The following is a 42,249-nucleotide window of genomic DNA, read 5'->3' on the forward strand; positions in this document are numbered from 1 at the left end:
CCGTGAATTTCTTTGACGAAGTCATAAGTGCCATCGCTGTTTAAGCGCACACTGACGACATTGGTGTCTCCAAACAAATTATGAAGATCACCAAGAGTTTCCTGATAAGCACCGATCAGGAAAACACCTAAGTAATACTCTTCATTTTTTTTGAGTGAGTGGAGTGGGAGCGTTTGTGCAGAGCCTTCCCAGGGATCAATAAAGCGATCAATCTTGCCATCGCAGTCACAGGTGATATCTGCAAGCACAGCCTGTCGGTCAGGCTCTTCATTCAACCTGTGAACAGGAATAATCGGGAATAACTGATCAATGGCCCAGATATCCGGCAAAGACTGGAACAGACTGAAGTTGCCGTAGTAAATATCAGACAACGAAACTTTTAACCCTTCAAGATCGGCTGGAATGCGTTTCATGTCATCCAGCATGGCTGCAATGCGTTGGAGGATTTCCAGAAACAGGTTCTCGGCAATGGAGCGGTTTCGTAAATCAAGCTGCCCCTGTTTAAAGAGTTCTCTGATTTCCTGTCGATGGAAATGGGCATCATTGAAACATTCCTGCGCTCGCTCTGGAGTGAGGTATTCAAAGATTTCCCGCATTTTCTCCAGCTGGGGATGTTCATGATCCGAGGCGCAAAGAGCCTTTTCCGGTTCAAATGACGTGACATCAAGAATATTGAACAACAGTACAGAACCATAGGCGACGGTGGCGCGGCCAGACTCGGTTACAATTGTCGGGTGAGCTATATCGTACTGATCAAAAGTGGTTTTCAGGGTGTCGACTATATCTTCGCAATACTCTTCGAGGCTGTAGTTGCGACTCTGCCCATCATTGCTTTTTGCGCCAGTGTAATCCACAGCCAGGCCGCCACCCAGATCAATATGAGTCAGGGCTGCACCTTCGTTAACCAGATCGGTATAGTATCTGCAGGCCTCGACAATACCGCTGCGAATATCGCGAATGTTCGGGATTTGTGAACCAAGATGGCAGTGAAGAAGTTGCAGACAGTGCAACATGTTTTCTTTTTTCAACAGGTCGACAGCAGCTATCAGCTGGGTACTGGTCAGCCCGAAAACACTGCGATCACCGCTGGTAGAATTCCAGTGGCCACTGACTTGACTTGTCATTTTGGCACGTACGCCGATCATGGGTTCCACCCCAAGGGCGCGGCTTCGTTCAATGATGATAGGAAGTTCGGCAGGAGTCTCAACCACAAAGAAACAGTCGAAGCCCAGTTTAATGGCATTAAGACCAAGCTCAACAAACTCGGCATCTTTGTAACCGTTACAAATAATCAGGCTGCCGGGGTCACGCAAAGTGGCAAGTACAGCAATCATTTCTGGTTTGCTGCCCACTTCAAAACCATGATTAAATCGAGCACCGAAAGCAGCAATCTCCTCCACAACCTGAGCCTGCTGGTTGACCTTTATTGGGTAAACGCCACGATAGTGGTTGTTATAACCAACCTCGCAGATCGCTTTACGAAAGGCTTCATTTAATCGAAAAAGTTGTGCATCCAGAATGTTCTCGATTCTGAGAAGCACAGGCATCTGCAAGTCCCGTTCAGCCATTTCTTCGATGATATTCAGAAGGGGGACTTCGGTGTTCAAGGTTTTCGCTGTGACTTCACCGCGACTGTTGAGGCCGAAATAGTCGTTGCTCCAACGGTGAATGCCATACAGCTCTTCTGCTTTAGCTATATCCCAGGAGGTATTTTGATGCTTGGGAGAGGATCTCTTTTCCAAATAATCGCCCTCAATTGGCAGTGGTTGCCTGTTGTATTTATTGGTGGACTTGGTGTTGTCGTTACGCCCAAATCGGAGCGCAATTCTGCTTGAAAAATTACCTGGGAGGCAAGAAAGAAAATGTTAAAAAATCCCCCACTATTTATAACAGGGGATTATGGGGAATCAGTATTTTGCAGGGGTTAATATTATTGGGCTTTTAAAGTTTGGCCGTTAATTTCTCTGCTGTCGCTGCCCATCAAGTATAGATACAGAGGCATGATTTCTTCGGGGGTTTTCAGTGTCTCTGGGTCTTCGGCGGGATAAGCACTGGCTCTCATGGCTGTGCGTGTCGCTCCGGGATTGATGGCATTGGATCGTACTTTGCTCAGACCGTCTTCTTCGTCGGCTAAAACCTGCATCAAGCCTTCAGTAGCGAACTTTGAAATGCTGTAGGCTCCCCAATGTGCCCGACCTTTGCTACCAACGCTGGAGCTGGTGAAAACAACAGACGCTTCAGGTGCTTCTCTTAACAAGGGGATCAGCTCTCGGGTTAACAGAAATTCTGCATTGACATTCACCTGCATGACACGCTGCCAGGTGTCAGGATCATACTGAAAGAGTGGCCCAAGGCGTCCGAGTAAACTGGCGTTATGAAGTAAACCATCGAGGCAGCCAAACTCTTCGGCAATGGTGCTGGCCACTTCCTGATAATCATGGAAGGTTGCCGTTTCAAGGTTCAGGGGAACAATCGCTGGTTGTGGGTAACCTGCCTGTTCAATTTTGTCGTAGACTTTTTCCAGTTTCTCGGTGGTTCGTCCGAGTAGGATAACTGTTGCTCCGTGCTTTGCGTATGTAAGTGCCGCAGTGCGACCAATTCCATCGCCAGCACCTGTGACCAGAATTACCCGGTTTTCCAGAAGGTTTTCTGGTGCCTGATAGTCAAACATGGTCAGTTTCCTTAATTGACTGCAAAGAGCCGCCTTTATAAATGGTTATGATAAGGCGGCAGGTGTTTAGTAAGCGTTACACGATTGTGTTCGTCGGGTTACCCGGGCAGATTCCAATCACATTCATCCAGCCATTCCAGAAGGCCCTGAGGGGACTCGGTATTATAGTCGGCCTGCCATGTGTCTGGATCATCTTCTGGGGCAATAAAGCCGTAAAGCGCCGTAACGGTCACCATGCCAGCAGAGTGACCCGCCTGAATATCCCGCTCATGATCGCCAATATAAACACAGGTGGAGGGATCACAGCTAAGGATGTCGGAAGCCTGCCACAGGGATTCCGGGTCTGGCTTGCTCTTTTTCACATCATCCGGGCAAACCAGTACGCTACACCGTTCACTCAGACCGAGCTGATCCAGCAATGGTAGAGTTAAAGGTCTGGGCTTGTTGGTGACAATGCCCCAGGGAAGCCCTCTGGCCTCAATAGCAGCGAGCAATGGTTCAATACCTTCGAAAAGAACGGCTGGTTTTTTTCGCTGGGGATTGGCGGTATGTGTTTCGTAGTTCACCAGCAGGCGGTTGCGCAAGGTGTCAAAACCAGGTTCGTTGGGCTGTAAACCGTAACCGAGAGTAATGAGGCCACGGGAACCGTTAGAGACATTGGCGCGAATTACCTCGGCGGGCAATGGCTGATAGTTGTCCTCACGCAGCATGGTGTTGAGGGTGTGGACGAAATCCTCTGAGGTGTCGAGAAGTGTGCCGTCCAGGTCAAATAGTACCGCCTGGATTTCACTCTTCAGGCTGCCTTCCATTGTTGTCATTCCTGTGGTTTTGGCTTGAATATGTTTTGAGTGAGTGGCTTTCGAGTACTGTTATCGGAAGCCACTCATTTATTGTTTTATAGGAATCGCCAACCAGCTTCAAGCGCCGGTGTCAGTATCCGCAGGAAGAGTGGTATGAATCATATAATTCACATCCAAATCTCTTTCTTGTAGCCAGTAACGCTTGGTTAAAGGGTTATAAAGCAGACCGGTAGAGTGATGTACGTCCAGTTCGGCCTTACGACACCAGCTGGTTAACTCATGGGGGCGAATAAACTTCTTGAAGTCATGAGTGCCTTTCGGCAACAGGTTCAAAATATATTCCGCACCGGCAATGGCAAACAGCCAGGCTTTTGGATTACGGTTAATGGTGGAGAAGAAAACATGGCCTCCCGGCTTCACCAGCTTGGCACAGGCAGCAATAACCTTTGATGGATCTGGAACGTGCTCCAGCATCTCTAAGCAGGTTACAACGTCAAAGCTGGCCGGCTGGTCTTCTGCCAGTTGCTCAGCGGTGATCTGCTGGTAATTCACTTCAACACCACTTTCCAATCCGTGAAGTCGGGCGACGGAAAGAGGTGCTTCCCCCATATCAATGCCGGTAACTTTAGCACCCCGGCGAGCCATAGACTCACTGAGAATGCCACCGCCACAGCCAACATCCAGAACGGTTTTTCCTGCCAGCCCTGCACGTTGGTCAATGTAGTCCAGTCTAAGCGGATTGATCTGGTGCAGTGGGCGGAACTCACTGTTCTGATCCCACCAGCGGCTGGCCAGAGCCTCAAACTTGGCTATTTCCTGATGGTCAACATTGCCCTGGTGGCCAGAATTGTTTTTGTGTCCTTCAGTCATGTCTTTCTGCTTATCCCTGACGGCTTGCGGATATACGTTTCTGCCATTCACCGGCACGTTGTTTCAGCCAGGCTTCGTCCAGTGTAGTAAGATGGCGGTCTTCCATCAGCACTTTACCGTTTACCCAAACGTGAGTGAACTGGTTGCGATTGGCGGTGTAAATTAGTTGAGAAACTGGGTTGTATACGGGCAGGTTTTCTAGCTCATTCATGGCGATAGCTGCGATATCAGCCTGCTTACCAACTTCAAGGCTACCGGTCTGGTTTTCAATGCCCATGGCCCGGGCGCCATTAATTGTGGCAGCTTCAAGTGCTCCCCATGCGCTGAGAGCGGTTGCATCTTGACCAACGGCTTTGGCGAGAAGTGATGCTGTACGGGTTTCGCCAAGCATGTCGAGATCGTTGTTGCTGGCGCAGCCGTCGGTACCAATGGCCACGTTAATACCAGCCTGTTGAAGCCGGGCGATAGGACTAAAGCCGCTGGCAAGTTTCAGGTTGGATTCCGGGCAGTGAAGAACGCTGCAGCCATTTTGGGCAATCAACTGGATTTCCGCCTCGTTCAGTTGCGTCATATGAGTGCACTGAAGGCGGGGAGAAAGGAATCCGAGATCGGCCAGTCGGCGCAGAGGGCGCATACCTGTTTTTTCAACGGCTTCGCTGACTTCCAGGGCGCTTTCGTGGATGTGCATCTGCACGTTAACATCCAGTTGCTCAGACAGAGTAATAATTTCTTTTATTGGACCGTCGCTGACAGAGTATGGCGCGTGGGGACCAAAGCCCACCAGAATACTGTCTTGATTACGAAACAGGTCGACGACTTCCAGACCTTTGTAAATATAGTTGGCTGCGTCTTTCGCCCAATTGGTGGGGAAGTCCAGTACCGGAAACACCAGCTGGCAGCGCATGCCACCTTCCAGTGCAGCGTGGCCAGCGGCATCCGGGTAAAAGTAGTTATCACTGAATGTTGTGGTGCCGCCGCGAATCATTTCTGCCATGGCCAGGCGCGTACCATCGTGAACAAAATCTTCGTTTACAAACTGACCTTCAGCAGGCCAGATGTGATCATTTAACCATTCCATAATGGGCAGGTCATCAGACATGCCCCGGAACAGACTCATGGCGGCATGGCCGTGGGTGTTGATGAAGCCGGGTATCAGTGCGTGGTCACTGAGAGTCTGGGTATTATCCGCAGACCATTGAATTTTTGCTTCCGATGTTGGCAATATGGCGGCAATCTGTCCATTCACTACGGCCAGAGAGTGGTCTTCCAGAATGGCTTTGGAGCCATCCACGGTGATAATCCAGCGTGCATGAATCAGGGTATCCGCATGCTGTTTCTCATGGTTGTTGTTTATTGCTGAGGTGGTCATTTGTCATATCCACATTCTGGCTTTTTCCGAGTATACCTGAATCAAGCGCGCAGCGAGCAGGTGTGAAGCGGGAAAGATATCGTTTTATTGCCGGAAGTGTTTGAATAGCAAGCAGATAGATTGAGTAGGTACCCCCTGATTGTGGTATGATTTACCGCTTTGCAGTTGGATGTCGCAGTAGCAGACAAAACGCTGGGCATATTTAGGCGTTTAATACCGTGGTAACCCCGTGAGCGCGGGACGCTCCGGGTGACGATAGGCTTTTCAAGGATTTTTAGGCACTTATGGTAGATACAGCAAACCAAATTCTACCGGTCAACATCGAAGACGAACTCAAGCAGTCATACCTTGACTATGCGATGAGCGTTATCGTGGGCCGGGCATTGCCGGATGTGCGTGACGGTCTCAAACCGGTTCATAGGCGCGTGCTGTTCGCCATGAACGAGCTTTCCAACGATTGGAATAAGCCCTACAAGAAGTCTGCTCGTGTTGTTGGTGATGTGATCGGTAAATATCACCCTCATGGTGACTCTGCGGTTTACGACACCATTGTCCGTATGGCTCAGGATTTCTCTCTGCGCTATCCGCTGGTGGATGGTCAGGGGAACTTCGGTTCCATTGATGGTGACTCTGCCGCTGCCATGCGTTATACCGAAATACGGATGAAGAAAATCAGCCATGATCTACTGGCTGATCTCGACAAGGAAACTGTCGACTATGTGCCCAACTACGATGGCACTGAGCAGATTCCAGCTGTTATGCCAACCCGAATCCCTAATCTGCTAGTGAACGGTGGTGCCGGTATCGCGGTGGGAATGGCAACAAATATTCCCCCTCATAACCTGACAGAAGTTGTGAGCGGCTGTCTGCATCTGCTGGATAATCCGGATGCAGATATTGATGACTTGATGGGATTCATTCCCGGTCCGGATTTCCCGACCTCTGCCATCATCAATGGCAAGGCGGGTATTCTGCAGGCTTATCGCACTGGTCGAGGCCGTATCTGGATTCGTTCCCGTGCAGAAGTTATCCCTGATCCCAAGAAGAATCGTGAAATTATTATTATTCACGAACTGCCTTATCAGGTGAACAAAGCCCGGTTGATTGAGAAGATTGCCGAGCTGGTTAAAGAGAAAAAGATTGAAGGCATCAGCGAAATCCGTGATGAGTCCGATAAGGACGGTTTACGGGTTGTTATTGAGCTGCGCCGTGGCGAGGTGGGTGAGGTTGTTCTGAACAACCTTTACGCTCAGACTCAGCTGGAAACAGTTTTCGGTATCAATATGGTGGCGCTGGTTGATGGTCGCCCCCAAACGCTGAATCTTAAGCAGATGCTGGAAGCGTTTGTTCGTCATCGTCGAGAAGTTGTTACTCGTCGTACGGTTTACGAACTGCGCAAAGCCCGTGAACGTGGGCATACATTGGAAGGTCTGGCTGTTGCACTTTCCAATATTGATCCAGTTATTGAAACCATTAAAAAGTCTCAGACTTCCGCAGAAGCTAAAGACGCATTGATGGCTCAGGCCTGGGATGCAGGTTTGGTTCTGGGCATGCTTGAAAAGGCGGGCAGCGATTCCTGTCGTCCGGATGATCTGCCTTCCGCTTACGGTATTGATGGCGATAAGTATCGTCTGTCTCCGCAGCAGGCTCAGGCTATTCTGGAAATGCGTTTGCATCGCTTGACCGGTCTTGAGCATGAGAAGCTGTTGACTGAGTACCGTGAACTGCTGGATAGAATCGCCGAGCTGGTGCTGATTCTTTCTGACTCTGCCCGCTTGATGGAAGTGATTCGTGAGGAGCTGGAAGCTGTTGTTGAGGAGTATGGCGATGAACGTCGTACGGAAATCACAACGTCCCGCCGTGATCTTACAGTTGAAGACCTGATCACCGAAGAGGATATGGTGGTGACCCTGTCGCGTACAGGTTACGCCAAAACTGTACCTCTCAGCGAGTATCAGGCTCAGAAGCGTGGTGGTAGGGGTAAGAGTTCCGGGTCGCTGAAAGAAGAAGATTGCGTTGAACATATGCTGGTGGCGAATACTCATACCCAGCTGTTGCTGTTCTCCAGTAAGGGTAAGGTTTACTGGCGCAAGGTTTATGAAATTCCTGTGGCTTCCCGTACTGCTCGTGGTCGTCCGATTATTAATATCCTGCCCCTTGATGAAGGTGAGCGTATTACCGCGATGCTGCCGGTGGCGGAATACAGTGAAGATAAGTTTGTTGTCTTTGCAACGGCTTGCGGAACGGTTAAGAAAACTGCTCTGCAGGCATACTCGCGTCCGCTGTCGTCTGGTATCCGGGCTATCAATCTTGTGGAAGGTGATGAGCTGATAGGCGTGTCTTTGTGTGAGGCGGGTCGTGAAATTATGTTGTTCAGTGATGCAGGTAAGGTTGTTCGCTTTACTGAAGACCTTGTTCGTCCAATGGGTCGTGTTTCCACCGGTGTGCGGGGTATCAGGTTGCAGGAGGGTCAGGAGGTTGTATCCCTGATTGTTCCTGAGGGCGATGGCCCTGTTTTGACTGCGACGGCTAACGGCTTTGGTAAGCGAACCAGTCTTGACGAGTACCCAACGAAAGGGCGTGCGACTCAAGGTGTTGTATCCATCAAAGTGACTGAGCGAAATGGCTCAGTGATTGGTGCGGTACAGGTGAGTGAAGAGGATGACATTATCCTGATTTCTGATCAGGGTACTCTGGTCCGCACCCGTGCGGCTGAAGTCTCCATGGTTGGCCGGAATACACAAGGTGTACGCCTGATTCGGGTTTCCGAAGGCGAGCAGCTTGTGGGTCTTGAGCAGGTTGAGGAGATAGAGGAAGTAGAGGGAGAGCAGGCTGAAGATGATGCTGTAACCGAAGCTTCTGTAGAGCCTCAGCAGAGTGTTGATGGCTCAGAGGATGTTCAAGACTCTTAAATAGCAGTATTTGAAATTGATAGGGCGGGGTGTCGAAAGGTGTCCCGCCTTTTTTGTGGCTGGTTTTTGCTGTTCCTTGTTGGGGGTAGGGAGTGTTAGTGCTTGATATCGAAATGCGCACCAGTGGTCTGGGGCGTTGTTAAATTATCTGCCTTTTTTCAAGTAAAGCATCATATAATTCTTCTTCGTGCAGGCTCGCCCGGGTTGGGGTGGGCCATAAGATCCAGGAGTAGAAATGATAAGAACACTTCAGGCTGGTGATAAGGCTCCCGCATTTTCTTTGCAAAACCAGAATGGTGAAGCCGTAAATCTATCGGATTTTTCTGGTGGTAGGGTTCTTGTTTATTTCTACCCTAAGGCGTTAACTCCTGGTTGTGTTACCCAGGCATGCAGTTTGACGGAAAGTCGACCTGAGTTGGATGATCTTGGTGTGCAGGTTCTGGGTATAAGTCCTGATCCTGTTAAAAAACTGAAAAGTTTTGAAGAGAAAAAGGCGCTGAATATTACTCTGCTGTCTGATGAAGATCATGTTGTTGCAGGTCAGTTTGGCGTCTGGGGTGAGAAAAAGTTTATGGGGCGTGTATTTGACGGTATTCACCGGATCAGTTTTCTGGTAGATGAAAAAGGTTGTATTGAGCACGTCTTCAATAAGTTCAAGACCAAAAATCATCATGAGGTGGTGTTGGCTTATCTAAAAGGTGAATAAGCATTTTTAAGTACTGAAAAAGGCGAATCGTTTCGCCTTTTTTTTATTTTGGGTAAATGTTGCTGATTAAGAGGTGAAATAGACGTTGATTGCCTGTTTTTATGAGGGTGGGTCGTATCGTCATTTCGGTGTTTTCTATACAATGCAGAAAGGTTAGGGGTGGGTGTCAGGTGTTGAGTCTCTGACTGCGGCTGATGTTGGTTTGTGTCCTCGAATGAAACCAAATTTTTAAAGGTAATGGTCTGAGAAAAATGGCGAGAGTTCATAACTTCTGTGCTGGACCTGCGGCTCTGCCTCAGGAGGTTCTTGAGCAAGCCCGGGATGAAATGCTGGACTGGCAGGGGCGCGGACTGTCAGTTATGGAAACCAGTCATCGTACTCCCGAGTTTATGGCGGTCGCTGCAGCCGCAGAGCAGGACCTGAGAGAGTTGCTGGCAATTCCTGATAATTATCGTGTGTTGTTTATGCAGGGCGGAGCAACTCTGCAGTTTGCCATGGTGCCGTTTAACCTGATGGGTAGTTCCGGTAAGGCGGACTATATCAATACTGGTCATTGGTCGACGAAAGCGATTAAAGAAGGTCGCCGCTTTGGTGATGTGAATGTTGCGGCCAGTAGCGAAGATAGCGGCTTTATGACTGTGCCTGACCGGGCGAACTGGCAGCTCGACCCTGAGGCTGCTTATGTGCATTACACTCCCAATGAAACGATTGGCGGTTTGGAATATGACTTTATTCCGGATGTTGGTGATGTGCCGCTGGTTGCGGATATGTCTTCCAATATTCTGTCCCGTCCTCTGGATGTCAGCCGTTATGGCGTGATTTACGCTGGAGCGCAGAAGAATATCGGCCCTGCTGGTTTAACCATTGTTATTGTGCGCGATGATTTGTTAGGTAAAGCTGTGGACGTTTGTCCAACGCTGATGAACTACCAGAATGTTGCTGATAATGACTCCATGCTGAACACTCCACCAACTTTTGGCGTGTATCTGGCGGGGCTGGTGTTTAAGTGGCTGAAAGGCAATGGGGGGCTGGAAGTCATAGAAAAAGTCAATCTACGCAAGGCCGCTAAGCTTTATCAGGCTATAGATAACAGCACGTTCTACAGTAATCCGGTTGATCCCCGTTACCGCTCCATTATGAATGTGCCTTTCCGTCTGGCGGATGACAACTTGAATGCTGAGTTTCTCAGTCAGGCAGCAAATAATCAGCTGGTTAATCTAAAAGGGCATCGGATTGTCGGCGGTATGCGAGCCAGTATTTACAATGCGGTCCAGGAAGACTCTGTTGATGCGTTGCTGGAGTTTATGGCGGATTTTGAGAAGAAATATTCCAAGTGATTTCTGTCAAAAAAATCAGGTGTTAACAGTCAGCCGCTGGAAATAATGAGCGGTCAGTAAAAGGTGTCGCTTACCATGAGTACACAAGATAAGGATCAGGAAAACCCACTGGACGGATTGCGCCAGCGGATTGATCAGCTGGATGCATCCATTATGCAGCTGATCAGTGAGCGTGCCAGTGTTGCCCAGAAAGTCGCTGAGGTGAAGCAGGCAGCGAGTGGTGAGGCTGTGTTTTACCGCCCTGAGCGTGAAGCTCAGGTGCTTCGTTCGATTATGAGTAAAAACAGTGGGCCTCTGGATGATGAAGAGATGGCTCGCCTGTTTCGGGAAATTATGTCAGCCTGTTTGGCGCTGGAGCAGCCTGTTCGGGTGGCTTATCTAGGGCCTGAAGGAACATTTACCCAGCAGGCAGCTCTGAAGCATTTTGGCCATTCTGCGGTCAGTGTGCCAATGAGTGCTATTGATGAAGTGTTTCGTGAAGTCGAGGCGGGCGCTGTGAATTATGGTGTTGTGCCGGTTGAAAACTCTTCAGAAGGAGTGGTCAATCACACCCTTGATACCTTTGTGAATTCTTCTTTGCAGATTTGTGGGGAAGTTGTACTGCGTATTCATCATCATCTTCTCTGTGGCGAAAATACCCGCAAAGACAAAATTACCCGAGTGTATTCCCATGCGCAGTCACTGGCTCAGTGTCGTAAGTGGCTCGATGCCCACCTGCCCATGGTTGAAAAAGTTGCGGTCAGCAGTAATGCAGAAGCTGCTCGTCGAGTGCGTGGTGAGTGGAATGCGGCGGCTATTGCTGGAGATATGGCGGCGGAGCTGTACGACCTTGAGGTAGTGGCAGAAAAAATCGAAGACGAACCGGATAACTCTACCCGTTTCCTGATTATTGGTAATGAGCAGGTGTCGGTCAGCGGTGAGGATAAAACGTCTGTTGTCGTCTCTATGCGCAATAAGCCTGGTAGCCTGCACCGGCTCCTGGCGCCGTTCCACTGTTACGATATTGACCTGACCCGTATTGAAACCCGTCCTGCTCGCAGTGGTAACTGGAACTATGTGTTCTTTGTTGATTTCACCGGCCACAAAGATGACCCCAAGGTCCAGTACGTTTTGCGAGAAGTGGAAGGCTTAGCGGCAGAGTTGAAAATTCTGGGGTCCTACCCCAAGGGTGTGTTGTAGTTTTTGCCCAAAGTTTTGAGGGGGATAGGGTGAGTTTTGACTTTTTAACAAGTGCTGTGAAAGGTGTGCAAACCTTGCAGCCTTACCAGCCGGGCAAGCCGGTTTCCGAGCTGGCCAGAGAGTTGGGGTTGGATGAAGCTGGTATTGTAAAGCTGGCCAGTAATGAAAATCCTTTGGGTCCCTCAAAGGCTGTTCTTGATGTGATTCATCATGAAATGGCAGAGCTTTCCCGCTATCCCGATGGTGGTGGTTTTGAGCTTAAGAGTGCTTTATCTGAAAAGCTTAAGGTGGATGCTGAGGCTATTACTCTGGGTAACGGTTCCAACGATGTGTTGGACTTGATTGTTCGCTCCTGGGTGGCACCGGGTGATGAAGTTGTTTTTTCTGAGCATGCTTTTGCGGTTTATCCAATTTCAACATTGGCCGCCAGCGGCGTACCGGTTAAGGTTCCAGCTGTTGATTATGGGCACGACCTTGATGCTATGGCAGAAGCTATAACAGAAAAGACCCGCGTCGTATTTATTGCTAACCCCAATAATCCTACCGGAACCTGGTTGTCTCGCGATGCAATTGCCGATTTCTTGAAGAAGGTGCCTGAACGGGTGCTTGTTGTGCTTGATGAGGCTTACTGTGAATATATAGCAGAGCCATCATACCCTGATGGTTTGCAATGGCTTGGCCAGTATTCCAATCTGGTTGTAACGCGAACATTCTCCAAAATTTATGGTCTTGCCGGTCTGCGTGTTGGCTACAGTATATCCAGTGCTGCAATTGCTGGTGTGCTGAACCGTGTACGTCACCCGTTTAATGTGAATAGTCTTGCTTTGGCTGCGGCTGTCGCGGCTTTGGGTGACGATGATTATGTTGATCAAAGTCGCAAGTTAAATAGCGAAGGGATGGCGCTTATCCGGAGTGGGCTGGAAAAGCTGGGGCTAGGTTATATTTCTTCTCTGGGTAATTTTCTGACCTTCGATACCGGGCAAAGTGGAGAAGCGGTGTATAACGCTTTGTTGAGGCGAGGGGTTATTGTGCGCCCTGTCACTGGCTATGGCCTTCCTCAGCACTTGCGGGTTTCTATCGGCACAATGAAAGAAAATCAGTCTTTCCTCGATGCGCTTCCTGATGCGTTGGCAGAAGTGGTTTCTCAATGAGTTCGTTGTCTGCAAAGTCTTCTGGTGTCGCGATGTTTCCCGAATTTAAAGAATGTCGAGTTTTGATTGTCGGTTTGGGGTTGATTGGTGGTTCCCTTGCGGCAGCTCTCAAAAAGCGCCATGTTTGCCGGGAAATTATTGCCTGGGATAGAGACCCTCAGTCACTGATTCTTGCGAAAGAGAAAGGCATAACCGATAGCTCGGCCGACTCTTTGGAGGCCGGCGTCGCTGCGGCTGATATTGTTGTTCTGGCTGTTCCTGTTCTGGCTATGGCTGAGATGGTGCGGGCAGTCGCTACTTTTAATCTGGCTGGAAAGGTTGTGACCGATGTTGGCAGCTGTAAGCAGGATGTTGTTGTGGCGGCCAGAGAATGTTTTGGTGATGCGCTGGCCGGTTTTGTCCCTGGGCACCCCATAGCCGGCTCAGAAAAAAGTGGAATTACAGCTGCCAAGGCTGACCTTTATGAGGCCCATAAGGTGATAGTGACACCTTTGCCTGAGAATGCTGTAGGTGCCAGTCGATTGGTGCGAAGCCTTTGGGAAAGTGTTGGCGCTTTAGTGTTGGAAATGGAGGTTGAGCACCATGATCAGGTTTTGGCCAGAACCAGTCACCTTCCCCATCTTCTGGCCTTTTCTCTGGTGGATACGTTAGCTGGAGATCGGGATAGTCAGGATATCTTTCGTTATGCTGCGGGCGGTTTTCGGGATTTTACTCGTATAGCGGCGAGTGATCCTACTATGTGGCATGACGTTTTTGTTGCAAATCGTGATGCCTTGCTTGAGGCTCTTGATGAATTTTCACAGGGCTTGCAGCATATGTATGCTGCGGTTGAGCAGGGTGACAGCCGGGCGATGACGGGTATTATTACCCGTGCTAAATCGGCCCGGGAACATTTTACTCGCATGCTGGAAAGCCAGTCTTATCTGAAATCTATGAGCAGTCAGTCTTCTATTACCTATGTTGCCCGTCCGGGCGGAACGGCGACCGGTACCCTGCGTGTACCGGGCGATAAATCCATTTCCCATCGATCCATTATGCTGGGTGCTCTGGCTGATGGGAAAACCGAAGTGACCGGTTTTCTGGAGGGAGAGGATGCGTTGGCAACCCTTCAGGCTTTCCGAGATATGGGGGTTGTGATTGAAGGGCCGAGTGATGGTCGTGTCACTATTTATGGTGTTGGTCTTCATGGGTTACAGGCACCACCTGGTCCTCTTTACCTGGGTAATGCCGGCACGGCTATGCGCCTGATGGCAGGTTTGATGGCTGCTCAGAAATTTGATGTTACTCTGACCGGTGATGAGTCTCTTTCCCGGCGCCCGATGAATCGTGTGGTTAACCCTCTGCGTGAGATGGGTGCCGAAATAGAAACCACGGAAGGTGGCAGACCACCACTGGTCATTCGTGGTGGGCATCAGTTGTCCGGCATAGATTACGATATGCCTATGGCTTCTGCTCAGGTAAAATCCTGCCTGCTTTTGGCGGGACTCTATGCTGACGGTGAAACTGTCGTTCAGGAGCCAGGTATTACCCGTGATCATACTGAGCGTATGTTGAGTGGCCTGGGTTATCAGGTTGCCAGTGATGGTGGGCGTGTTTCTGTGCAAGGTGGTGGTCGATTGACCAGTGCTGAGGTGATTGAGGTTCCATCGGATATTTCCTCAGCAGCGTTCTTCCTGGTGGCAGGGTCTATTGCTAAAGATGCTGAGTTGCTTTTGAGTCATGTGGGTATTAATCCAACCCGTACCGGTGTGATTGACATTCTCCAATTGATGGGGGCGGATATCACTCTGGAAAACCAACGAGAAGTTGGAGGTGAGCCTGTAGCGGATATTCGAGTGCGTTCGGCACAGCTGAAAGGCATCGAAATTCCTGAAGAATTGGTGCCACTGGCTATTGACGAGTTCCCTGTGCTGTTTGTGGCTGCCTCCTGTGCTGAAGGGGATACCCTGCTGAAAGGTGCTGAGGAGCTTCGGGTAAAAGAAAGTGATCGTATTCAGTCTATGGCTGATGGATTAAATGCCCTTGGTATTAAAGCGGTTGCTCTACCTGATGGTATGAAGGTTCCTGGGTGTACTGATCAGGGCGTATTTGCTGGTGGCACTGTTCATAGCCATGGTGATCACCGTATTGCCATGGCCTTTGCGGTTGCTTCCTTGCGGGCCCGCGATGATATACGAATTCTGGATTGCGCCAATGTGGCGACATCCTTCCCTAATTTTGTTGATCTGGCCCACTCTGTTGGGTTGAATTTGGTCGAAACGGAAAGCTAGAAAGATTGTGATTGAGAATAATGCCCCGGTTGTCACTATTGATGGGCCGGGTGGTTCCGGGAAGGGAACTATAGCGGGTTTGCTGGCTCGGGAGTTGGGCTGGCATTTGCTGGATAGTGGAGCTCTTTATCGTCTGACAGCGTTAGCTGCTATTAATCATGGTGTTGCGCTGGATGATGAGGCTTCGCTGGAAGTTCTGGCTGCCCATCTTGATGTGCAGTTTCTTGCTGGCGATAACGAGGGTGGCGAGTCTGGCATTGTTCTGGAAGGCGAGCATGTTGAGTCTGCTATCCGCAATGAAGAGGTGGGTATCAGTGCCTCTAAGATTGCCGCGCTTCCAGCGGTTCGTGATGCGCTGATGTCCCGTCAGCAGGCTTTTGCCGAATCTCCTGGCCTGATTGCTGATGGTAGGGATATGGGGACGGTGGTTTTCCCGGATGCTCTCGTAAAAATCTACCTGACCGCGGGTGCTGAAGAGCGAGCAAAGCGTCGCCATATGCAGTTGCAACAGCAAGGAGTGGATGTTAGCCTTGGTCGCCTTTTGGCCGATATCCATGCCCGTGATGAGCGGGATATGCATCGCGCTGTTGCCCCATTAAAGCCAGCTGATGATGCAATCGTGCTGGATAGCACTAAACTAACCATTCAGGAAGTGCTGGGGCGGGTGTTGGATGTGATGTGTGAGCGGGGCGTTATTTAACGCACTGAATGCGGCTCCAGCCCATAATGAATTTCGCTTCTTCCCGCTTGTGGGGGGAGGTTAACAGATTGCAGCCCTCCGGGGTTGTGAAGGTGGATCAGTAGTCTTGTTACGCAGAATTCTGTTTTATCTGTTGTAACGAAAGCCAGCGCTGGATTACTGGCCATAATATTTTTTGACCACGCAGGCTGGTGGCGTGGAGCAAATTGCAACATTACCATCCGATGCTTCTCTTTGTTTTGGAGCTCAATAGGATGCTCTTCTGTTGTATTTACAGGATTTATAATGACTGACAGCTTTGCCGAACTCTTTGAAGAGAGTCTGAAAGAAATTGAAATGAAGCCAGGTTCCATCATCGATGGTATCGTGGTTGATATCGATGGTGACTGGGTTATCGTTCACGCTGGCCTGAAGTCTGAGGGTGTTATCCCTGTAGACCAGTTCCGTGATGAAAACGGCGAAATCTCCGTTCAGATTGGCGACACTGTACAGGTTGCTTTGGATGCAGTTGAAGACGGTTTCGGTGAAACCCGTCTGTCCCGTGAAAAGGCTAAGCGCGCTGAGTCCTGGAAAGGCCTTGAAGCAGCCTTCGCATCCGAAGAAATCGTTAAGGGTGTTATCAGTGGTAAGGTTAAGGGTGGTTTCACCGTTGACGTTAACACTATCCGTGCATTCCTGCCTGGTTCTCTGGTTGACGTTCGTCCAGTTCGCGATACCGCGCACCTGGAAGGAAAAGAGCTGGACTTTAAAGTAATTAAGCTGGATCAGAAGCGCAACAATGTTGTTGTTTCCCGTCGTGCAGTTCTGGAAGCTGAAAACTCCGCTGAGCGTGAGCAGCTGCTGGAATCTCTGCAGGAAGGTCTGGAAGTAAAGGGTATAGTTAAGAACCTGACCGATTACGGCGCGTTTGTAGATCTGGGTGGTGTTGACGGTCTGCTGCACATCACAGACATGGCTTGGAAGCGTATCAAGCATCCAAGTGAAATCGTTAACGTTGGCGATGAAATCAACGTTAAGGTTCTGAAGTTTGACCGTGAGCGTAACCGTGTATCTCTGGGTCTGAAGCAGCTGGGTGAAGATCCATGGGTTGCTATCAAGGCACGTTTCCCAGAAGGTTCCAAGGTAACTGGTCACGTAACCAACCTGACTGACTACGGCTGCTTTGTTGAGCTGGAAGAAGGCGTTGAAGGTCTGGTACACGTTTCCGAAATGGACTGGACCAACAAGAACATTCACCCATCCAAGGTTGTTAACCAGGGTGATGAAGTTGAAGTTATGGTTCTGGACATCGACGAAGAGCGTCGTCGTATTTCTCTGGGTGTTAAGCAGTGCAAGCAGAACCCATGGGAAGAGTTCGCGACTCTGAGCAGCAAGAGCGACGTTTTGAAGGGTACCATCAAGTCTATCACTGACTTCGGTATCTTCATTGGTCTGCCTGGCGGCATCGACGGTCTGGTTCACCTGTCCGACATCAGCTGGAACGAAACTGGCGAAGAAGCGGTACGCAACTACAAGAAGGGCGAGGAAGTCGAAGCTGTCATCCTGTCCATCGACGCAGAGCGTGAGCGTATCTCCCTGGGTATCAAGCAGCTGCAGAACGATCCTTTCGCCAACTATGTTGATGCTAACCAGAAAGGCATCATCGTTAAGGGCGTGATCAAGGAAGTAACCGCTAAGGCTGCTACAGTGACTTTGGCTGACGAAGTTGAAGGTACTCTGAAAGCTTCCGAGATCAGCCGTGACCGCGTTGAAGACGCAACTACTCTGCTGAAGGCTGGTGAAGAGCTGGAAGCTAAGATTGTTAGCGTTGATCGTAAGAACCGCGTAATCAGCCTGTCTATCAAAGCGAAAGACGAAGCTGACGAAAAGGTTGCTATGAAAGAACTGCGTAGCAAGAAGCAGGACGTTGAAGTTGGTGGTCCTACCACTATTGGTGACCTGATCAAGGCGCAGATGGAAAGCAAGTAATTTATTGCTTCCGATTATTACCTGTTTCGGCAGATAATAACTCCAAAAAAACCGCAAAGACAAAGCCGAATGGTTTTGTGTTTGCGGTTTTTTTGTTTGTTCTTTGTTATAGCTTTAAGGTGTTATCTGTGTATGGCTTGATTCCTGTTTCAGGATTAGCTAATTTGGGGTTGCTGTACTTGTAAGGCGCTGACAAGTAGAAAAATGCCAAGCGCATCATGCGCATCATGATGTTGCGTTCTGGTATGGTTCAGTACAGCGGTAGGGGATATCCAAACAAGGGATGCTGTTTCTGCTCAGGCAGAAGGGGGATAAGCAATGACCCGGTCAGAATTGATTGAGCGAATGACAGAAAGACAAAGTCAGCTGGCAATAAAAGATGTTGAGCTGGCTGTAAAGTCGATTGTTGACGAGTTATCTGGGGCCTTAGCTTCTGGCCAGCGTGTTGAGATTCGAGGTTTTGGCAGTTTTTCTCTGCATTTTCGTGCACCGCGTGTCGGTCGCAACCCCAAAACGGGAGATGCTGTAGATCTTTCCGGTAAATACGTCCCCCACTTCAAGCCAGGAAAAGAACTTCGAGAAAGAGTAAACGATTCTTTGCTGGCAGAAATGCGGCTCCGTAGCCGTTAATTTTATTTTTCTGTTGTTTGGCTGGTTATTGGCGCTGGCCTTCTCACCTCTGGCTGATTTTCATGTTGATCAGGCTTCAAAAAATTTTGCGTGCTCTCGGCTACCTGCTTACCACTGGCTTTTTTATCGTTGTTTTTGCAGGGTTAATGCTGGCCAACAAAGAGAGTCTTGTTGTTGGTTTCTGGAGTTGGTCCGCTCCTCCTTTATCTCTGTCTTCAATTCTTTTTTCCGCTTTTTTTCTCGGCTGTGCATTGGGGGTGGGGTTTTGCCTTTTCTCTGTTTTCCGTCTCACACTGGCCAATCAGAGCCTGCGGCGAAAATTGAAGCGCAGGGATGCTGAAATACAAAAATTGAGGGTAAGCGCGTTACGGGGGTTGTCTTCCTAAATGGCTGACGTGGCGTTGCTGATTTTAATTTTTGTCTCTCTCGGTGTGGGGGTTCTGCTTGGTCGATATGAAAAATACCGTCGGAGTTCTACTGAAAGTGCTGACAGTCTTAGCAGTGAGTATTTTGTAGGCCTTAATTATCTTTTGAATGAGCAGACTGATGAAGCGATAGAGAGTTTTATTCGTGCGCTGGAGGTGAATGGCGATACTGTTGAAACTTTTGTTGTGCTCGGTCGTCTGTTTCGCCAGCGTGGTCAGCTGGATAAAGCTATTCAGGCTCATCAGGATATTCTCGCCCGTCCGAGCCTGACACGTGAGCAGATGCTGGATGTGCAGCTAGAGTTGGCCAAGGATTATGTGACAGCAGGGCTTTTCGACAGGGCTGAAGCTTTGCTTGAAGATATTGTTCGGCAGAGTTGGAGGGGGTGGAGAGAGAGCTTTAATACTCTTCTATTTGTTTATGAAACGGAAAAAGACTGGAAGAAATGTGTCCTGCTGGTTGGACGATTGAAGGGGCAGGCTTCTGATGACTATTCCTTTCGCCTCTCTCACTATTACTGTGAACTTGCAGAAATGGCAATTGATCATTCTGATGTTCTGGGTGCCAGAAAGTATTTGAAGTTGGCGGGGCATGGGCATCGTTCCAATGTCCGGGTTTCGCTTTTACTCGGACGGCTGGAAATGGCGGCTGGCAACTTTCGTGATGCTATTCGTGCCCTGGAGAAGATTGCAGAACAAGATAAAAGATATATCTCTGAAAGTATTCCTCAGCTTGAAGAGTCTTATTCTCATATTCGCTCGGCTCGAGGGTTAACATCCTATCTGGGGCGGTGCCTTCGTGATGCGCCATCATCTGCGGTTATTATGGCTTCAGCCCGGCTTGTTGCTTTGCAGCAGGGAGATAAGGAGGCTGGTCGCTTTGTGGCCGAACAGATTGTTAAGCGCCCCTCACTAAAAGGTTTGAATGCGCTGATTGATCTGCATTTACAGATGGCGGAAGGTCGTGCCAAGCAAAATCTGGCAATGTTAAGAGGATTGACAGGGCGACTGGAAAATTCCAAACCAGTACATCGCTGTGAACAGTGCGGTTTTGAAGGTAAGGAGCTGCATTGGAGTTGTCCGAAGTGCCATGAGTGGGGCACGATTAAACCAATCATGGGGCTTGAAGGTGAGTAAGTCGCCATTAAAGTTTTTTTGAAGGTGCGTTGTAGATATGATTTTTACTGGTGCATTCTTTATACTCAGTGGCCCCTGATGGGGCTATTTTTTTTGAATGTAAATAAAAGGAAAGCTCAGCATGGCCTGCTCAAGTCCGCTTATTATTGCGCTTGATTATCCAAATGCAGAACAGGCTCTGGATATGGCTGACCAACTTGACCCTGCACTTTGCAGAGTTAAGGTGGGTAAAGAATTATTTACTTCCGCAGGCCCCGCGATTGTTGAGGGTTTGCAGAAAAAGGGGTTTGAGGTTTTCCTGGATCTTAAGTTTCATGACATTCCCAATACTACAAGCAAAGCTGTGCAGGCTGCTGCGAGCCTTGGTGTATGGATGGTGAATGTTCATGCTTCAGGTGGGAGTCGTATGATGGAGGCTTGTCGCAATGTTGTGGATAAATCCAGTCATCAACCACTTCTGATTGCTGTCACTGTTCTTACCAGTATGGCGCCTGAAGATATGGCTGAGCTCGGTCTTCCTGAGCCTGAAAGGCAGGTTCTCAATCTTGCAGCCCTTTCTCAGCGCAGTGGGATGGATGGAGTTGTTTGCTCAGCTCAGGAGGCGTCTTTACTTAAGCGTGAGCTTGGTAAGGATTTTGCTTTGGTTACTCCAGGCATTCGACCTGCTGGTGATGCTCAGGGTGACCAGCGACGTATTGTTACTCCAGCACAGGCTGTGAGTAATGGGAGTGACTACCTTGTGATTGGCCGCCCAGTCACGCAATCGGAGAATCCGGTTGCAAAATTAGAAGATATTATAACAACTCTGCAGTAAGGCAGTGGGTGATAACTTATGGATGAGTGGTTTGTGGTAAAAACCCGTCCACGCCAAGAAGAGCGGGCGGTTGAGAATCTCGAAAATCAGGGTTTTGCGGCTTTTTGCCCTCATATGTTGCGTAAGCGAAAGCAGCCGGGGCGTGTGGAAGCCTGTAAAAGAGAACCGCTGTTTCCGGGGTATATCTTTTTGCTTGATGAGAGTCGTGTTGGTGGTCAGCGCTGGGATCGGGTTCGTTCTACTCGAGGGGTTTCTGGCTTTATCCGGTTTGGTGAAATGCATGCCCGCGTGTCGGACGAATTTGTAGAAGGCCTCCGGGATAACGAAAAAATCGGCAGTGTTGATGAGCTGTTTAAAATTGGTCAGCCGGTTATTTTTACTGAAGGTGCCTATAAAAATATTCCCGGTGTTTATCTGGCCAGGCGAGGGGATGATCGTTGCATTATTTTGATCAATATTCTCAACAGTGAACGCCGGGTTCATGCCAGTCTTGCGGATATCTCGGCCTGATTGTTTACATCTCAGAACCTGCTCGTGATTTTTTTGTAGTGTTGCCGGTTCACGAGTCGATTGTGAACCGACTTTTACTGTTAAGCTGAAGGCTACAAAGTCTTCAGTTCATCTCTCAGTTTCATGATTTCATCCCGAGTGTGGGCAGCCTCTTCAAACTCGAGGTTGCGCGCATGGGTGTGCATTTTCTCTTCCAGACCCTTTATGAGTTTGGCAATATCCTGCGGTGAGTGAAGTTGTTGTTCGCTGGCTTTGTAGTTCGCCTTTTTCTCTGCGACTCTTTGTTTTTGCTTTCCTCGTCCTCCAGAAATAGCTCCTTCCAGAATGTCTGTCACGCTTTTGCTAACACCTTTTGGGGTGATATTGTGGGTTTTGTTAAACTCCACCTGTTTTGTACGACGGCGTTCGGTTTCATCGATAGCGCGCTGCATAGAGCCGGTCATTCTGTCGGCGTACAAAATTGCCTTCCCGTTTAAATTTCGGGCAGCACGGCCAATGGTCTGAATCAGTGAGCGGTCGCTTCGCAGGAAGCCTTCTTTATCTGCATCAAGGATGGCGACCAGTGAAACTTCCGGCATGTCCAGACCTTCCCGCAAAAGGTTGATGCCGACAAGTACATCAAAGGCTCCTAGTCGTAAATCACGGATAATTTCTATACGTTCAACTGTGTCGATATCAGAATGAAGATAGCGAACCCTTACACCGTTCTCTCCAAGGTATTCGGTAAGGTCTTCAGCCATACGTTTGGTTAAGGTGGTAACCAGGACGCGATCGCCACGGCTGGTTCGCTCATGGATTTCACTGAGTAGGTCATCAACCTGTGTTGTGGCTGGTCTTATTTCAATATCTGGGTCTACAAGCCCGGTAGGGCGAACAACCTGCTCGACAACCTGATCCTGATTATTGTTTTCATAGTTGCCTGGTGTCGCCGAAATGAAAATTGTCTGTGGTCGTTTGGTTTCCCATTCTTCAAACATCATTGGTCGATTGTCGAGAGCGGATGGTAAGCGAAAACCGAAGTTGACCAGTGTTTCTTTTCTGGAACGGTCACCCTTGTACATGGCACCAATCTGTGGAGTGGTGACGTGAGACTCATCAATTAAAAGCAGTGCGTCATCGGGGAGGTAATCGAACAAAGTTGGCGGTGGTTCGCCGGGGCCTCGACCAGAGAGATAGCGGGAGTAGTTTTCGATGCCAGTGCAGTAGCCAAGTTCCAGCATCATTTCAATATCAAAGCGGGTGCGTTGTTCGAGGCGCTGGGCTTCGACAAGTTTATCGTTATCTCGCAGAAACTTAAGGCGTTCCTCCAGTTCAACTTTAATTGACTCAATAGCGTCAAGAATGGTTTGTCTTGGGGTGACGTAATGAGATTTTGGAAAGATAGTTACCCGAGGCACTTTGCGAAGAACTTCACCGGTAAGGGGATCAAACCAGCTTATGTTTTCCAGTTCGTCGTCAAACAGCTCTAGTCTCACAGCTTCTTTTTCAGATTCGGCAGGAAATACATCGATAACATCCCCTCGCACTCTGTATGTGGCCCTTTGTAGTTCTACGTCGTTGCGGGTGTATTGCAATTCTGCCAGGCGGCGAAGAATGGCGCGATGATCAATGCGATCCCCTCTGGATAGATGCATCATCATCTTCAAATAAGATTCCGGGTCACCGAGTCCGTATATAGCTGACACTGTTGCTACAATTATCGCGTCTTTACGCTCTAAGAGAGCTTTAGTGGCGGAGAGGCGCATTTGTTCAATGTGTTCATTAATAGACGCATCTTTTTCAATGAATGTATCCGAAGCGGGTACATAAGCTTCTGGCTGGTAGTAGTCGTAATAAGAAACGAAATACTCAACGGCGTTATTGGGGAAAAACTCTTTGAACTCGCCATAAAGTTGGGCGGCCAGTGTTTTATTCGGAGCCATGATCATGGCTGGGCGCTGCAGCTCAGCGATTACGTGGGCAGAAGTAAACGTTTTTCCCGAGCCTGTTACGCCTAATAGGGTTTGGCAGGCAAGGCCGTTTCTGGCACCGTTTACCAGTTGTTTGATGGCATTTGGCTGATCTCCGGCAGGTTTGAAGGGAGAAACAACCTTCAGAGGAGCTGAACTCTGGATCATCGGGTTCCTGCTGTCGACATGGTGGGTTATGATAACTCCAGTTTGCATGGGGTAGAGTGCGAAATAAAGAGGAGAGAGGTGTGGATCAACGACTTTCCCGTCGGGTACAGGCTGTAAAGCCTTCACCGACACTTGCAGTTACGACACGGGCCGCTGAGTTGCGTGCGTCTGGGAAAGATATTATCGGGCTTGGAGCGGGTGAACCCGACTTCGATACTCCCGATCATATTAAAGAGGCCGCCATTAATGCCATCAATAGTGGTCAAACAAAATACACAGCGGTTGACGGAACACCTTCTCTTAAAAAAGCTATTATCGAGAAATTTCAGCGTGATAATGGTTTAACTTATCAGCCTTCACAAATTCTTGTGTCTGCTGGAGGGAAGCACAGCTTTTTTAATATGGCGCTGGCGCTACTTGATACTGGTGATGAGGTGGTTATTCCTGCGCCTTACTGGGTGTCTTATCCAGATATGGTGCGTATTGCTGAAGGTGTTCCTGTTATTGTTGAAGCTGGAGCGGATAACCATTTTAAAATTACCGCTGCGCAATTGCGGGCAGCAATGAGCGAGAAAACCCGGCTTGTGGTTTTAAACAGTCCCTCCAACCCAACGGGGATGGCCTACTCGGAACAAGAACTTAAAGAGCTGGCTGATGTATTGCTTGAGTTTCCGAATGTTCTGGTGGCCACAGATGATATGTATGAGCATATTCTCTGGGGTGATGAGGCGTTTGTGAATATTGTTAATGTATGCCCTGAGCTTTATGACCGTGCCATTGTTATGAATGGAGTCTCTAAGGCTTATTCCATGACCGGCTGGCGAATTGGTTATGTGGGTGGCCCTGAGTGGCTCATTAAGAATATGAAAAAGATTCAGTCCCAAAGTACGTCAAATCCATGTTCTATTGCTCAGGCTGCTGCTGAGGCGGCACTGTCTGGTCCTCAGGAATGTGTTAAGGAAATGGTTATTGCTTTCAAGCAGCGTCATGATCATGTACTGGATCGGCTGAACCAGCTGCCCGGTGTGGCAGCGCTACCGGCAGATGGAACGTTCTATAGTTTTCCTGATTTCAGTGAAGCCATGGCGGCCGGTGGTTATAAGACAGATGTTGAATATGCAGAAGCCTTATTGGAAGCTGGTGTAGCTCTTGTTCCTGGCTCCGCATTCGGGGCTCCCGGGCATATGCGACTGTCTTTTGCGACCAGTATGGAAAACCTTGATAAGGCGATCGATCGTTTGGCCGCTTTCTTGAGCAGGTAAGCAATTTTTAGATGGGCGTCTGCAGATGCTTGGCGCCCTTATAATTTTTTACTCTATGGCTGTTGACCAAGGCGAAAGCAGTTAGTAGACTTCGGTTCGAAATCGCAAGACAGATCCCCGATAGCTCAGTTGGTAGAGCAAATGACTGTTAATCATTGGGTCACTGGTTCGAGTCCAGTTCGGGGAGCCACTTTTTATTACAAGCTTATAATCATTAATTAAAGCAATCTGCTTTCCCTTCCTTTCAGTTCAATAAAATTATCAAATTCATCTACCTGAAAAATTCCAATCTTGTTTGGCTTTTTGTGCTCCTGAAAAGTACTCAAAATCGCATAATTCATTTATTGCATTATCAGCTATTTGAGTTGTCGTGGTTCTTATGGATCAACCCCTTCAAGCCTTTGTGGGCTGACTGGTTATTGATAGCGGTGTAGAAGGTTGATTTCCGAATTTAGGCCCAGAATAACAAAGCCCCGGCGTAGTCGCAGAGGCTTTGTGAGATGGGTGGCCACGCTGGAGCATAGTTGTTTTCAGAGTGCTTTTACCACGAGTGTTTTTACCACGAGTGTTTTTACCACGAGTGTTTTTACCACGAGTGTTTTTACCACGAGTGTTTTTACCAATAGTGGTTTGATCTAGTTTGTCATCTCCTTAAGTTGGTAAAGCAGGTTTAATGCTTCTCGAGGAGTAAGATTATCTGGATTTAGCTCATTCAGTTCTTCAACCGCAGGGTGGTTGGTTGGTGAGAATAGATCTACCTGTGGGCTTATCATGTCGACTTTTTTCCGTGGTGCTGGCATTTCAGCAGGCGCGGAAGCCTTTGCCATATCCCCGGCTTCCAGCTGTTCCAGGCGACCTTTAGCTAGCTGAATAACATCTCGTGGAACCCCTGCAAGTTGTGCCACCTGCAAGCCATAACTCTGGCTTGCCGGACCTTCCTGAATAGCATGCAGGAATACAATGCTGTCGCCATGTTCTGTTGCGTTCAGGTGAACATTAACAACGCCGGATGTTTCTTCTGGCAGCTGTGTTAACTCAAAGTAATGCGTGGCGAACAGGGTGAAGGCTTTTACTTGGTCGGCCAGATGGCGGGCGCAAGCCCAGGCAAGTGATAGGCCGTCAAAGGTGCTGGTGCCACGACCTACTTCATCCATCAATACCAGGCTGCGCTCTGTTGCATTGTTAAGGATACTGGCCGTTTCGGTCATTTCTACCATGAAGGTAGAGCGGCCGCCGGCCAAATCATCCGATGAGCCGATACGGGTAAATATGCGGTCCACCAAGCCAATCTTTGCGCTGGCGGCAGGTACATAGCTGCCAATGTGGGCTAGCAGAACAATCAATGCTGCCTGACGCATATAAGTCGATTTACCACCCATGTTGGGGCCGGTAATGACCAGCATGCGCCGGTCGTTGCATAACTCCAGACTATTGGCGACAAAAGGTTCTTCCAGTACCTGCTCCACAACCGGATGGCGACCTTCGTCAATATGAAGGCCGGGTTCATCTGTGAGTTCGGGGCGACACAGGTTAAGTGTCTGGCTGCGTTCTGCCAGACTGGTCAGAACGTCCAGCTCCGCAATAGCGGCTGCAGAATCTTGCAATAATCCGAGGTTTTCGTTCAGCTTTTCCAGCAGTTCTTCGTAGAGTGCTTTTTCCCGAGCTAGTGCACGACTTTTACTGGACAGAGCTTTATCTTCAAACTCTTTTAATTCCGGTGTTATGAAACGTTCATTGTTTTTCAGTGTTTGTCGGCGAATATAATCGGCAGGGGCATCTTCAGATTCGCGACGGCTGATTTCAATGTAGTACCCATGAACACGGTTAAAGCCAACTTTCAGGGTGCTCAGGCCGGAACGTTCTTTTTCCCGTTTTTCCAGATCAAGCAGGTAACCACCTGCATTCTCGCTGAGTGCTCGTAGTTCATCCAGCTCTTCATCGTAACCTGTGGCAATGACCCCTCCATCACGAATGACCACCGGAGGGTTTTCAATAATGCCCCGTTGGAGTAGATCAACCTCTTCAGGGAAAACGCTGATGCGTTCGGATAGGGTGCCTAGAAGATCACTGGCGACAGTGGTCAGGTTGGTCTGAATTTCCGGGAGGCACGATAGTGCGTCACGCAAGCGAGCCAAATCCCGTGGGCGGGCAGAGTGAAGGGCAACGCGTCCCAAAATACGTTCGATATCGCTGATGCCACGGAGTACTGGTGTCAGAGATTCGTAAGTGTAATGTTCCAACAGGCCAGCAATAGCATTCTGGCGGAGATCTAATTTTTTGCGATGGCAAAGTGGACGGTTCAGCCAGCGAGCCATCAGGCGGCTGCCCATGGCTGTCGCGGTGCTGTCCATAACCGACAGCAGTGTGTTGTCTTTGCCGCCGTTGAGATTAATGTCTAACTCTAAATTGCTGCGACTTGCGGCATCGAGAACAACAGTTTCTTCCCGCCGTTCCACAGAAATGGAGCGTAGGTGTGGCAGCTCTGTACGTTGAGTATCACGCACATATTGAAGCAGGCAGCCAGCCGCTTCAATGGCAACACTCATCTGCTCGCAACCGAAGCCTGCCAGATCTTTGGTGGCGAATTGGCGGATCAGTAAGTCATGGGCGCTGTCGCGATCAAAACACCAGGGCGGCTGGCGGTTTGCACCTTTACGTTTGGCAACTTGGTCTGGAAACGTGCGATCTTCACTTAGCAGAAGCTCCCGGGGAGAGAGGCGTTGGATTTCGCTAAGGACAGCTTCTTCTGTTTTAACTTCCATAATCCGGAAGCGGCCACTGGTGATATCCAGCCAGGCCATGCCGTATTCTTCTTTCTGGCGATGGATTGCCATCAGCCAGTTGTCACTGTGCTCTTCCAGCAGGGCTTCATCACTGACTGTTCCTGGCGTGATAACCCGGGTGACTTTCCGTTCAACGGGACCTTTACTGGTAGCAGGGTCGCCAATCTGTTCGGCAATGGCAACGGATTCACCCAGCTTTACCAGACGGGCCAGATATCCTTCAGCTGCATGGTAGGGGATGCCGGCCATGGGGATGGGGTCGCCGGCAGAGTGGCCACGGGCTGTGAGGGTTATATCCAGTAATTCTGCCGCTTTGCGAGCATCGTCGTAGAAAAGCTCATAAAAATCCCCCATGCGGTAGAACACCAACTGGTTGCGGTGCTCCTGTTTGATGCGAAGGTATTGTTGCATCATCGGGGTATGGGTGGATTGTTTCTCTTTTGCCATCTGCAATCTGTCGTTTGAGCTGATTCTGAAAATGCGGGAAATCCGACCATCTTATCATGTGCGGCCTTGCAGAGTGTTTAAAAATTGATTTCGATCGTTTGATCTTTTCTTCTTGGAGCCGGATCAGGCGATCCGGCGTGAGGTGTTAGAAGTTATTGGAAAGCATGGTCTGGGGGCTGAGATGCTGCATGATGCGTTCATCATTCTCAGTAACCAGATTTTTGTTGACCTTGTGGGTCAAGGGGATGTCTTTTTTCAGTTTTGGCAGTAACTCACCCATAAATCCTGGTGGCGCGCAGACCTGCAACGCCTGAAAGCTATGCTGATCATGGGCATGGTTGATAGCTTTGGCAATCATGTGGGTGAAGCGAGAATTTTCCTGATGTTTGGGGGAGCGATCCGGTGTTCCGAGGCCGCGGTTTGCCATAGAGTCGGGACTTCGGGTTTTGGTCGTATGCCCGGTTCTGTCGGTTATAAAATCTCCATTATGCCACCGCCCTTCTTCATGCTGAATGTGATCAAGTAGTTGCAGGTCGTGTTGGTGGGGATGGAAGTTATACATGCAGGCCTGACTGTTATCGGCCACAAGAACCCAGATGGGACGCATACGCTTATCCTCCGTAGAGTCACGCAATAAAATTAGTCTATTTGTGGAGGAATAGGGGAAGGAAAATGCAATACGACAGGCAAGGCCTGTCGTACAAAGCGGTATTTTGGCTATGGTTTCTTATTTGAGGCCGTCTATGTTGACCTTTGGCAGGTTCGCTTCCTCAAGAACAACCTGCTCCTGACCAGGCATAACCGTGGCCTTTCCTTTAACAACAAATTGGCCATTCTGGTTCACTACGTTGGTGGCAAAGGTAGCCATTTTGGTTCGTTCATTCTTTTCCAGAACCTCCAGCTGAACTGTCAGTTCATCGCCAACTTTTGCCGGGCGCAGGAATTTCAATTCCTGACTTCGATAAACGCCGCTCGGACCGGGCATAATCATTGCCAGGGCCGCGGAAATCAGGGAGCCGGTCCACATGCCGTGGGCAATGCGTTCACCAAACTGAGATGTTGATGCAAACTCTTTATCTACGTGTATGGGATTGTGGTCACCGGATACAGTAGCGAACAAAATCAAATCCTGCTCGGTGAGGGTGCGCTGATAAGTTGCAGTATCACCAATGTTGAGCTTGTTATAAGGCACGTTTGCCAGGGTTGTCACACAGTAGTCCTCATAAAACTACAGACTTAATCCCTGGCGCTTTGTGTGACCTCGGGTTCCATCTGTAGTTTGTTTTTGTCAGGGGTATGATGTTCCAGCCAGACAAGTAATTTGGCTGTTACCTCATCGCGATTGGTTTCGTTCAGCATTTCATGGCGGCCATTCGGCCAGATATCGCAAGTGATATCTGTGATGCCTGCGCTGGAAAGACTGTCTGCCAGTTTTTGCAGACCTTTGCCAGCCTGGCCAACAGGGTCTTGATCCCCACCAGTAATGTATAAAGGTAGCCGGGAATCAATTTTTTTCAGGGCAGATACCGATGAAATCGATAACAGACCATGAAAAAGATCCAGCCATAAACCATTGGTACACTGAAATCCACACAGTTTATCAGCTATATAAGCATCGACCTCTGCAGAATCCCGTGAAAGCCAATCGAATTGAGTGCGAACAGGCTTAAACGCGTTGTTATACGAGCCGAACGTAAGTGTGTCAACCAACTTGCTGCAGCCTGTTCGCCCAATGCGATAACTCTCTATCAGAGTGGCCAGGTTTCCCAGCTTGAGTAGTAACCGCGGGGCAAAGTTTGAACCGGAGAGGAGGGCTCCAGTTAGGTGATGTGGTTTTCGCATCAGCCAGGACTGGGTGATAAAGCTCCCCATGCTGTGGCCAAAAATAAACAATGGGACACCAGGACAGAAACTGTGTAAATGGTCCCAGGCGTAATCAACATCCTCCACGACCTTCTCCCACCCCCGCTCGTGGGCAAATGTACCCAGTTCAAGCTCTGGAGTATCGGGGCCGTGCCCACGATGATCGATAGCCATCACTGTGTAACCGGCCTTGTTCAGCGCTTCAGCGAAGCGGGCATACCTTTGCCCGTGTTCAGACATCCCATGAAGGATAAGAACTGCTCCTCTGGGGTGTTCCACAGACCAGCGATAAGCTGGTATACGGTGATGATCGCAGGAGTCCAGATGAAACTGACTGAAAACCATGTCTTCCCCCTGACTTTTAAAGGGGTATTGTTGAATACGCCCTTATATTTTCGTTGTTATTTGAGGTTATTCGCTGGTTATGGTGACAGATAGAGCCGGTGAACTGCAAATGTCTTTCAGGTGCCATAAATGTAAATTTTCTTTTCTCTACATATCAATAGGTTACTGGATTGAAACCCTGAAAAACTGTTAATCTACGCCGCTATTTTCAGTAGCTTCTGAAATAACCTCTCCGTTTTTTATCAGCATATGCCCTACAAAGGCTAAATGTTCTCGCTATATTCGATCTGCATTATTAAAGATATGGCTTGAGTAAGACAAACTGATTGATGAGAGGTTGGTTCAGAAGTTAGCTGCTCTGGGCGGATACTCCGAATCAGGAGCGCTTTCTAATCCTTTTCAGTACTTGCAGATATTCTGTCCTGGTGTCTACCAGTCAGGATTCACCCGTTATATCAGGAGTCAGACATGAGTGGGAATTTTTGGGCCGAGAAGTACCCTGACGGTATCGCCCCAAATATCGGTGAGGTGCCGTATTCTTCGATTCTGGATGTCCTTGATCTGGCTTGTGATAAGTTTCAGCACAAACCTGCCTTTTCCAACCTTGGCAAAACCATCACCTACGGGGATTTGAACGCTTTAAGTGATCGCTTTGCGGCCTGGCTGCAGCGTGAAACTGACCTTGTTCCCGGAGACCGTATCGCTGTTCAGTTACCTAACCTGATGCAGTTTCCAGTAGTTGTGTTCGGTGCATTGAAGGCAGGACTGATTATTGTGAACACTAACCCGCTTTATACTGAGCGGGAAATGGAACATCAGTTTAAAGATTCCGGTGCCAAAGCACTTGTCGTGCTGGCAAATATGGCGCATCTGGCTGAGGTCGTGGTTCCCCACACAAGTATCAAACACATTATAGTGACTGAAATCGGGGACATGTTGCCGCCGGTAAAACGTTTAATTGTAAACAGTGTTGTTCGCCATGTGCGGAAAATGGTTCCGGCCTTTAATCTTCCTGCTGCTGTTTCTTTCAATGAAACTCTGGCCAAAGGGGCTGACCTTTCTTTGAAACGTCATAAAGCCAGCGCTTCCGATACGGCTGTTCTCCAGTACACCGGCGGTACAACGGGCGTTGCCAAGGGTGCCGAGCTCAGTCATGCCAATATCATCGCCAATATGATGCAGATTCTGGGCATGGTGAAAAAAGATATTGTGCTGGGTGATGAGCTGATTGTCGCTCCTCTCCCGCTTTATCACATTTACTCCTTTACTGTTCATTGTATGGTGGGGCTGGTGACCGGTATGCACAGCCTGCTGATTACCAATCCAAGAGATTTGAAATCTTTTGTTAAGGATCTGCAGAAGTATCCTTTCACCATGATGGTAGGTTTGAACACTTTGTTTAACGGCCTGATGAAGAATCAGGACTTTCAGCGCTTGGATTTCTCCCGTCTGAAAATTACGCTGTCTGGCGGTATGGCCCTACAGATGAATACGGCCAAGCGCTGGGAAAAAATGACAGATTGCGCCATTAATGAAGGCTATGGCATGACGGAAGCTTCTCCGGTAGTGACTTTGAATCCATTGTCGGATAACCGTCTCGGTAGTATTGGTATGCCCTTGCCGTCTACTGACATCAGAATTGTGAATGATGAAGGTGATGAGCAGGGTATTGGTGAAACCGGTGAACTCTGTATTCGTGGGCCTCAGATTATGAAAGGCTACTGGCAGCGCCCGGAAGAGACTGCCAAAACGTTGAGCGAGGACGGCTGGCTCAGTACTGGTGATATTGCCACCATTGATGAAGATGGCTACCTGCGTATTGTTGATCGCAAAAAAGATATGATCAGCGTTTCAGGGTTCAACGTTTACCCCAATGAGCTGGAAGATGTACTGACCCGCCATCCGGATGTTGAACTCTGTGCGGCTATTGGTGTGCCTTGTGAAAAAACAGGTGAGAACATCAAAGTCTTTGTGGTTACCAAGAACTCGGCATTAACGTCAGATGACGTGCGTAATCATTTCCGACAGTATGTAACGGGTTATAAAGTGCCTAAGTTGGTGGAGTTTCGCAGTGAGCTGCCTGTAACCAATGTGGGTAAAATCCTTCGCCGGACTTTGCGGGATGAAGAACTTGCCAAGGCTGCCAAAAAAACAGCCGCTGCTGTGTAACTTAAGAGATTAGCAACAGTTAAGCATGACAGATCGGGATAACCGTAAGGATAGAGCAGCTGTTGCTGCAGATATTGAAGACAGTTTGATTCGTGATCGCTACTGGCTGAAACGTCAGTGGCGAAGCTGGAAGCGGCTGTCCGGAAAGGAAAAGAGTCGTTTTTATCAGCGGCTGGAACGTTCCTGCCAGCAGAGTCGTGAACGTCGTGCGCAGTCGGTGAAACTGAACTGGGACGACTCCCTGCCAGTTGTTCAGAAAAAAGACGAAATTGCCAGGCTGATTGCTGATAATCAGGTTGTTATTGTTGCTGGTGAAACAGGCTCAGGTAAAACCACCCAACTGCCCAAGATCTGTCTTGAGCTGGGCTTGGGAGTGTATGGTCTGATAGGGCATACTCAGCCTCGCCGCTTGGCCGCACGCTCCGTGGGTAGCCGAATTGCCGAAGAGCTGGACACAGAATTTGGTGGGCTGGTTGGTTACCAGGTGCGCTTTACTGATCAGGTGAGTGAGCAGACCCGTGTCAAGCTGATGACCGACGGTATTCTACTGGCGGAGGTTCAGAATGACCGTTTCCTGAACGGTTATGACACCCTGATTATTGATGAGGCTCACGAACGTAGCCTCAATATCGATTTCCTTCTGGGCTATCTGAAGCTGCTACTGTCAAAACGCCCTGATCTGAAAGTTATTATCACGTCCGCCACTATTGATGTAGAGCGGTTTTCCAAACACTTTGTTAATGAAAAAGGTATTGGCGCTCCCGTTATAGAAGTTTCCGGTCGTACGTTTCCCGTCGAAACCCTGTATCGCCCACTTGCTGAGCTGGAAGTGGAAACCAAGGATGGCGATGAGCGTCAGATGCAGGGTATCTATCAGGCCCTGGAAGAGATTGAAGACCTGGAACGTGGTGGTATAGGGCATCGTTTGGGGGATGTGCTGGTCTTTCTTCCTGGTGAGCGGGATATTCGTGAAACGGCAAAGTTTCTGCGTGATAAAAAACTCCGGGATACCGAGATTCTTCCCCTTTATGCCCGGCTTACCAACGCTGAGCAGAACCGTATTTTTCAATCTCATCCCGGTCGAAGGGTCATTCTTTCTACTAACGTGGCGGAAACATCCCTGACAGTTCCGGGCATTCATTATGTGATTGATCCGGGAACGGCCCGTATCAGCCGTTACAGTGTGCGCAGTAAAGTGCAACGTTTGCCGGTGGAAGCTGTTTCTCAGGCGTCTGCCAATCAGCGAAAAGGTCGTTGTGGCCGTGTCGCGGAAGGTATCTGCATTCGCCTTTATGATGAAGCGGATTTCCTGAGTCGGCCAGAGTTTACCGATGCAGAAATTCTGAGAACCAATCTGGCTGCAGTTATTTTGCAGATGCTTAAGCTGGGGTTGGGGGACGTTACCAAATTCCCGTTTGTGGATCGGCCAGACAATAGCGCTATCAATGATGGTTATAAGTTGCTGCAGGAACTGGGTGCTGTTGATAAAAACAGTCGCCTGACTCGTACTGGCAATCAGTTGTCCCGTTTGCCTATCGATCCTCGTATTGGTCGCATGATTCTGGCAGCGCACGATACCAATGCAGTTGATGAGCTATTGATTATTGCCAGTGCGTTAGCGGTTCAGGATCCACGGGAGCGCCCGGCCGAGAAGAAACAGGCTTCTGATCAGGCTCACCGGGAGTTTTATGATGATGATTCCGATTTTCTTACCTATGTGAACCTCTGGCGTTGGTATGAAGAACAGCGTCAGGAACTCTCTTCTAACCAACTGCGCAAACTCTGCAAAAAGCACTTTCTCAGCTTTATGCGTATGCGGGAATGGAAGGATATGCATCGCCAACTGGCTCTGGTGTGTAAAGACCTGAAGCTTCGTCATAACAATGAACCAGCCACTTATGGGGATGTGCATAAAGCCCTTTTGACCGGCTTGCTCAGTCATCTGGGTAATAAAACCGAAGAGGCGGATTACCTCGGAGCACGAAACCGTAAGTTCTGGGTATTCCCTGGCTCAGGGTTGTTTAAGCGCAAACCCAAGTGGGTGATGGCTGCTGAACTGGTGGAAACTTCCAAGCTTTACGCCCGGACTGTTGCGAAAGTGGAGCCTTCCTGGATTGAACCGCTGGCTGGTCATTTGATCAAACGCAACTGGTTTGAACCTCATTGGGAAAAGAAGCAGGCACGAGCGGTAGCCTATGAGCAGGCGACACTTTATGGTTTGGTGATTTATTCCCGTCGTAAAGTGCACTATGGCACCATTGATTCGGTTGTATCACGGGAACTGTTGATCCGGGAAGGGTTGGTTGCCGGTCATTACACCTCGAGAGCCCCGTTCTTTGCCCATAACCAGCAACAGATTTCTGAAGTTGAGGAGCTGGAAGCCAAGTCCCGACGTCAGGATATTCTGGCTGATCCGGAAACGCTTTTTGCTTTTTATAATGACCGCATTCCAGCTGATGTTGTAAATGGTGCTGGGTTTGAATCCTGGCGAAAAAAAGCAGAGAAAGACGATCCGAAGATTCTATTCCTCACCAAAGAGTATTTGATGCAGCATGATGCTGCCCATGTAACAGTGAACCAGTATCCGGATCGCCTGAAACATGAAGGCATGGAGTTGCCGTTGACCTACCACTTCTCTCCAGGAGATGAAGATGATGGCGTCAGTATTTCTGTGCCGGTTTCTCTTTTGCAGCAGCTTCCCAAGCAACGTTTAGAGTGGCTTGTACCCGGTATGCTGGAAGAAAAGGTTGTGGCTCTGATCCGGTCGTTGCCTAAGCAGGTCCGCAAGAACTTTGTACCAGTTCCGGATTACACTAAGGCGGCGATGGATGGATTGAATGCGTGCGATGAATCTCTAACTGAGTTGCTGGGCGTAAAACTGTTCCGTATGAGCGGTGTGCGTATTCCGGAAGATGCCTGGAAGCCGGAAACCCTTGATGATCACTTCCTGATGAATATCCGAGTGCTGGATGATGATGGAAGATTGCTTGGACAGGGGCGTGTCTTCTCCGAATTGCGGGAGAAATTTGCAGATAAAGCTCAATCCAGCCTGCGGGATATGACCAATAAGGGTATGGAGCAAACAGGTATCACCAGCTGGACTTTAGGAGAGCTGCCAGAGATAGTGCGTCAAACTCGTGGAGGGCTTTTATTTCGATCATTCCCTGCTTTGGTGGATGACAAAGATTCTGTTTCTCTGCGCTTGTTTGATAACCCTGACATGGCAAGAGAAGAAATGGTCTGGGGTATGGCGCGGTTGATGCGTCTCTCTCTCGCTGAGCAGGTGCGCTTTATGCTCAAGCAAATGAAAAACCTGAACAGGATAACGGTTCTGGCGGTTAACTCCGTGCCGAAGGCTGCGTTGTTGGAAGATATTGAACTGTTCACTATTCGTTACGTTTTCCTCAATGACGAGAGTCAGTGGCCCAGAAATGAAAACGGCTTCCGAACTTTGATTGCGCACCATAAGGCGGATTTAGTGCCGTTTGCGGAGAAGCTGGATAAGCTGCTGTTGGATATTTTCACCAGAAATAATGCTATTCAGAAACGTTTGAAAGGTAAATTGTCTTTTCAGGTGGCTCTGTCTATGTCAGATATCCAGGCTCAGCTGAGTCATCTGATTTTCAAAGGTTTCCTGCGCCAGACTCCTCTGGACTGGCTGGAACAGTTTCCCCGCTATCTTGCTGCGGTTGAACAGCGGCTGGACAAACTTGGTGCTAATTTTAACCGGGATCGGGTACAGACCGATGAGCTTCAGCACTTGCAGGATGCCTGGAATGCCCGCCGAGAGGCACTGGCCAAGCAGAAAATTGTTGATGCCTCTCTTTGGGAGTATCGCTGGATGCTGGAGGAGTATCGGGTTTCTTTGTTTGCCCAGAGTTTGAAAACACGTATGCCAGTCTCCGATAAGCGCCTCAGGAAAGTCTGGGAAAAGGTTGCGGTTCCCTGAAAAACTCATAAAGATTGGCAGCATATACCAACTTTGTTGCCTTAATGTTACAGCGGCAGATCTTGGGTTCTCTTGATTTGCCTGCTGCTATACCATCAGCAAAATAAGAAAATCTGGCATCTTTTTCATACCAGATAAGAAACAGCGTTCAAGGGGTTTCATGTGACAGATGTTGTTCTGACCGGTACCGGACTTTATACACCTTCCGCATCCATCAGTAATGATGAGCTTGTGGCCTGTTTTAATACCTGGGTGCAGGCAGAAAATGAGCGCAATTGTGACGCTATTGCCGCAGGGGAGTGTCAACCTCTTCAGGAAAGCAGTAGTGCATTTATTGAGAAAGCTTCGGGGATTCGCAGCCGCTATGTAATGGATAAAGAAGGCATTCTTGATCCAGGGCGAATGGTGCCCCGGCTGCCTGAGCGCAGTAATGATGAGCCATCTATTCAGTGTGAGATGGCACTTGGTGCTGCCCGGCAAGCTCTTGAGCAGGCCGACATTAAGGCCGAAGAGCTGGATGGAGTCATTGTTGCCTGCTCCAATATGCAGCGGCCTTATCCGGCAGTTGCTGTGGAAGTTCAGCATTTTCTTGGAGCCAGAGGTTTTGCGTTTGATGTGAATGTAGCTTGCTCTTCGGCAACGTTTGGGCTGCAGGTTGGCAGTGATATGATTCGTTCCGGCAGTGCCCGCAGGGTGCTGATGGTTAATCCGGAAATCTGTACGGGGCATCTGAACTTCCGAGATCGTGATAGTCACTTTATCTTTGGGGATGCCTGCACTGCTGTGGTTCTTGAGAGCAGTGATGTAGCGAAAGAAGGCGGCTGGAACGTTTTGGGAACCCGCCTCTGGACCAGCTTCTCTAACAATATTCGCAATAATGCCGGCTTTCTGAACCGTGCGGCAGAAGAGGGTATTGGCCAGCCTGATAAGCTCTTTGTCCAGAACGGACGTAAAGTGTTTAAGGAAGTTTGCCCTCAGGTGGCCAAGCAGATTACTGAGCATCTGGCGGATATGGATATTCCGGTGTCTGATATCGGCAGAATGTGGTTGCATCAGGCAAACTTGGCGATGAATCAGCTTATTTCAAAGCGTGTACTTGGCCGTGAGGCTTTGCCGGAAGAGGCGCCTGTTACGCTGGATGAATATGCCAACACCAGTTCTGCAGGTTCTGTGATTGCTTTTCATAAATACAGTCAGGATATGGCCTCAGGAAGTAAGGGTGTGCTGTGTTCTTTCGGTGCGGGCTATTCAATTGGTAGCGTGATTCTGGAGAAGCGTTGATCACATACTGTTTTATCTTTGTAGTGTAAAAAATGACCACTGGCATGTTGCACGAATGTTACTAGATTAAATGTAACTGTTTGCTGACGGAAAGGATTCCGTAACATGCCTCGCTCAATTCACTTTTCAAAAACCGCAATAGCGATTGCCGTCTCATCTGCAGCCGGTCTGTTATCTTCTACCATTCATGCTGCGCCATTAGTTATTAATAAAACTGGTCTGGTGAATAGTGAAACCAGAGTAGGGGCCAGTGGTAATAGCGCAGCTATCAGCCTTGAGAGAAAAACAAACATTCTGTCCTCCAGCCGATGCAATCAGCAGTCTCATACCTGTGTATTTGAGAACAATGCTGCGGTTTCCGCCGGGAATTCAAATTATGCAGTCGAGTTGAAGTCAGGTGCCTGGTTCAGTTTCACCAATAACAGCGCTATCAGTAACCCCGGTGGGACAGCCATATACTCCAGTAATACAGCTGGAGATTTTGACCTTTCCGTGAATGATGCCGGTTCTATCAAAGGCGATGTTGCTGTTAATTACAGGGCTTCAAAACTATTTAACTTGGTTTCTTCTGGTGTTATCGAGGGCGATATTTCGGTCGCTGCAGATCCTGATAATGATTCGGTAACATTCGCGGGAGGCAGCTATTCAGGAACAGTTACAGGCGTTGAGCAGGTTCGGTTTACTGGTGGGCAGACAAATGTCAGTGGTACTTTCACACTCAATGGAACAGGCACGCGCTACCTGAAAGTATTTACAGGAGGAGATCTGGAAACCTCTGGCCTCGCTGTGAGTGGTGGTGATTTCATTATGGCGTCAGGTTCACAGCTGACCTTTGATCTTGATGATAATAACAAGGTCAGCTCTGGCAGTTCTGCCGTGGCTATTGATGCCAGTTCAACTACTTCGGTTGATATTGATGATGGCAAACTCGTTGTTTATCCAGCTGCTTCCCATACCAGTGGTTCTGAAACTTACCGCTTGCTGAGTGTACCTTCTTCATTACCTTCGAATAATGTTGAACTGGCAGTTAACCCTCTCTACACCATTGCTCGGGCAGATGCCGGCAGTGAAGTGCGGGTGACGGTAGGCAGAAACAGCAAAGCCCCCAGGGATGTTATTACAGAAAATGGCGGCAGCCAAAGTGAAGGTGATGCTTATGAAAAAGGGCGTGATGCTGCTATCGGCATTATACAATCTGGTGGTTCGGCACAAAATAAAGCTGAAAAATTGCTTGATAACTTTAACAGTAAAACAACAGTAGAAGGTGCTAAGCGTTTAGCCAATGAGCTTCAGCCAAATATTACCGGTTCGGCTATGGATCATGCCCTAAATGTAACCACTACTGTTAATGGGCACGTTTCTAAACGGATGGATAACCAGACTCAAGGGGTGAATACGGGGGATCACACTCGGAACAGCTCGTTCTGGATACAGGCACTGCATAGCGAAAGTAAGCAGGATGATCGTAATAAATCCGGGAACACCGTTCGAGGATATAACAGCAGAGTTAATGGTTTCACCATGGGAGTTGATACAGATTTAAGCCCTGATTTCCTGGCAGGTATAGCTTTTTCCTACGGTAAGGGTGATATCAATAAAAACGATGTGGAAGATGAAACCGGCGTTGATACTTTCCTGACTACGCTCTATGGACGTTGGGGGCTGGGTGAGCGTGCTGACCTTGATGTGATGGTGAACTATGGTGTTAACAAAAATGATCGTAGGCGGGTTTTTGATGTTGCTGGTAGTAATCTAAACCCTGCCACTTCTGAGTTTGATTCTACTCAGTATGGTATCAAGGCCATTCTTAGCCGAAGAATGATGGCGGGCAAGTGGGAGGTGACTCCTATGGCTGGTTATCACTACACCCGTTTCACTATTGATGCGTATACCGAAAAAGGCTCTGCTGCGGCGTTGAAAACAGAGAAGCAAAAATACAAAGTGAATGAATTAGGTGCTGGTGTAGGTATCAGTCGAACATTTAATAGCCGTTACGGCCAATTTGTACCTGAAGTGAAAGTTATGGGTTGGCATAATCTTAGCGCAGATCCTATAGAGGTTGATTCACGGTTTGTGATCGGGGGGGATAACTTTGTAGCTAAAGGTGTGGCTCCCGAAAAAACAACCTGGAATGCCACCGCCGGAATCACATGGAATCGTGATGAACGGTTTGAGCTATCAGCAGGGTATGAGCGCAACTGGAGAAGTGGCTTTCATTCTGACTCCGTGTATACCCGAGTAAAATATAAATTCTAAGAGTAAAGCGCTGAGACAGTAAAGCGCTGAGACAATAGGTGTGACCTGTTTCTTGGGTTTTGTACTTCGTAACTGTTCATCCGTTGTCGGGATGTTCGGAAGCAGGAAGACAATTTTAAAGCTGATAACTGGCGTGATACTTCAGTGTGGCTAGATTGAATGTAATAATTATTCGGCAGAAAGGATTCTGAAATATGGACACAAGAAAATTCCTGAAATCGGCATTGGCGTTGGCTATTTCATCAGCGCCTTTTCATACTGTTCAGGGCAATGGGGACGTAGTAGTAGCCTCAAACCAACCTGTGGTCATTACCCAATCCGGGGCGGTGAACCGGGATGCGTTATCGGCAAATAGTGGTGATGCTACGGTTATACTTGATAAGGTCGAAGCTGGCTTTTTTTCTGGTATAGGGTTGGGTGTTGGCAGCTGTAACTCGCGGGAGCTTGTCTGTAGTTATAAAAACCGGGGAACAATCCTGGCTGGTAATGCAACTTATGCATTGGAAGTAAAGGAGGGTGCCTGGTACAGGGTGGAGAATCTCGGTTCGATTAGAAACCTTGCCGGCGATACTATCAATATTGACTCCGATGCAGGTAATTTCACAATTAACAACCGTGGAGACCTGATTTCATCGGGCTTGCACAGGGTGATTAATCATCAGGCTAATACTTTGTTTACCCTGACGTCATCCGGAACTGTTATTGGTAATATCGACATCAGTGTAGATAGCGATATTGATACGCTGTCTTTTTCTGATGGAAGTTATGCGGGGATAATAACCGGTGCTGAGCAGGTTAATGTGGCAAATGGCTTAGGCGCAAAAGTAGACATGAATGGAACAGTGAATTTATCAGGTTCGGGAAGTGATAAATATTTTACTGTTTCTGATGAGGCGGTGTTGCAAACCTCAGGGCTGATAGTTAACGGCGCGCCTGCAACTTTCCAGTCTGGAACCCAGCTAGTGCTAGAACTGGACTCTGCAACCCCTGGAAGTTCCATTGTCACATCAAATAACACAATTACTGTGGCTGGTACGGTGGTAGTTATCCCTGACGCATCGCATACGGGTTCAGTCAGTTACACTCTTCTCCAGGATTCGGCTGGCATTGGGGGGAGTAATCCAACTCTCGAAGTCATGGATCTTTACACGGTGACCAAAACATCGACCTCAGGTAATCAGTTGGTTGCCACGGTAGAGTTGATTGATGGTAAAGACCCTGGAGACGTTCCCGGAGCAGGGGGAGCTAATCAAAATGAGCGGCAGGCCTATGCAAACGGCTTTGGTGCAGCGGGTACCGCTTTACAGGGCTCAGGTTTTACTAGAGAGCAGGGAGAAAAGTTTCGTGATAACTTTTTCCGCCAGTATACTCCTGAAACTGCCGCACGCTTGGCTTCTGAGCTTCTTCCTACCTTGAATCGCTCCTCTGTTGAGGCTGGGCTAAATGTTGTCACCATTTCGAATAAAGCGATGGTGAGCCGGATGGATAGCAAGATTGGTGTGAGTACAGGTGATGAAATAAAAAGACATTCATTTTGGATGCAAGGCTTACATAATGAAGCCCACCAGGATGATCGTAGGCATCAGAGCAGCATGATTCGTGGATATCATAGTCGTTTAAATGGCTTCACTATGGGGCTTGATGCCGATGTTATGGAAAAGGGCATTATTGGTTTTGCTGCATCTTATGCCAATAGTGACATTAATAAGAACGATGTTGCAGACGAAAGCAGTATTGATAGCTATTTGGCAACCCTATACGGACGCTGGCAAGTAGCAGAAGCCCTTTCACTGGACGTGCTTCTGAACTATGGCATAAATAAAAACGAACGAAAGCGTGTGTTTGATATAGTGGGCTCTGATCTAAACCCTGCTGAGTCGGAGTTTGATTCGAAGCAGGTAGGCATTAAGGCGATTCTCCAGCATTCTATGGATGTTGGAGACTGGATATTGTCTCCTATGCTTGGTTATCACTACAGCCATTTCACTGTGGATGCCTATCGTGAAAAGGGTTCTGTTGCCGCTCTTAGTACAAAGAAACAAACATACAAAATAAATGAGTTAGGTGTTGGTGCAGGTATAAGCCGAGTATTCAATAGCCAATATGGTTACCTTACTCCGGAAGTCAAAGTGATGGGGTGGCATGACTTTAGCGCAGATCCTGTAACAGTTAATTCCAGGTTTGTCGTTGGCGGAGACAGCTTTGTTTTTGAAGGTGTGACTCCTGAAAAAACAAACTGGAATGCCACTGCGGGAGTCACTTGGAGTCGTGATGACCGATTTGATTTCTCAGCAGGCTATGAGCGTAATTGGAGAAGCGGTTATCACT

General features: G+C 48.7%; 28 protein-coding genes and 1 tRNA gene (1 of these 29 cut by a window edge). 19 read left to right on the forward strand and 10 right to left on the reverse strand.

Annotated elements, in window-relative coordinates:
- The 5 genes from speA to QMA35_RS02210 form a co-directional block, all read right to left on the reverse strand.
- On the reverse strand, positions 1–1,742 hold the 5' portion of the coding sequence (gene speA, locus QMA35_RS02190) for a biosynthetic arginine decarboxylase (RefSeq protein WP_281645494.1). It extends 178 nt beyond the left edge of the window; 1,742 of the gene's 1,920 nt are visible here — the first part of the coding sequence; it begins with the start codon at positions 1,740–1,742; its stop codon lies off the left edge, out of view.
- A gap of 188 nt (positions 1,743–1,930) precedes the next feature.
- A complete protein-coding gene (locus tag QMA35_RS02195; protein WP_281645495.1) occupies positions 1,931–2,671 on the reverse strand; it encodes a YciK family oxidoreductase in 741 nt (246 codons plus the stop codon).
- A 98-nt stretch (positions 2,672–2,769) separates the two neighbouring features.
- Complete coding sequence (locus tag QMA35_RS02200) at positions 2,770–3,480, reverse strand: HAD-IA family hydrolase (protein ID WP_281645496.1); 711 nt, start codon at positions 3,478–3,480, stop codon at positions 2,770–2,772.
- Positions 3,481–3,588: 108 nt separating this feature from the next.
- Complete coding sequence (gene ubiG / locus QMA35_RS02205) at positions 3,589–4,341, reverse strand: bifunctional 2-polyprenyl-6-hydroxyphenol methylase/3-demethylubiquinol 3-O-methyltransferase UbiG (protein WP_281645497.1); 753 nt, start codon at positions 4,339–4,341, stop codon at positions 3,589–3,591.
- Between the two features lie 10 nt (positions 4,342–4,351).
- On the reverse strand, positions 4,352–5,710 hold the full coding sequence (locus QMA35_RS02210) for a TRZ/ATZ family hydrolase (RefSeq protein ID WP_281645498.1): 1,359 nt from the start codon (positions 5,708–5,710) through the stop codon (positions 4,352–4,354).
- 284 nt (positions 5,711–5,994) lie between these two features.
- On the opposite strand from QMA35_RS02210, the gene gyrA reads away from it, so the two are divergent.
- The 12 genes from gyrA to QMA35_RS02270 all read left to right on the forward strand — a co-directional run bounded on the left by gyrA (position 5,995) and on the right by QMA35_RS02270 (position 21,449).
- Positions 5,995–8,622 carry a DNA gyrase subunit A gene (gene gyrA / locus QMA35_RS02215; RefSeq protein ID WP_281645499.1) on the forward strand — a complete coding sequence of 876 codons (2,628 nt, stop codon included), beginning with the start codon at positions 5,995–5,997 and terminating at the stop codon, positions 8,620–8,622.
- Positions 8,623–8,857: 235 nt separating this feature from the next.
- Positions 8,858–9,328, forward strand: a complete 471-nt coding sequence (gene bcp / locus QMA35_RS02220; RefSeq protein ID WP_281645500.1) for a thioredoxin-dependent thiol peroxidase — start codon at positions 8,858–8,860, stop codon at positions 9,326–9,328.
- A gap of 251 nt (positions 9,329–9,579) precedes the next feature.
- On the forward strand, positions 9,580–10,665 hold the full coding sequence (serC, locus tag QMA35_RS02225) for a 3-phosphoserine/phosphohydroxythreonine transaminase (RefSeq protein WP_281645501.1): 1,086 nt from the start codon (positions 9,580–9,582) through the stop codon (positions 10,663–10,665).
- Positions 10,666–10,740: 75 nt separating this feature from the next.
- Positions 10,741–11,844, forward strand: a complete 1,104-nt coding sequence (gene pheA, locus QMA35_RS02230; protein ID WP_281645502.1) for a prephenate dehydratase — start codon at positions 10,741–10,743, stop codon at positions 11,842–11,844.
- A 29-nt stretch (positions 11,845–11,873) separates the two neighbouring features.
- On the forward strand, positions 11,874–12,995 hold the full coding sequence (gene hisC / locus QMA35_RS02235; protein WP_281645503.1) for a histidinol-phosphate transaminase: 1,122 nt from the start codon (positions 11,874–11,876) through the stop codon (positions 12,993–12,995).
- The gene (locus QMA35_RS02240) at positions 12,992–15,265 is read left to right on the forward strand and encodes a bifunctional prephenate dehydrogenase/3-phosphoshikimate 1-carboxyvinyltransferase (RefSeq protein WP_281645504.1); all 2,274 of its coding nucleotides are present in this window, start codon (positions 12,992–12,994) and stop codon (positions 15,263–15,265) included. Before hisC ends, QMA35_RS02240 begins: the two co-directional genes overlap by 4 nt.
- Positions 15,266–15,272: 7 nt before the next feature.
- Positions 15,273–15,965, forward strand: a complete 693-nt coding sequence (cmk, locus tag QMA35_RS02245) for a (d)CMP kinase (protein ID WP_281645505.1) — start codon at positions 15,273–15,275, stop codon at positions 15,963–15,965.
- A gap of 285 nt (positions 15,966–16,250) precedes the next feature.
- Positions 16,251–17,933 carry a 30S ribosomal protein S1 gene (gene rpsA / locus QMA35_RS02250; protein WP_281645506.1) on the forward strand — a complete coding sequence of 561 codons (1,683 nt, stop codon included), beginning with the start codon at positions 16,251–16,253 and terminating at the stop codon, positions 17,931–17,933.
- 318 nt (positions 17,934–18,251) lie between these two features.
- Complete coding sequence (gene ihfB / locus QMA35_RS02255) at positions 18,252–18,563, forward strand: integration host factor subunit beta (RefSeq protein WP_281645507.1); 312 nt, start codon at positions 18,252–18,254, stop codon at positions 18,561–18,563.
- A gap of 386 nt (positions 18,564–18,949) precedes the next feature.
- Entirely contained in the window at positions 18,950–20,125 is a 1,176-nt protein-coding gene (lapB, locus tag QMA35_RS02260) for a lipopolysaccharide assembly protein LapB (protein ID WP_281645508.1), read from the forward strand.
- A gap of 121 nt (positions 20,126–20,246) precedes the next feature.
- Complete coding sequence (gene pyrF, locus QMA35_RS02265) at positions 20,247–20,939, forward strand: orotidine-5'-phosphate decarboxylase (RefSeq protein ID WP_281645509.1); 693 nt, start codon at positions 20,247–20,249, stop codon at positions 20,937–20,939.
- 18 nt (positions 20,940–20,957) lie between these two features.
- Entirely contained in the window at positions 20,958–21,449 is a 492-nt protein-coding gene (locus tag QMA35_RS02270) for a transcription termination/antitermination NusG family protein (RefSeq protein ID WP_281645510.1), read from the forward strand.
- Between the two features lie 92 nt (positions 21,450–21,541).
- Here QMA35_RS02270 and uvrB read toward each other — a convergent pair whose 3' ends face one another.
- Positions 21,542–23,566 carry an excinuclease ABC subunit UvrB gene (gene uvrB / locus QMA35_RS02275; RefSeq protein ID WP_281645511.1) on the reverse strand — a complete coding sequence of 675 codons (2,025 nt, stop codon included), beginning with the start codon at positions 23,564–23,566 and terminating at the stop codon, positions 21,542–21,544.
- 80 nt (positions 23,567–23,646) lie between these two features.
- Here uvrB and QMA35_RS02280 point away from each other — a divergent pair, with 80 nt between their 5' ends.
- A complete protein-coding gene (locus QMA35_RS02280; RefSeq protein ID WP_281645512.1) occupies positions 23,647–24,828 on the forward strand; it encodes a pyridoxal phosphate-dependent aminotransferase in 1,182 nt (393 codons plus the stop codon).
- Positions 24,829–24,942: 114 nt separating this feature from the next.
- Positions 24,943–25,018 (forward strand) — tRNA-Asn (locus QMA35_RS02285).
- Positions 25,019–25,463: 445 nt separating this feature from the next.
- On the opposite strand, the gene mutS is transcribed toward QMA35_RS02285, so the two are convergent.
- From mutS to QMA35_RS02305, 4 genes are all read right to left on the reverse strand, one after another.
- Positions 25,464–28,058 (reverse strand): DNA mismatch repair protein MutS, encoded by a 2,595-nt coding sequence (gene mutS, locus QMA35_RS02290; RefSeq protein ID WP_281645513.1) that lies wholly within the window; start codon positions 28,056–28,058, stop codon positions 25,464–25,466.
- 145 nt (positions 28,059–28,203) lie between these two features.
- On the reverse strand, positions 28,204–28,665 hold the full coding sequence (locus tag QMA35_RS02295; RefSeq protein WP_281645514.1) for a host attachment protein: 462 nt from the start codon (positions 28,663–28,665) through the stop codon (positions 28,204–28,206).
- A 120-nt stretch (positions 28,666–28,785) separates the two neighbouring features.
- Entirely contained in the window at positions 28,786–29,268 is a 483-nt protein-coding gene (locus QMA35_RS02300; RefSeq protein ID WP_281645515.1) for a MaoC family dehydratase, read from the reverse strand.
- Positions 29,269–29,294: 26 nt separating this feature from the next.
- Entirely contained in the window at positions 29,295–30,266 is a 972-nt protein-coding gene (locus QMA35_RS02305; protein WP_281645516.1) for an alpha/beta hydrolase, read from the reverse strand.
- A 468-nt stretch (positions 30,267–30,734) separates the two neighbouring features.
- On the opposite strand from QMA35_RS02305, the gene QMA35_RS02310 reads away from it, so the two are divergent.
- The 5 genes from QMA35_RS02310 to QMA35_RS02330 all read left to right on the forward strand — a co-directional run.
- The gene (locus QMA35_RS02310; RefSeq protein WP_281645517.1) at positions 30,735–32,435 is read left to right on the forward strand and encodes an AMP-binding protein; all 1,701 of its coding nucleotides are present in this window, start codon (positions 30,735–30,737) and stop codon (positions 32,433–32,435) included.
- Positions 32,436–32,460: 25 nt separating this feature from the next.
- A complete protein-coding gene (hrpA, locus tag QMA35_RS02315) occupies positions 32,461–36,384 on the forward strand; it encodes an ATP-dependent RNA helicase HrpA (protein WP_281645518.1) in 3,924 nt (1,307 codons plus the stop codon).
- A gap of 162 nt (positions 36,385–36,546) precedes the next feature.
- Complete coding sequence (locus QMA35_RS02320) at positions 36,547–37,665, forward strand: beta-ketoacyl-ACP synthase III (protein ID WP_281645519.1); 1,119 nt, start codon at positions 36,547–36,549, stop codon at positions 37,663–37,665.
- 105 nt (positions 37,666–37,770) lie between these two features.
- Positions 37,771–39,921, forward strand: a complete 2,151-nt coding sequence (locus tag QMA35_RS02325) for an autotransporter outer membrane beta-barrel domain-containing protein (protein WP_281645520.1) — start codon at positions 37,771–37,773, stop codon at positions 39,919–39,921.
- Positions 39,922–40,115: 194 nt separating this feature from the next.
- On the forward strand, positions 40,116–42,249 hold a 2,134-nt coding region (locus QMA35_RS02330; RefSeq protein WP_281645521.1), incomplete at its 3' end, for an autotransporter outer membrane beta-barrel domain-containing protein.

Source organism: Parendozoicomonas sp. Alg238-R29 (assembly GCF_947331445.1).
Classification (GTDB): Bacteria; Pseudomonadota; Gammaproteobacteria; order Pseudomonadales; family Endozoicomonadaceae; genus Sansalvadorimonas.

Excerpts from the sequence above, each read along its gene's own strand:
- QMA35_RS02195 (WP_281645495.1), bottom strand. The coding sequence starts at position 2,671 with ATGTTTGACTATCAGGCACCAGAAAACCTTCTGGAAAACCGGGTAATT.
- QMA35_RS02200 (WP_281645496.1), bottom strand. The coding sequence starts at position 3,480 with ATGGAAGGCAGCCTGAAGAGTGAAATCCAGGCGGTACTATTTGACCTG.
- ubiG (WP_281645497.1), bottom strand. The coding sequence starts at position 4,341 with ATGACTGAAGGACACAAAAACAATTCTGGCCACCAGGGCAATGTTGAC.
- QMA35_RS02210 (WP_281645498.1), bottom strand. The coding sequence starts at position 5,710 with ATGACCACCTCAGCAATAAACAACAACCATGAGAAACAGCATGCGGAT.
- gyrA (WP_281645499.1), top strand. The coding sequence starts at position 5,995 with ATGGTAGATACAGCAAACCAAATTCTACCGGTCAACATCGAAGACGAA.
- bcp (WP_281645500.1), top strand. The coding sequence starts at position 8,858 with ATGATAAGAACACTTCAGGCTGGTGATAAGGCTCCCGCATTTTCTTTG.
- serC (WP_281645501.1), top strand. The coding sequence starts at position 9,580 with ATGGCGAGAGTTCATAACTTCTGTGCTGGACCTGCGGCTCTGCCTCAG.
- pheA (WP_281645502.1), top strand. The coding sequence starts at position 10,741 with ATGAGTACACAAGATAAGGATCAGGAAAACCCACTGGACGGATTGCGC.
- QMA35_RS02240 (WP_281645504.1), top strand. The coding sequence starts at position 12,992 with ATGAGTTCGTTGTCTGCAAAGTCTTCTGGTGTCGCGATGTTTCCCGAA.
- rpsA (WP_281645506.1), top strand. The coding sequence starts at position 16,251 with ATGACTGACAGCTTTGCCGAACTCTTTGAAGAGAGTCTGAAAGAAATT.
- ihfB (WP_281645507.1), top strand. The coding sequence starts at position 18,252 with ATGACCCGGTCAGAATTGATTGAGCGAATGACAGAAAGACAAAGTCAG.
- lapB (WP_281645508.1), top strand. The coding sequence starts at position 18,950 with ATGGCTGACGTGGCGTTGCTGATTTTAATTTTTGTCTCTCTCGGTGTG.
- pyrF (WP_281645509.1), top strand. The coding sequence starts at position 20,247 with ATGGCCTGCTCAAGTCCGCTTATTATTGCGCTTGATTATCCAAATGCA.
- QMA35_RS02270 (WP_281645510.1), top strand. The coding sequence starts at position 20,958 with ATGGATGAGTGGTTTGTGGTAAAAACCCGTCCACGCCAAGAAGAGCGG.
- uvrB (WP_281645511.1), bottom strand. The coding sequence starts at position 23,566 with ATGATCCAGAGTTCAGCTCCTCTGAAGGTTGTTTCTCCCTTCAAACCT.
- mutS (WP_281645513.1), bottom strand. The coding sequence starts at position 28,058 with ATGGCAAAAGAGAAACAATCCACCCATACCCCGATGATGCAACAATAC.
- QMA35_RS02295 (WP_281645514.1), bottom strand. The coding sequence starts at position 28,665 with ATGCGTCCCATCTGGGTTCTTGTGGCCGATAACAGTCAGGCCTGCATG.
- QMA35_RS02305 (WP_281645516.1), bottom strand. The coding sequence starts at position 30,266 with ATGGTTTTCAGTCAGTTTCATCTGGACTCCTGCGATCATCACCGTATA.
- QMA35_RS02310 (WP_281645517.1), top strand. The coding sequence starts at position 30,735 with ATGAGTGGGAATTTTTGGGCCGAGAAGTACCCTGACGGTATCGCCCCA.
- hrpA (WP_281645518.1), top strand. The coding sequence starts at position 32,461 with ATGACAGATCGGGATAACCGTAAGGATAGAGCAGCTGTTGCTGCAGAT.
- QMA35_RS02325 (WP_281645520.1), top strand. The coding sequence starts at position 37,771 with ATGCCTCGCTCAATTCACTTTTCAAAAACCGCAATAGCGATTGCCGTC.